Source organism: Bacillus sp. SYZHCR11, from assembly GCF_057196865.1.
In genome coordinates, this window is record NZ_JBXUND010000003.1 from 171460 (window position 1) to 229130 (window position 57671).

The 57671-nt window shown below is 48.4% G+C and carries 54 protein-coding genes, 1 riboswitch and 1 other annotated feature (2 of these 56 only partly in view); of the genes, 44 read left to right on the forward strand and 10 right to left on the reverse strand.

All coding sequences use genetic code 11. From position 1 onward, the window contains the following. From dnaI to thrS, 4 genes are all read left to right on the forward strand, one after another. A protein-coding gene (gene dnaI, locus AC2CGA_RS12665; RefSeq protein WP_069473534.1) for a primosomal protein DnaI crosses the window boundary here: on the forward strand, nucleotides 1-869 show its 3' portion. It extends 67 nt beyond the left edge of the window; 869 of the gene's 936 nt are visible here — the last part of the coding sequence; its start codon lies beyond the left edge, outside the window; its stop codon occupies nucleotides 867-869. A 31-nt stretch (nucleotides 870-900) separates the two neighbouring features. After that, nucleotides 901-1542 carry a TVP38/TMEM64 family protein gene (locus tag AC2CGA_RS12670; RefSeq protein ID WP_003152477.1) on the forward strand — a complete coding sequence of 214 codons (642 nt, stop codon included), beginning with the start codon at nucleotides 901-903 and terminating at the stop codon, nucleotides 1540-1542. 65 nt (nucleotides 1543-1607) lie between these two features. Beyond that, nucleotides 1608-2438: a putative sporulation protein YtxC gene (gene ytxC / locus AC2CGA_RS12675; RefSeq protein WP_484480207.1), complete on the forward strand. Its 831-nt coding sequence runs from the start codon at nucleotides 1608-1610 to the stop codon at nucleotides 2436-2438. A gap of 408 nt (nucleotides 2439-2846) precedes the next feature. Next, on the forward strand, nucleotides 2847-4778 hold the full coding sequence (gene thrS, locus AC2CGA_RS12680; RefSeq protein WP_484480208.1) for a threonine--tRNA ligase: 1932 nt from the start codon (nucleotides 2847-2849) through the stop codon (nucleotides 4776-4778). Nucleotides 4779-4847: 69 nt separating this feature from the next. Here the strand turns inward: thrS and AC2CGA_RS12685 are convergent, their stop codons facing one another. Beyond that, entirely contained in the window at nucleotides 4848-5627 is a 780-nt protein-coding gene (locus AC2CGA_RS12685; protein ID WP_182274772.1) for an HAD family hydrolase, read from the reverse strand. Nucleotides 5628-5813: 186 nt separating this feature from the next. Between AC2CGA_RS12685 and AC2CGA_RS12690 the strand changes: the two genes are divergently transcribed. From AC2CGA_RS12690 to AC2CGA_RS12725, 8 genes are all read left to right on the forward strand, one after another. Beyond that, on the forward strand, nucleotides 5814-7595 hold the full coding sequence (locus AC2CGA_RS12690; protein WP_083058800.1) for a sensor histidine kinase: 1782 nt from the start codon (nucleotides 5814-5816) through the stop codon (nucleotides 7593-7595). Beyond that, a complete protein-coding gene (locus AC2CGA_RS12695) occupies nucleotides 7573-8307 on the forward strand; it encodes a LytR/AlgR family response regulator transcription factor (protein ID WP_014305554.1) in 735 nt (244 codons plus the stop codon). The genes AC2CGA_RS12690 and AC2CGA_RS12695 overlap by 23 nt, the downstream gene beginning before the upstream one ends. Nucleotides 8308-8436: 129 nt before the next feature. Then, a complete protein-coding gene (gene lrgA, locus AC2CGA_RS12700) occupies nucleotides 8437-8877 on the forward strand; it encodes an antiholin-like murein hydrolase modulator LrgA (RefSeq protein WP_239819212.1) in 441 nt (146 codons plus the stop codon). Nucleotides 8878-8889: 12 nt separating this feature from the next. After that, nucleotides 8890-9573, forward strand: coding sequence for an antiholin-like protein LrgB (gene lrgB / locus AC2CGA_RS12705; RefSeq protein WP_003152487.1), 684 nt, complete (start codon nucleotides 8890-8892; stop codon nucleotides 9571-9573). Nucleotides 9574-9754: 181 nt separating this feature from the next. Beyond that, nucleotides 9755-9885: a sequence feature (ribosomal protein L20 leader region), on the forward strand. A 58-nt stretch (nucleotides 9886-9943) separates the two neighbouring features. After that, a complete protein-coding gene (infC, locus tag AC2CGA_RS12710) occupies nucleotides 9944-10465 on the forward strand; it encodes a translation initiation factor IF-3 (RefSeq protein WP_071543361.1) in 522 nt (173 codons plus the stop codon). Between the two features lie 12 nt (nucleotides 10466-10477). After that, the gene (rpmI, locus tag AC2CGA_RS12715; protein ID WP_003152493.1) at nucleotides 10478-10678 is read left to right on the forward strand and encodes a 50S ribosomal protein L35; all 201 of its coding nucleotides are present in this window, start codon (nucleotides 10478-10480) and stop codon (nucleotides 10676-10678) included. Between the two features lie 31 nt (nucleotides 10679-10709). After that, a complete protein-coding gene (gene rplT, locus AC2CGA_RS12720) occupies nucleotides 10710-11069 on the forward strand; it encodes a 50S ribosomal protein L20 (protein WP_003152495.1) in 360 nt (119 codons plus the stop codon). 57 nt (nucleotides 11070-11126) lie between these two features. After that, nucleotides 11127-11393 (forward strand): DUF1294 domain-containing protein, encoded by a 267-nt coding sequence (locus AC2CGA_RS12725; RefSeq protein WP_003152496.1) that lies wholly within the window; start codon nucleotides 11127-11129, stop codon nucleotides 11391-11393. Nucleotides 11394-11406: 13 nt separating this feature from the next. On the opposite strand, the gene AC2CGA_RS12730 is transcribed toward AC2CGA_RS12725, so the two are convergent. Beyond that, nucleotides 11407-11799, reverse strand: coding sequence for a hypothetical protein (locus tag AC2CGA_RS12730; protein WP_014305553.1), 393 nt, complete (start codon nucleotides 11797-11799; stop codon nucleotides 11407-11409). A 183-nt stretch (nucleotides 11800-11982) separates the two neighbouring features. On the opposite strand from AC2CGA_RS12730, the gene AC2CGA_RS12735 reads away from it, so the two are divergent. The 12 genes from AC2CGA_RS12735 (at nucleotide 11983) to cstA (ending at nucleotide 26770) form a co-directional block, all read left to right on the forward strand. Further along, the gene (locus tag AC2CGA_RS12735; RefSeq protein WP_484480209.1) at nucleotides 11983-13068 is read left to right on the forward strand and encodes a M42 family metallopeptidase; all 1086 of its coding nucleotides are present in this window, start codon (nucleotides 11983-11985) and stop codon (nucleotides 13066-13068) included. A gap of 142 nt (nucleotides 13069-13210) precedes the next feature. Further along, the gene (abnA, locus tag AC2CGA_RS12740) at nucleotides 13211-14176 is read left to right on the forward strand and encodes an arabinan endo-1,5-alpha-L-arabinosidase AbnA (RefSeq protein ID WP_003152504.1); all 966 of its coding nucleotides are present in this window, start codon (nucleotides 13211-13213) and stop codon (nucleotides 14174-14176) included. 184 nt (nucleotides 14177-14360) lie between these two features. After that, entirely contained in the window at nucleotides 14361-15854 is a 1494-nt protein-coding gene (gene araA, locus AC2CGA_RS12745; protein ID WP_022552845.1) for an L-arabinose isomerase, read from the forward strand. 1 nt (nucleotide 15855) lies between these two features. Then, nucleotides 15856-17541 carry a ribulokinase gene (gene araB / locus AC2CGA_RS12750; protein WP_044053513.1) on the forward strand — a complete coding sequence of 562 codons (1686 nt, stop codon included), beginning with the start codon at nucleotides 15856-15858 and terminating at the stop codon, nucleotides 17539-17541. Next, nucleotides 17534-18223 (forward strand): L-ribulose-5-phosphate 4-epimerase, encoded by a 690-nt coding sequence (gene araD, locus AC2CGA_RS12755; RefSeq protein WP_003152509.1) that lies wholly within the window; start codon nucleotides 17534-17536, stop codon nucleotides 18221-18223. Before araB ends, araD begins: the two co-directional genes overlap by 8 nt. Then, nucleotides 18201-19007 carry a sugar-phosphatase AraL gene (araL, locus tag AC2CGA_RS12760; protein ID WP_395941149.1) on the forward strand — a complete coding sequence of 269 codons (807 nt, stop codon included), beginning with the start codon at nucleotides 18201-18203 and terminating at the stop codon, nucleotides 19005-19007. The genes araD and araL overlap by 23 nt, the downstream gene beginning before the upstream one ends. Further along, a complete protein-coding gene (locus AC2CGA_RS12765; protein WP_003152511.1) occupies nucleotides 19004-20188 on the forward strand; it encodes a sn-glycerol-1-phosphate dehydrogenase in 1185 nt (394 codons plus the stop codon). The genes araL and AC2CGA_RS12765 overlap by 4 nt, the downstream gene beginning before the upstream one ends. Before the next feature lie 31 nt (nucleotides 20189-20219). Next, the gene (araN, locus tag AC2CGA_RS12770) at nucleotides 20220-21515 is read left to right on the forward strand and encodes an arabinooligosaccharides ABC transporter substrate-binding protein AraN (RefSeq protein WP_003152512.1); all 1296 of its coding nucleotides are present in this window, start codon (nucleotides 20220-20222) and stop codon (nucleotides 21513-21515) included. Nucleotides 21516-21556: 41 nt separating this feature from the next. Then, on the forward strand, nucleotides 21557-22498 hold the full coding sequence (gene araP / locus AC2CGA_RS12775; RefSeq protein ID WP_003152513.1) for an arabinooligosaccharides ABC transporter permease AraP: 942 nt from the start codon (nucleotides 21557-21559) through the stop codon (nucleotides 22496-22498). Nucleotides 22499-22516: 18 nt separating this feature from the next. Further along, on the forward strand, nucleotides 22517-23344 hold the full coding sequence (gene araQ / locus AC2CGA_RS12780; RefSeq protein ID WP_007612991.1) for an arabinooligosaccharides ABC transporter permease AraQ: 828 nt from the start codon (nucleotides 22517-22519) through the stop codon (nucleotides 23342-23344). 18 nt (nucleotides 23345-23362) lie between these two features. Beyond that, on the forward strand, nucleotides 23363-24862 hold the full coding sequence (gene arfA / locus AC2CGA_RS12785) for an arabinosylfuranosidase ArfA (RefSeq protein ID WP_115996592.1): 1500 nt from the start codon (nucleotides 23363-23365) through the stop codon (nucleotides 24860-24862). Between the two features lie 111 nt (nucleotides 24863-24973). Then, the gene (gene cstA, locus AC2CGA_RS12790; protein ID WP_484480210.1) at nucleotides 24974-26770 is read left to right on the forward strand and encodes a carbon starvation protein CstA; all 1797 of its coding nucleotides are present in this window, start codon (nucleotides 24974-24976) and stop codon (nucleotides 26768-26770) included. Nucleotides 26771-26838: 68 nt separating this feature from the next. Here the strand turns inward: cstA and AC2CGA_RS12795 are convergent, their stop codons facing one another. The 4 genes from AC2CGA_RS12795 to sspI all read right to left on the reverse strand — a co-directional run bounded on the left by AC2CGA_RS12795 (nucleotide 26839) and on the right by sspI (nucleotide 31037). Further along, entirely contained in the window at nucleotides 26839-28167 is a 1329-nt protein-coding gene (locus AC2CGA_RS12795; RefSeq protein WP_484480211.1) for a (Fe-S)-binding protein, read from the reverse strand. Then, nucleotides 28164-29576, reverse strand: coding sequence for a glycolate oxidase subunit GlcD (gene glcD, locus AC2CGA_RS12800; RefSeq protein WP_015387877.1), 1413 nt, complete (start codon nucleotides 29574-29576; stop codon nucleotides 28164-28166). Before glcD ends, AC2CGA_RS12795 begins: the two co-directional genes overlap by 4 nt. A gap of 98 nt (nucleotides 29577-29674) precedes the next feature. Continuing rightward, nucleotides 29675-30760: a CdaR family transcriptional regulator gene (locus tag AC2CGA_RS12805; RefSeq protein WP_014305544.1), complete on the reverse strand. Its 1086-nt coding sequence runs from the start codon at nucleotides 30758-30760 to the stop codon at nucleotides 29675-29677. Between the two features lie 61 nt (nucleotides 30761-30821). Beyond that, nucleotides 30822-31037: a small acid-soluble spore protein SspI gene (gene sspI / locus AC2CGA_RS12810; protein ID WP_003152527.1), complete on the reverse strand. Its 216-nt coding sequence runs from the start codon at nucleotides 31035-31037 to the stop codon at nucleotides 30822-30824. A 120-nt stretch (nucleotides 31038-31157) separates the two neighbouring features. Here sspI and AC2CGA_RS12815 point away from each other — a divergent pair, with 120 nt between their 5' ends. The 3 genes from AC2CGA_RS12815 to pheT all read left to right on the forward strand — a co-directional run bounded on the left by AC2CGA_RS12815 (nucleotide 31158) and on the right by pheT (nucleotide 35728). Next, nucleotides 31158-31904: a TrmH family RNA methyltransferase gene (locus tag AC2CGA_RS12815; RefSeq protein WP_029326041.1), complete on the forward strand. Its 747-nt coding sequence runs from the start codon at nucleotides 31158-31160 to the stop codon at nucleotides 31902-31904. Between the two features lie 361 nt (nucleotides 31905-32265). Next, complete coding sequence (pheS, locus tag AC2CGA_RS12820) at nucleotides 32266-33300, forward strand: phenylalanine--tRNA ligase subunit alpha (RefSeq protein ID WP_484480212.1); 1035 nt, start codon at nucleotides 32266-32268, stop codon at nucleotides 33298-33300. A 13-nt stretch (nucleotides 33301-33313) separates the two neighbouring features. Further along, a complete protein-coding gene (pheT, locus tag AC2CGA_RS12825) occupies nucleotides 33314-35728 on the forward strand; it encodes a phenylalanine--tRNA ligase subunit beta (protein WP_014305542.1) in 2415 nt (804 codons plus the stop codon). A gap of 37 nt (nucleotides 35729-35765) precedes the next feature. Here pheT and rnhC read toward each other — a convergent pair whose 3' ends face one another. Beyond that, entirely contained in the window at nucleotides 35766-36707 is a 942-nt protein-coding gene (gene rnhC, locus AC2CGA_RS12830; protein WP_003152532.1) for a ribonuclease HIII, read from the reverse strand. A gap of 133 nt (nucleotides 36708-36840) precedes the next feature. On the opposite strand from rnhC, the gene zapA reads away from it, so the two are divergent. From zapA to AC2CGA_RS12855, 5 genes are all read left to right on the forward strand, one after another. Continuing rightward, nucleotides 36841-37098 carry a cell division protein ZapA gene (gene zapA / locus AC2CGA_RS12835; RefSeq protein WP_003152533.1) on the forward strand — a complete coding sequence of 86 codons (258 nt, stop codon included), beginning with the start codon at nucleotides 36841-36843 and terminating at the stop codon, nucleotides 37096-37098. 7 nt (nucleotides 37099-37105) lie between these two features. Then, nucleotides 37106-37639 carry a CvpA family protein gene (locus AC2CGA_RS12840; RefSeq protein WP_003152534.1) on the forward strand — a complete coding sequence of 178 codons (534 nt, stop codon included), beginning with the start codon at nucleotides 37106-37108 and terminating at the stop codon, nucleotides 37637-37639. Between the two features lie 105 nt (nucleotides 37640-37744). Continuing rightward, the gene (polX, locus tag AC2CGA_RS12845; protein WP_484480213.1) at nucleotides 37745-39457 is read left to right on the forward strand and encodes a DNA polymerase/3'-5' exonuclease PolX; all 1713 of its coding nucleotides are present in this window, start codon (nucleotides 37745-37747) and stop codon (nucleotides 39455-39457) included. 20 nt (nucleotides 39458-39477) lie between these two features. Next, nucleotides 39478-41835, forward strand: a complete 2358-nt coding sequence (locus AC2CGA_RS12850) for an endonuclease MutS2 (RefSeq protein ID WP_015387880.1) — start codon at nucleotides 39478-39480, stop codon at nucleotides 41833-41835. Between the two features lie 16 nt (nucleotides 41836-41851). Continuing rightward, entirely contained in the window at nucleotides 41852-42256 is a 405-nt protein-coding gene (locus AC2CGA_RS12855; RefSeq protein ID WP_003152541.1) for a DUF350 domain-containing protein, read from the forward strand. A gap of 138 nt (nucleotides 42257-42394) precedes the next feature. Here the strand turns inward: AC2CGA_RS12855 and AC2CGA_RS12860 are convergent, their stop codons facing one another. Beyond that, nucleotides 42395-42526 (reverse strand): DUF2711 family protein, encoded by a 132-nt coding sequence (locus AC2CGA_RS12860; RefSeq protein ID WP_231135842.1) that lies wholly within the window; start codon nucleotides 42524-42526, stop codon nucleotides 42395-42397. Beyond that, complete coding sequence (locus AC2CGA_RS12865; protein ID WP_003152543.1) at nucleotides 42513-43073, reverse strand: DUF2711 family protein; 561 nt, start codon at nucleotides 43071-43073, stop codon at nucleotides 42513-42515. The genes AC2CGA_RS12860 and AC2CGA_RS12865 overlap by 14 nt, the downstream gene beginning before the upstream one ends. A 105-nt stretch (nucleotides 43074-43178) precedes the next feature. On the opposite strand from AC2CGA_RS12865, the gene AC2CGA_RS12870 reads away from it, so the two are divergent. From AC2CGA_RS12870 to AC2CGA_RS12910, 9 genes are all read left to right on the forward strand, one after another. Continuing rightward, nucleotides 43179-44867, forward strand: a complete 1689-nt coding sequence (locus tag AC2CGA_RS12870) for an AMP-binding protein (protein ID WP_003152545.1) — start codon at nucleotides 43179-43181, stop codon at nucleotides 44865-44867. A gap of 88 nt (nucleotides 44868-44955) precedes the next feature. After that, complete coding sequence (gene fadR, locus AC2CGA_RS12875) at nucleotides 44956-45540, forward strand: fatty acid metabolism transcriptional regulator FadR (RefSeq protein WP_003152546.1); 585 nt, start codon at nucleotides 44956-44958, stop codon at nucleotides 45538-45540. A 13-nt stretch (nucleotides 45541-45553) separates the two neighbouring features. Then, nucleotides 45554-46333, forward strand: coding sequence for an enoyl-CoA hydratase (locus AC2CGA_RS12880; protein ID WP_024085671.1), 780 nt, complete (start codon nucleotides 45554-45556; stop codon nucleotides 46331-46333). Between the two features lie 13 nt (nucleotides 46334-46346). Beyond that, nucleotides 46347-47120: an electron transfer flavoprotein subunit beta/FixA family protein gene (locus AC2CGA_RS12885; protein WP_003152551.1), complete on the forward strand. Its 774-nt coding sequence runs from the start codon at nucleotides 46347-46349 to the stop codon at nucleotides 47118-47120. A 31-nt stretch (nucleotides 47121-47151) separates the two neighbouring features. Continuing rightward, on the forward strand, nucleotides 47152-48129 hold the full coding sequence (locus tag AC2CGA_RS12890) for an electron transfer flavoprotein subunit alpha/FixB family protein (RefSeq protein ID WP_015387882.1): 978 nt from the start codon (nucleotides 47152-47154) through the stop codon (nucleotides 48127-48129). Nucleotides 48130-48337: 208 nt separating this feature from the next. Then, on the forward strand, nucleotides 48338-49828 hold the full coding sequence (locus AC2CGA_RS12895; protein WP_484480214.1) for an alpha-N-arabinofuranosidase: 1491 nt from the start codon (nucleotides 48338-48340) through the stop codon (nucleotides 49826-49828). Between the two features lie 152 nt (nucleotides 49829-49980). Continuing rightward, the gene (gene trxA, locus AC2CGA_RS12900; protein ID WP_003152560.1) at nucleotides 49981-50295 is read left to right on the forward strand and encodes a thioredoxin; all 315 of its coding nucleotides are present in this window, start codon (nucleotides 49981-49983) and stop codon (nucleotides 50293-50295) included. Between the two features lie 142 nt (nucleotides 50296-50437). Next, entirely contained in the window at nucleotides 50438-52210 is a 1773-nt protein-coding gene (gene uvrC / locus AC2CGA_RS12905) for an excinuclease ABC subunit UvrC (RefSeq protein ID WP_024085669.1), read from the forward strand. 61 nt (nucleotides 52211-52271) lie between these two features. Continuing rightward, nucleotides 52272-52451: riboswitch (Lysine riboswitch) on the forward strand. Between the two features lie 125 nt (nucleotides 52452-52576). Then, nucleotides 52577-53806 (forward strand): aspartate kinase, encoded by a 1230-nt coding sequence (locus AC2CGA_RS12910; protein WP_014305531.1) that lies wholly within the window; start codon nucleotides 52577-52579, stop codon nucleotides 53804-53806. A 46-nt stretch (nucleotides 53807-53852) separates the two neighbouring features. Here AC2CGA_RS12910 and AC2CGA_RS12915 read toward each other — a convergent pair whose 3' ends face one another. Further along, a complete protein-coding gene (locus tag AC2CGA_RS12915; RefSeq protein WP_003152568.1) occupies nucleotides 53853-54299 on the reverse strand; it encodes a YslB family protein in 447 nt (148 codons plus the stop codon). A gap of 296 nt (nucleotides 54300-54595) precedes the next feature. Here AC2CGA_RS12915 and sdhC point away from each other — a divergent pair, with 296 nt between their 5' ends. The 3 genes in view from sdhC to sdhB are tightly spaced (at most 33 nt apart) and all read left to right on the forward strand, a layout consistent with a single transcriptional unit that may run on beyond the window. Then, a complete protein-coding gene (gene sdhC / locus AC2CGA_RS12920; RefSeq protein ID WP_003152571.1) occupies nucleotides 54596-55204 on the forward strand; it encodes a succinate dehydrogenase cytochrome B558 in 609 nt (202 codons plus the stop codon). A 33-nt stretch (nucleotides 55205-55237) separates the two neighbouring features. Continuing rightward, entirely contained in the window at nucleotides 55238-56998 is a 1761-nt protein-coding gene (gene sdhA / locus AC2CGA_RS12925; RefSeq protein WP_003152573.1) for a succinate dehydrogenase flavoprotein subunit, read from the forward strand. 2 nt (nucleotides 56999-57000) lie between these two features. After that, nucleotides 57001-57671: the 5' portion of a succinate dehydrogenase iron-sulfur subunit gene (sdhB, locus tag AC2CGA_RS12930; RefSeq protein WP_003152575.1), read on the forward strand. The gene runs 88 nt beyond the window's last position; the window shows 671 of its 759 coding nt (coding positions 1-671); it begins with the start codon at nucleotides 57001-57003; the stop codon falls past the right edge of the window.

Consider the following 57671-nt stretch of genomic DNA (forward strand, 5'->3'; position numbering starts at 1 on the left):
GAATGCAGCAGCAAGTTATGGCCGACGAAGACGTCCAGGCTTTTTTGAAGGAACAGAAAGATGTTATCAATCAAAGCATGATTGACAGAGGGTTAAATAAACTGTACGAATTCGTTCAGCAAAGCAAACAGTGCGCCTTCTGTTCGAAAGACAGCCGGACGAACAGCCTGCTTGAAGGCTACCATCCGAAGCTTGTGATCAACGGGCGTTCCATTGATATTGAATATTACGAATGTCCGGAAAAGAGAAAGCTCGACCGCCAGAAAAGGCAAAAGTCCCTGATGAAGAGCATGTATATCCAGCAGGAACTTCTCGGCGCGACGTTTCAGCAGATCGACATTACCGATCCGAGCAGACTCGGCATTTTCCAGCATGTGACGGATTTTCTGAAGAGCTATAATGAAACGGGAAAAGGCAAAGGGCTGTATCTGTACGGAAAATTCGGAATCGGAAAGACATTTATTTTAGCCGCCATTGCCAACGAACTGGCGGAAAAAGAGTATTCATCAATGATCGTATATGTTCCCGAATTTGTCAGAGAGCTGAAAAACTCGCTTCAGGATCAGTCGCTGGAGGCGAAACTGAATATGGTGAAAACGACGCCCGTACTGATGCTTGATGACATCGGAGCGGAGTCAATGACAAGCTGGGTCAGGGATGAAGTCATCGGCACCGTGCTTCAGCACAGAATGAGCCAGCAGCTTCCCACTTTCTTCTCGTCTAATTTTTCACCAGACGAGCTGAAGCATCATTTTACGTATTCACAGCGGGGAGAAAAGGAAGAAGTAAAAGCGGCAAGACTGATGGAGCGGATTTTATATTTGGCTTCGCCCGTCCGTCTTGACGGGGAAAACCGCCGCCGTTCATGATGCCGGCGTCCAATGGGAAGGATTTGAGGGAATGAGGAATAAGAAGGCTGTCACTTGGGCTGCGGCTGCGGCGGGAGCGGGTCTTTTGCTGTGGGCAAACCGCAAATATCTGAATCTGTCGCCTAAGGAGATCCGGCTGTGGGTGTTATCGTTCGGTGTTTTTGCGCCGCTTGTGTTTATCGGAATTTCCATCGTCAGGCCTTTTGTGCTGTTTCCCGTATCAATCGTTTCCGTCGCCGGAGGATTGGCGTTCGGCCCGTTTTTCGGCACCATGTATACGCTGGCGGGCTCAATGGGCGCTGCCGCCGCGTCTTTTTTTGCGGCGGGGCTGTTTGCCTTTAATGAGAAAAGCCGTCATGGAAAAATGGAAGCCATTCAAAAGCAGATGAAAACCAATGGCTTCTTTTATATTTTTATCCTGCGCATTCTGCCTGTTAACTTTGATGTGATCAGCTATGCCGCGGGCCTATCGAAAGTCAGGCCGGTAACGTATTTTTTGGCGACCGCAGCGGGCATCATTCCGGGGACGATCGTCCTGAATGTGCTCGGCGCGAGCTTTATGTCCGGCAATGTGCTGACCGTACTCTGTGTGATCTGTCTTTACATCGTATTTTTATCGCTTCCCGTTATATTTAAAAAGAAGGTGCGTCATTTGTTCGGCGGTGAAAGCTAACCTTTACGTCTATTTTAAAAACATCCCCCATATACTTGTAACAGATGCCGTAAGGGGGGACAAATATGCTTGAAGTGATCTTTGAAGATGACCACGATACCGCCGCTTTTTTACATCTCATTCAGCAATCGGACGACCGGAGACATTTTATTGTCCGTGAAGGCATAAAAAAAGTCGGAATCGCAAGGTCTGAAACGGCTTTTTGCGTTCAGCGCTTTATTGAGCCGATACTTGTCAGGTTTTTTTTGGAATGCAAAGAAGACGAGCATATGCTTTCGCTTATTGAGGACGCATACTGCTTCACCGATCAGGATGAACAGCAGCAAATCCTTCAGCTTGCACACAGCATTATGGAAGGAGAGCTTGAGGATCATCCGTTTGAGCCGAAGAAAGAGCCGCGCACACAGTTTATTTCAGATGCGCTCCGGACGATTTCACTTGATGCGGGTGTTTTTTCCGTGCGTTCGTTTCAGACGTTCCGGCTCGGCAGGTATTATGAGAGGCTCAGAGAATATGCGGAGGCCGCGATAGATGAATACCAGATGGAACAGGAATATCAAAACTTTATCCAGTCTCTGAGAGATTATGTGACATCCAATCCGCCGCGGATGAAGAAAGTCCGCATCGTACATGACCGGGCTTTTACGCTGTGGGAGCTGCGCTATGTGTCAGAACGGGAACAGAAAAAATACATAGACAGACGGTTTGTGCGGGAGCACCCGATGTATATAGATTCCCATCTCCTTGCGCCGCTGATCTCCATTGCGCCTGAGACGGTCGAACTGTATACGGACAAACCGGAACATATGATGTCAAGAACCATTCAAAACGTGTTTCAGGAGAGGGTGCGCCTTTTTCCGCTGGGCGCGTTTGCAGCCGAGAAGACGGAAGGATAGCCGCACGGACGGCCTTGTGTAAGCGGCAGGGCTGTCTGTGCGAAATCAGACGGAAAACCGAGTTGCATTTTTCTCACAGACATTTTATAATACATAAAAGATTAATGATTGCTACACGTATTGATAAGGACATGAAGCATTGATACCGGCTTTATAAGAGAGGAGAGCCCAGGCTGAAAGCTTTCCAGCTATGGATCATTGTCTTTACCGCCTTTGAACTTCAGCTGTGAACGCCGGAATAAGCGCCAGTAATAGCTGACGGGAACTCCCGTTACAGAGCTTAGAGCCGCAGTGCCGAAGCAATCGGCCGCGCGGAAAAAAGGGTGGAACCACGATTCCGTTTATTTAACCTCGTCCCTTTCATAGGGGGCGGGGTTTTTGATTTGCATAAAAAAAGGAGTGACGAAGATGTCAGATATGATCAACATCACATTTCCGGACGGAGCGGTAAAGGAATTTCCGAAAGGAACTACAACAGAAGATATCGCGGCATCCATCAGTCCGGGATTAAAGAAAAAGTCTTTAGCCGGAAAACTGAACGGACAGGAAATTGATTTAAGAACGCCGATTCAAGAGGACGGTGCCGTAGAAATCATTACAGAAGGCACAGAAGAAGGTTTGAACATCATGCGGCACAGCACGGCGCATTTATTGGCCCAGGCGATTAAACGCATTTATAAAGATGTGAAATTCGGAGTCGGCCCCGTCATTGAAAACGGGTTCTATTATGACGTTGAAATGGAGCAGGCGCTGACGCCGGATGACCTTCCGAAGATTGAAAAAGAAATGAAACGCATCATCGGTGAAAATCTGCCGATCATCCGAAAAGAAGTGAGCCGTGATGAAGCAAAAGCCATGTTTGCGGAAATCGGCGATAATCTGAAGCTTGAACTGCTGGATGCGATTCCAGAAGACGAAACGGTCTCTATTTATGAGCAGGGCGAATTTTTTGACCTGTGCCGCGGCGTGCACGTGCCGTCTACAGGCAAAATTAAAGAATTTAAGCTGCTGAGCCTTGCGGGCGCATACTGGCGCGGCGACAGCAAAAACCAAATGCTTCAGCGGATTTACGGCACGGCTTTCTTTAAAAAGGATGACTTGAAAGAGCATTTGCGCATGCTTGAAGAAGCGAAAGAGCGTGACCACCGAAAACTGGGCAAAGAATTAAAATTGTTTGCCAACTCTCAAAAAGTCGGACAAGGTCTGCCGCTCTGGCTGCCGAAAGGCGCGACCATCCGCCGCGTGATCGAGCGCTACATTGTGGATAAAGAGCTGAGCCTCGGTTATGAGCATGTGTATACGCCTGTCCTCGGAAGCAAAGACCTGTACGAAACATCAGGGCACTGGGATCATTATCAGGATACAATGTTCCCGCCGATGGAAATGGACAATGAAACACTTGTGCTCCGTCCGATGAACTGTCCTCATCATATGATGATTTACAAACAGGACATTCACAGCTACCGCGAGCTTCCGATCCGCATCGCCGAGCTCGGAACGATGCATCGTTATGAAATGTCCGGGGCGCTTTCAGGTCTTCAGCGCGTACGCGGCATGACATTAAATGACGCGCACATTTTCGTCCGCCCTGATCAGATTAAAGAAGAATTCATCCGCACCGTCCGTTTGATTCAAGACGTATACAAAGACTTCGGCCTGAGTGATTACACATTCCGCCTGTCTTACCGCGATCCTGAAGATACGGAAAAATATTTTGATGATGATGAGATGTGGAACAAAGCGCAATCCATGCTGAAGGCGGCAATGGATGAGATGGGGCACGACTATTATGAAGCGGAAGGCGAAGCGGCATTTTACGGCCCTAAACTTGACGTGCAGGTGAAAACGGCGATCGGCAAAGAAGAGACATTGTCAACTGTACAGCTTGACTTCCTTCTTCCGGAACGCTTTGATCTCACTTACGTCGGAGAAGACGGCAAACAGCACCGCCCTGTCGTTATTCACCGCGGCGTCGTATCAACGATGGAACGTTTCGTTGCTTTCTTAATCGAAGAGCACAAAGGCGCCCTTCCGACATGGCTTGCGCCGGTGCAATTCCAAGTCATTCCTGTATCACCGTCCGTGCATCTTGACTACGCGAAAAAAGTGCAGGAACGCCTGCAGCGCGAAGGCCTGCGTGTCGAGCTTGACAGCCGGGACGAAAAAATCGGCTATAAAATCCGTGAAGCGCAAATGCAAAAAATCCCGTACATGCTTGTGGTCGGTGACCAAGAAGCGGAAAACGGCGCGGTAAACGTCCGGAAATACGGCGAGCAGAAATCAGAAACCGTCTCATTGGACGATTTTGTGAAAAAGGCTGTAGCCGAAGCGAAAAAATAACCGGAAATACAAAAAACCCCGTTCATTCAGAATGGGGTTTTTTAGCGTATAAAATTATCTTTCTTTTTGTTAATCTATAATCGCAAACAGCTCGTGAAGATCGCTGATCACGTAATCAGGCGCAATGTCCGTATCATTTTTCTTTTGTGTCCGGTTTATCCAGACTGTCGTAATGCCTGCCCGTTTCGCTCCCAATATATCAGTATTGAGGTTATCTCCGACCATAATGGCGTCTTCTTTTTTCAGGTTCAGGAGGCCGAGGCAATGTTCGAATATGGAGGCATCGGGTTTCCCTTTTCCGAAAGCGCCTGAGATGACGATTTCATTAAAATAAGGCGCGAGCTCAGGAACGCCGGCTAGTTTTTCTTTCTGCAGGCTGGGATCGCCGTTTGTCAGCAGAAGCAATTCATAAACACCTTTCAGCTTATCAAGCACCGCAAACGTTTCATCATACACATACGGGCGCTGTCTGCGTTCCGCCGCGAAAAACTCCGCCAAATATTCGCCGTAAGCCGCATCGTCTATACCGACGCTTTTTAAGCCGTTCGTCCAGGCGTTTCGTCTGTATTCCGGCGCAATCCGATTCAGCTGTTTAAATCCTTCGCTGACCGGCTCGGAAAAATTCGCCCATAATCCTTCAAACGGATTAATGCCGATCATGACCGTATAAGGATAGGTTTCGTATGACATATACAATTCCCGTGCCGCTTTCCGTACCGCCTCTTCAAATGTTTGCGGGTCAAGGCCATATTTTTTTTCCGCTTGTAAACATGTTTCCCTGAATGTTGTTCTGACGCTTTTTTCATCCCATAACAGTGTATCGTCCAAATCAAAAAATACGGCTTTCATGATCTTCTCCTCTTTGTTATATTCTGAAACTCTCTGCCGCAAGGCTCCCGTTTATTCTACAATAGATACATAGACTGTGAAAGATTTGTTTTCAGATGATTTGAAAAAAACAGGCAGGTTTGTGTCAGATTCTGTCTCAGGCTCTAAAACGTGATAAAATAAAATTTGAAAGAACAGGTGAAAAGTATGCTGCATTTGATCATCATGATGCTGGAAAGAGTCGGAATTATCGTCATATTGGGATTTGTTCTGGCTCATACCAGATTGTTCAGACAGGCGCTCCAGCAGCCTGAGAGCTATAAAGGCAAAGCGGTGCTGATTTCAATTTTCTCGCTGTTCAGTATCATCAGCAACTATACGGGAATAGAAATTCAGCGGAATACAATCATGAATAATGACTGGGTGTTTCAAATTAATCCGTCCGGTTCAATTGCCAATACAAGAATTATGGGCGTTGAAATCGGCGGACTCTTAGGCGGTCCGTATGTGGGGATCGGCGTCGGCATACTGGCCGGCCTGCATCGTTTATCACTCGGCGGCGCGACCGCAGTCAGCTGTGCCGTCTCATCCGTTTTAGCGGGCATTTTGTCCGGCTGGATCGGACGGTATTTCAGAAAACGCTACAGGATGCCGACACCGCGGGTGGCCGCGCTTGTCGGACTCGGAATGGAATCGCTGCAAATGCTGCTCATCCTCTTGATGGCCAAGCCGTTTTCTGATGCTTGGACGCTTGTGAGCATCATCGGCATCCCGATGATATTGGTAAACGGGTCAGGGACTTTTATTTTTCTTTCGATCATTCAGTCGATTATCCGGAAGGAAGAACGGGCGAGAGCCCTTGAAACCCACAGGGTGCTGATGATTGCCGATCAGACGCTTCCGTATTTCCGCCAGGGGCTGAATGAAAGCTCATGCAAAAGCGTCGCCGCCATCATTCACAGGCAAACAGGAACGGACGCGGTATCGCTTACGGATAACGAAAAGATTTTGGCGCACGTCGGCGCGGGTGCCGACCATCATATTCCGTCTGAAAGCCTGATTACCGGATTGTCAAAGCGCGTTATTAAAACGGGTCATATTATGAAAGCGACATCAAAGGAAGAAATTGAATGCACGCACGATCCCTGTCCGCTGCATGCGGCGATTGTATTGCCGCTGACGTCAAACGGCAAAACGATCGGGACGCTGAAAATGTACTTTAAAAGCCCGTCAGGTTTAAGCCGGGTTGAAGAAGAGCTTGCAGAAGGACTCGCCATGCTGTTTTCCACACAGCTTGAACTCGGCGAGGCGGAACTGCAGAGCAAATTGCTGAAAGACGCAGAAATAAAAGCGCTTCAAGCACAGGTCAATCCGCATTTTCTGTTTAATGCGATCAATACGATTTCTGCTCTTTGCCGTACGGATGTGGAAAAAACCCGAAAGCTTCTGCTGCAGCTCAGCGTCTATTTCCGTTCCAATCTCCAGGGGGCAAGGCAGCTGCTCATCCCGCTTTCTAAAGAACTGAACCATCTGCAGGCGTATTTATCATTGGAGCAGGCCCGTTTTCCCGGGAAATATAAAATCAGTCTTGAAATCGAACGCGGTTTGGAGGACATCGAAATTCCACCTTTTGTGCTGCAGATTCTCGTCGAAAATGCGCTTCGCCATGCATTTTCAAGAAAGCAGGACAGCTGTGCCGTCAATGTGAGCGTGGTATCCGCCGGTCAGTCGGTTTTAATGCGGGTTGGAGATAACGGGCGGGGAATTGATCCGGAATTGCTGTCCGTGCTCGGAAACCGTCCGCTCCCGTCTAAAGAAGGGACGGGAACCGCGCTTTACAATTTAAATCAGCGGCTGATCGGGCTGTTCGGCCCCAAGGCAGCCCTGCGATTGGAAAGTGAGACCGGCAAAGGTACGGACGTATCATTTGAACTGCCTTTGAAACTGATGACTAAAGGAGAAGAACATGCTGAAGGTGTTAATCGTTGATGATGAAATGCTGGCAAGAGATGAATTAGCTTATTTGCTGAAACGGACGAATGAAGTAAGTGACATAAACGAAGCTGAAAATATTGAATCCGCTTTTGACAGTATGATGGATCAAAAACCGGATCTGCTGTTTTTGGACGTTGATTTGTCAGGAGAAAACGGATTTGATATTGCCAAACGGCTGAAAAACATGAAAAATCCGCCGGCCGTCGTTTTTGCGACGGCGTATGACCAATTTGCTTTAAAAGCTTTTGAAGTCGACGCACTCGATTATTTAACGAAGCCTTTTGATGAAGAAAGAGTGCGCCAGACGATCAGAAAGTTTAAAAGAGTGAAGCAGGACAGGGCAGGAGCCGTCTCGGAGCAGCCGTCCGCAGCCGGAGCGCATAAACTGGCTGTATCAGCCGGTGAATCTATAGTCATTTTAGATACGAAGGACATTATTTACGCCGGCATGGAGGACGGACACGTTTCCGTCAAAACGTTTGCCGCGTCTTATTCCGTTCATGAAACTTTGGCGGTCATTGAGAAAAAACTGCCTGATACGGGTTTCTTGAGAGTGCACCGCGCGTTCATTGTGAATACGGAGCATATTACGGAAATTCATCCGTGGTTTAATTCGACTTACAATCTGATCTTAAAAGACGGCTCTAAAATTCCCGTCAGCCGTACATACGCAAAGGACTTAAAAAAGCTGCTTCATATTATATGAGGCGGCTTTTGCATTTCAGCAGCCGTTTTTTGCATTTCAGAATGAATATTCAGCCGTTTGTTATGAAAGCGCTTTAAAAATCGATTTCTCTTTTATAATGGACCTAACAAAGAGAAAGAGGTGAAGAAAATGAGTGCGAAAAAAGTGTACGGATTTCTGACACAAGCATTTATTTTTGCCGTAATTATGCTCATATCTAATGGGATTGCAGCGATTGTCCCCATTCCTATACCCGCTTCCGTAGTAGGTTTGGTGTTATTATTTGTCCTCTTATGCCTGAAAGTGATTAAGCTTGAACAAGTAGAAACGCTGGGAACATCATTAACGTCACTGATCGGATTTTTATTTGTCCCGTCGGGCATCTCCGTGATGAATTCACTTGGCGTCATGCAGCAGTACGGCGTGCAGATCGCAATCGTCATCTTACTCGCCACCATCATTCTGTTAGGGGCGACGGGCCTTTTTTCTCAGCTGATCTTGTCTGTCAGCCAAAAACGTCAGAAGGCTGCTCCGGCTGATAAACAAACGGTGCGCCGTTCCAATCAGGAAAACGAACTTGTGCAGCATTAGGAGGGAAAACGGATGAGTCCATATTTCGGTATTGTTGTTTCGCTTGCGGCCTTTGGCATCGGCACGTATTTATTTAAAAAAACGAGAGGCTTTTTCCTCTTCACCCCGCTGTTTGTCGCGATGGTGCTTGGAATTCTTTTTCTGAAGCTCGGCGGTTTTTCATATGAAGATTATAAAAGCGGAGGAGACATTATTAAATTCTTCCTGGAGCCCGCGACGATCGCTTTTGCCATCCCTTTATACAAACAGCGTGCCAAGCTGAAAAAATACTGGTGGCAGATCATGTCTTCCATCATTGTCGGCTCTATCTGCTCAGTCACGATTGTCTATTTGATCGCAAAAGGCATTCATCTTGACGCGGCCGTTATGAAAAGCATGCTTCCGCAGGCGGCGACAACGGCAATTGCCCTTCCGCTGTCAAAAGGGATCGGCGGCATCACCGACATCACCGCTTTCGCCGTTATTTTCAACGCCGTTATCGTCTATGCTCTTGGCGCTTTATTCTTAAAACTGTTTAAAGTAAAGCACCCAATCTCTAAGGGACTGGCTCTCGGCACATCCGGACACGCACTCGGTGTTGCGGTCGGCATTGAGATGGGGGAAGTAGAAGCGGCAATGGCAAGTATCGCGGTTGTCGTTGTAGGAGTGGTGACGGTGCTGGTCATTCCGGTATTCGTTCAGCTCATCGGAGGATAAACCCGGGTCATAGACCCGGGTTTTTTATTGTGTTGGCACGTCCGCGGGCGGCAAAGAACGAAATTTCACATTTTTCCTTGCGCTCACCCCGGCATCGTGTTAAAATGAAAAAGTTGATCCGGAGAAGTCATTCTTGACTAATGATCCGGTATTGTGTAGAATAGTTATTGAATTGAATATAAATCACAAGCAGAGGCACCCGCTTCTCACCTGATTGACACATTCATGTAGTTGGCAGGTTGACCGTACATTTTTATTTATGCAGATGTTCGTAGTGTGGGTGTGTTATCATGCCCGCACTTTTTGTTTGCCTGCAGAATGCAGTCAAAAAGCGTTGTGAATCAATTCGAAGAAACTATGGAGGTGGCTCATTATTAGCAAAGATCAATTGGTTAATGAGGGTATCCGTGCACGTGAAGTTCGTCTGATCGGACAAAATGGCGATCAGCTCGGCATCAAGTCCCGTCAGGAAGCACTTGAAATCGCCGGCCGCGCAAATCTTGACCTTGTGTTAGTTGCAGCAAATGCAAAACCGCCTGTCTGCCGCATCATGGACTACGGTAAGTTCCGATTCGAGCAGCAGAAAAAGGACAAAGAAGCACGCAAAAATCAAAAAATCATTAACTTAAAAGAAGTTAGATTAAGTCCGACGATCGATGAGCATGACTTTAACACGAAATTGCGCAATGCGATTAAATTCCTTGAAAAAGGCGATAAAGTGAAAGCTTCTATCCGCTTTAAAGGGCGCGCAATCACTCATAAAGAAATCGGCCAGCGCGTATTGGACCGTTTCTCTGAAGCATGTGCGGAAGTTGCGACAGTCGAAACAAAACCAAAAATGGACGGCCGCAGCATGTTCTTAATGCTCGCGCCGAAAAACGAAAAGCAATAAGGAGGAAATCCCATGCCAAAAATGAAAACTCACCGCGGATCTGCTAAACGTTTTAAAAAGACAGGTTCTGGGAAGTTAAAACGTTCTCATGCATACACAAGTCACTTATTCGCCAACAAATCCCAAAAGCAAAAGCGTAAGCTTCGCAAGGGTGCTATTGTGAGCGCAGGAGACTTCAAACGCATCAAACAACAGCTTGCCAACATCAAGTAATCGGACAAGGAACAATTAGGAGGGAAATCTAATGCCAAGAGTAAAAGGCGGAACTGTTACACGTAAGCGTCGTAAAAAGGTTCTTAAATTAGCAAAAGGTTATTTCGGTTCAAAACATACATTATACAAAGTAGCAAACCAGCAGGTCATGAAATCAGGAAACTATGCATTCCGTGACCGCCGTCAGAAAAAACGTGATTTCCGTAAGCTTTGGATTACTCGTATCAACGCTGCTGCACGTATGAACGGTCTTTCTTACAGCCGTTTAATGCACGGTCTTAAGCTTTCAGGCATCGAAGTAAACCGCAAAATGCTTGCTGATCTTGCTGTAAACGATCTTACTGCTTTCAATCAGCTTGCTGATGCTGCTAAAGCTCAGTTAGACAAGTAAGTTGAAAAAGCCGCTCTCTTTCCGGGAGCGGTTTTTTTACGTAAAGGGTGACAATCAATGGCTCTCTTCATTTACGCCGTATTGATAAACGGATACGGCTTTTGGATCATGGGCGCTGATAAAAGAAGAGCAAAGGCGCACAGGTGGAGAATATCAGAGAAACGAATATGGCTCACAGCCGCCATGTTCGGCTCACTCGGCGTATGGATCGGCATGCGCACCTTCAGGCATAAGACGAAGCACAAATCCTTTTTATACGGGGTGCCGCTGCTTTTTCTCACTGAAGCCGCCCTTGTGCTCATGTATTTGATGTATAAAAAATAAAAAGCAGGAGAGCTTATCGCTCGCCTGCTTTTTTCGCTTTTTTGATGGGCTGGTCCCAATCAATCTTGCAATTCGGATACCGCTCCAATACCTTTTTTTCGACTTCTTCAAAATCATCTGCAGAAAAGCGGTTCAGCTTTTCCGGATTTTCGGTCCATACAAATATTGTATGGATAAACAGCGGATGATCTTTGGAAGGGATATGCTTTTCTCCTTCAAAGAGCACTCCTTTATAAGTAAGCTGGAGATTTTTTCGCGTGTTTTTCTGTTCGTCAATAAAATAAAAATTCTCTTTTGATTGCGCCAGTCTGAGCCTTCTTTTCGGGTTTGCGTAAAATTTGACGCACATGTAAATAAAATAAATAAGAAGTGCAAGCAAGACAATCCTCAATACTGTAATGGCCATATGTGTGAAGGCACCTCCTCACCTTTGTCATGATCTGATGTAATACGAAAAACAAAACAAAAAGTTTCATTTTTTTAAAAGAAATAGATAAAAACATTTACCCGTTTTTCAGGCGAATTAATCGTATGCTTCAGCATTGGTTTTGTATAATAAGAAGGGTAGTGAAAAAAAGGAGGTTTATTGATGACAAAATTAGATGAAACGCTCACCATGCTGAAAGCGTTAACGGATGCAAAAGGGATACCGGGAAATGAGAGAGAAGTAAGACAAGTGATGAAATCATACATAGAACCATTTACCGATGATGTCACAACAGACCGGCTGGGAAGTTTAATCGCCAAAAAAACCGGCAAAGAAAACGGTCCGAAAATCATGATCTCAGGGCATTTAGACGAAGTCGGTTTTATGGTGACGCAAATCACTGATAAAGGCTTTCTCCGCTTTCAAACCGTCGGCGGCTGGTGGTCTCAGGTCATGCTGGCCCAGCGCGTCACCGTCGTGACAAAAAAAGGGGACATCACGGGGATCATCGGTTCGAAACCGCCTCACATTCTGCCTCCTGACGCCAGAAAAAAAGCCGCTGATATTAAAGAGATGTTCATCGATATCGGGGCGTCCAGCCGTGAAGAAGCAATGGAATGGGGCGTTCTTCCGGGTGATCAGATTGTGCCGTATTTTGAATTTACAGTGATGAACAATGAAAAGCATTTATTGGCGAAAGCGTGGGACAACCGTATCGGCTGTGCGATTGCCATCGATGTATTAAAAAATCTGAAAAACAGTGATCACCCGAATGAAGTATACGGGGTCGGAACGGTTCAAGAAGAAGTCGGGCTGCGCGGGGCGAAAACAGCGGCACATACGATCCAGCCTGATATCGCGTTCGGCGTGGATGTCGGAATTGCCGGAGATACACCGGGAATTTCTGAAAAAGAGGCGCAAAGCAAAATCGGCGAAGGGCCGCAAATTATTCTGTATGACGCGTCAATGGTATCTCACAAAGGGCTGCGCGACCTTGTCGTGAACACGGCGGAAGAAGCGGGAATTCCGTATCAATTCGATTCCATTGCCGGAGGGGGCACGGATTCAGGTTCCATTCATTTAACCGCAAACGGAGTGCCGGCGCTGTCCATTACGATCGCGACGCGCTACATTCACACTCATGCCGCTATTTTGCATCGGGATGATTATGAGAATACGGTAAAATTGATCACAGAAGTGATTAAAAAATTAGACCGGGAAACGGTTGACCGTATTACTTATCAATAAAGATACGGAAGAATCTGCTTTTTTAAGCAGATTCTTTTTTTTGTCTGTACAAATATGAGCCTTGCGTCTACAATAAGAAAAGACATAGAAAAATCTGACAACATGTTTTTGAAAGCGCTTTAAAAAAGGGGAGGATTTACAAATGAAAAACAGATTCAGACGCATGATCCGCTTTTCGTGCGCAGCCGTTACAGCCGGGCTGCTCATGATGTCTTCATCTCCGGCATCTGCCGCGTTTTGGGGGGCATCAAATGAATTGCTTCACGATCCGACAATGGCGAAGGAAGGAAACACGTGGTACGCTTTCGGAACCGGTTTGGAAGGGGAGAGGGGGCTTCGCGTCTTAAAGGCGGGCAGCGGCGGCGTATGGACCGTTCAGAAATCAATCTTTACTTCCCCGCTGTCATGGTGGGGCAATTATGTGCCGAATTACGGGCTGAATCAATGGGCCCCCGATGTTCAATATTTTAACGGAAAGTATTGGCTGTATTATGCCGTTTCTTCATTCGGCAAAAATACCTCCGCGATCGGTCTTGCATCATCTACAAGCCTCAGTTCGGGAAACTGGAAGGACGAAGGGCTTGTCATCCGTTCGACAAGCGCCAATAACTACAATGCAATTGATCCGGAGCTGACAATTGATAAAGACGGAAACCCTTGGCTTGCCTTCGGTTCTTTTTGGAGCGGCATTAAGCTGACAAAGCTTGATAAAAATACAATGAAACCGACGGGGTCACTTTATTCCATCGCTGCCAGACCGAATAACGGCGGAGCTTTGGAAGCGCCGGCCATCACCTACCAGAACGGCTACTATTACTTAATGGTGTCGTTTGATAAATGCTGTTCAGGCGTGAATAGTACGTACAAAATCGCTTATGGAAGATCCAAAAGCATCACCGGCCCATATCTCGATAAAAGCGGGAAAAGCATGTCTGAAGGCGGAGGGACGATTCTTGATTCCGGCAATGACCGCTGGAAAGGCCCGGGCGGTCAAGACATTGTGAACGGGAATATTTTAGTGCGTCATGCGTATGATGCCGAAAACAGCGGAATTCCGAAGATGCTCATCAATGATATCGATTGGAGTTCAGGCTGGCCTTCCTATTAATTGATCAGCCGGGCATGTGTGTCCGGCTTTTTTACTTGCAATAAAAGATTGACAGTTTGATTCCTCCTTAACTATAATAAAGTTGTTCGTACAAATAAAAGAATAAAAGTTTTATTATTTATATTCGTACGTATATTTATTTAAAAATGCAAGCGCTTTATTTTGATGGGAAGGGGAAATGAATGTGCTTCAGAACAAAGAATATGAATTTTGGTTTGTAACGGGAAGCCAGCACTTATACGGAGAGGAAACGCTGCAGCTTGTCGATAAACACGCAAAGGGAATATGTGACGGTCTCAGCGGGGTGTCATCAAGATACAAGATCAGGCATAAACCGGTTGTCACGTCATCTGAAACGATCAGAGAGGTTTTGCGGGAAGCGCAGTATCAAGAAAACTGTGCCGGGGTCGTGACGTGGATGCATACATTTTCCCCTGCGAAAATGTGGATTGAAGGTCTTTCCGCTTTTCAAAAGCCGATGCTTCATCTGCATACCCAGTATCATCGCGACATCCCGTGGGAAACGATTGATATGGACTTTATGAACAGCAACCAATCCGCTCACGGAGACCGGGAGTACGGATATATCCAGTCAAGAATGGGGCAGACGAGAAAAGTCATCGCAGGCTATTGGGATGATGAGGAAGTCAAACATGACATTTCGCAATGGATGAACACGGCTGCCGCTTGGAATGAAAGCAGGAATATTAAAGTAGCCCGGTTCGGCGACAATATGCGGAATGTGGCGGTTACTGACGGAGACAAAGTCGGCGCCCACATTCAATTCGGCTGGCAGGTTGACGGGTACGGAATCGGAGATCTTACCGAGGTGATGAACAATGTCACCGACGCAGAAATTGAGGCGCTTTATGAGGAATACGACAAATTGTATGTCATCAGCGACGAAACGAAGCGGGATGAAGCAAAAGTTGCTTCCATTAAAGAACAGGCGAAAATTGAACTCGGATTAACGGCCTTTCTCGAACGGGGCGGATATACAGCGTTTTCGACCTCCTTTGAAGTTTTGCACGGAATGAAGCAGCTTCCGGGTCTTGCCGTTCAGCGTCTCATGGAAAAAGGGTACGGATTTGCCGGCGAAGGCGATTGGAAAACGGCTGCCCTTGTGCGAATGATGAAAATAATGGCGGACGGAGAACAAACCTCCTTCATGGAAGATTATACGTACCATTTTGAACCGGGTCGTGCGATGATTCTCGGATCACATATGCTTGAAGTATGTCCGACGATCGCCCTTGATCAGCCGAAAATCGAAGTCCACCCTCTCTCAATCGGAGGGAAGGAAGATCCGGCCCGGCTGGTTTTTAACGGAATCGGCGGTTCAGCCATCATCGCCAGCATCATTGATATCGGCGGGCGGTTCCGTCTCATTCTGAATGAAGCGGAAGGCAGGGAAATTGATCATGATATGCCGAATCTCCCTGTGGCGCGGGTGCTGTGGAAGCCGGAGCCATCGCTGAAAACAGCTGCGGAAGCGTGGATTTTGGCGGGAGGCGCCCACCATACCTGTATGTCCTTCCGGCTTACGGCTGAACAGATGCTTGACTGGGCTGAGATGGCAGGCATTGAAAGCATCTTTATTTCCCGCAATACTGAAATACATGAGCTGAAAAAAGAGCTGAAATGGAATGACGTATTATACCGGCTGGGAGGGAATTGATATGGCGTATACGATTGGTGTTGATTTCGGCACATTGTCCGGCCGGGCGGTGCTTGTCAATGTCCGCACGGGTGAAGAAATCGCGTCTGCGGTAAAAGAATACACTCATGCCGTCATCGACCGCACGCTGCCGAAGACGGGTGAAAAACTCCCTCGGGACTGGGCGCTTCAGCATCCTGCCGATTATATCGAAGTTCTGGAAACGGCGATTCCGAACCTGCTTGAGCAGGCGGGCGCTGATCCAAAAGACGTGATCGGCATAGGAATTGATTTTACCGCCTGCACGATTTTACCGATAGACGGCGCGGGGCAGCCGCTTTGTATGCTGCCGGAATTTGAACGGGAGCCCCACAGTTATGTGAAGCTGTGGAAGCATCATGCGGCTCAAAAACATGCAGACCGTTTGAACACGATTGCTGAAGACACAAAAGAAACATTCCTTAAAAGATACGGCGGTAAAATTTCTTCTGAATGGATGATCCCGAAAATCATGCAAATCGCGGAAGAAGCGCCGCATATATACAAGGCGGCAGATCGGATTGTGGAAGCGGCAGACTGGATCGTCTATCAATTGTGCGGTTCATTGAAGCGAAGCAACTGCACGGCCGGCTACAAAGCAATCTGGAATGAGGAGACGGGGTATCCGCCGGATCATTTTTTCGAAAAGCTCAACCCGTTAATGAAAACGATTACACAGGATAAATTAAGCGGCGCGATTTATTCAGTCGGGGAAAAAGCAGGAGGTTTGACCGAAAAAATGGCGGAGCTGACCGGGCTTCTGCCGGGGACGGCCGTTGCCGTCGCCAATGTCGACGCTCATGTGTCAGTGCCCGCGGTCGGTATTACAGAGCCGGGGAAAATGCTGATGATCATGGGAACGTCTACCTGCCATGTGCTGCTCGGCGAGGAAGAACATATCGTCCCCGGTATGTGCGGGGTCGTCAATAACGGCATTTTGCCCGGATATGCGGGATATGAAGCGGGGCAGTCCTGTGTCGGCGACCACTTTGAATGGTTCGTCAAAACGTGCGTTCCGAGAGACTATGAGAAGGAAGCTGAGGATAAACACATAGACATTCACGAGCTGCTCAGCAAAAAAGCAGCAGAACTTGTTCCCGGGGAAAGCGGCCTTCTCGCGCTTGACTGGTGGAACGGAAACCGGTCAACCTTGGTGGACGCCGATTTGACGGGCATGATGCTCGGCATGACGCTGCACACGAAGCCCGAAGAAATCTACAGGGCATTGATTGAAGCGACGGCGTTCGGAACAAGGATGATTATCGAAACGTTCCGGGAAAACGGCGTTCCGGTCGAAGAGCTTTACGCAGCCGGAGGAATCGCCGAAAAAAATCCGTTTGTCATGCAGATTTACGCAGACGTCACAAATATGGACATTCAATTATCCGGATCTCCGCAGGCACCTGCACTGGGCTCCGCGATTTTCGGAGCGCTCGCCGCGGGACGGGAAAACGGAGGATTCTCCAATATTGCTGAAGCATGCGCGCATATGGGGAAATTAAAAGACGGCTTTTATGCCCCGAACCGGGAAAGAGCTGAGATTTATGACAGCTTATATGCGGAATATAAAGAGCTCGTACACTACTTCGGTAAAGAAAACAATGTCATGAAACGCCTGAAAGCCATTAAAAACCGTGATTTTGCGAAAGGGGGGAGCCGCCATGCTTGAAGCGTTAAAAGAAGAAGTGCTCGCCGCCAATCTGAAGCTTGAGGAACATAACCTTGTCACGTTTACATGGGGGAATGTCAGCGGCATTGACAGAGAGAGCGGGAGAATCGTCATTAAACCGAGCGGTGTCGATTACAGTGAGCTGACCGCTGACAAACTGGTCGTCCTGAATGAGGACGGAGACATTTTGGAAGGCTCGCTGAAACCGTCTTCTGACACGCCGACCCATCTTTATCTGTATAAAGCGTTTCCGGCTATCGGCGGAATCGTTCATACTCACTCCCGCTGGGCGACGAGCTGGGCGCAGTCCGGAAGAGACATACCCGCTCTCGGAACGACTCACGCGGATTACTTTGAAAGCGCTATACCCTGCACGAGGGAAATGTATGAAGAAGAAATTGTGAAAGATTACGAGTATCATACAGGCAAAGTTATAGCCGAAACCTTTCAAAACGAACCGTATGAACAAAATCCGGGTGTCCTCGTCCACAGCCACGGCCCGTTCTGCTGGGGAACGGACGCGCTGAATGCCCTGCATAACGCCGTTGTGCTCGAAACGGTAGCGGAAATGGCCTACCATTCGCTTATGCTGAACAAACAGCTCAGTCCGATCGACAGAGTGCTGCATGATAAGCATTTTTACAGAAAACACGGGGCGAATGCTTATTATGGCCAAACTTGACGCAGCCGGATTTCTGATTGATTTAGACGGAACCGTATTCAGGGGGCGGGAGCTGATTGACGGCGCAAAAGAAGCCGTTCATACCCTTCAGTCACTGGGCAAAGCCGTTGTCTTTTTAAGCAACCGCGGCAATCTATCAAGAGCAATGTGCCGAAAGAAACTGCTGGGTGCCGGTATCCGCACGGATGAACGGAGCATCGTGCTGTCCTCCAGTGTGACGGCATCATTTTTAAAGAAGCATTATCCTTTGTCAAAGGTCTGGGTGTTAGGAGAGAAAGGGCTGACTGATGAACTCGTTTTAGCGGGTGTCGTCCTGGCGCAAAACCCGCAGGCGGCAGACTGGCTTGTCATCTCCCTGCATGAAACCGTCACCTATAAGGATCTGAATCTCGCTTTTAAGGCGGCTTCCTCCGGCGCGCGCATCATCGCCACGAACAAAGACCGCTCCTTTCCGAATGAAGGCGGTCATGCCATGGATGTCGCGGGAATGATCGGGGCCATTGAAGCATCCGCCGGAGCAAAAACGGAGCTTGTCATCGGCAAACCGTCTTGGCTGATGGCTGAGGCTGCATGTGAAGCGCTCGGACTTCCCCCTGAGGAATGCGCCATAATCGGAGACAGCCTCGAATCTGATATCGCAATGGGCAGGCTGTACGGAATGAAAAGCATATTGGTTCTGACGGGGTCGGCCAGACTTGGGGAGCCCCGTCTATATGAACCTGACATCGTCCTTGATTCTATTAAAGACCTGACAGAATTAGCGAAGGAGGGAATCCTTTTATGAAACGTTCTCCTGAGGACATTCAATCCGAGTTTGACAAGGAAGGGGCCAGCCGCTCACCGATTCAAATAGAAGATATCGTGATCGGGGCGAATGCAAAAGAAGAGCTTCTCAGATTTCTGCAAAAAAAATGCTGGAATCATCCGGTCATCGTCTGTGACCGGAACACGTACGAGGCGGCGGGACGTCTGCTTGCGGACGAATTAAGGGCAGGCGGAATCAAAGCGTCAAAAGTCATCATTCCGGAGCATGAAGCCGGGGCCGCCGCGGCTGATGAGAGGACACTGGTCTATACGCTGATCAATCTCGCGGAAGAGACGGATGTTATCATAGCGGCCGGTTCAGGAACGATTCACGATATTACGCGGTTTGCCGCTTATCAGCGCGGATTGCCGTTTATCTCATTCCCCACCGCTCCGTCAGTCGATGGTTTTACATCGGCGGGAGCGCCGCTCATATTAAACGGAATCAAAACGACGATTCAAACGAAAGCGCCCATCGCCTTATTTGCCGATACGAATGTATTAAAAGAAGCGCCCCGTTCAATGACAGCCGCGGGCTTCGGAGACATGCTCGGGAAAATAACATCGCTGGCTGATTGGGAGATTTCCCGCAGGCTTGCGGGTGAGCCGTACTCAGAAGCCGGGGCGAAGCTTGTGAAAGACGCGCTTTGGCAGTGCATTGATCACCGCGCTGACATTGCCATGGGAACGGAGGCCGGCATTCAGATACTGATGGAAGCGCTGATCGTTTCGGGTCTTGTCATGCTTGCTCTTGACCACTCCCGCCCCGCCTCAGGAGGAGAGCATCACATCTCGCATTGGATTGAGATGGAAATGCTGAAGGCAAAACAGCCTCCGATTCTCCACGGTGCGAAGGTCGGCTGTGCGTGCGCGGTGCTGAGTGATATTTACAAAGAACTGGCTTGTCACGAAAAGCTTGCTGAACTGCCGCCGCACTTTCGCGAGGCGATTCAGTCCGCATATGAAGGGCTTCCCGACGGCAAAACAATTGCCGGGTGGCTCTCATCTGCGGGAGGTCCCGCCTGTTTCGATGAGATCGGTGTAAAAAAGGACCTTGTCAGCGATGCGCTTAAGCATGCGCACACACTGCGAGACCGTTATACCGGTTTAACCATCATAAATGAAAATGCAGCGCTCTTTGCACATCATTTGCATCAATAGCCGCACGGCCTAAAGTGGAAGGGGTAATGACATGAAAAAAACGACCGCTGTATGTTTGGTGCTGATGATGCTCTTCTTGTTTACCGCCGGCTGTTCACAAGAACGGACTGCCGGCCGGCCGGGAGAAACGGAGCTGACGTTTTGGACGTTTAACGGTCTGCACGAACAGTTTTATCAGGAAATGGTCAAAGAATGGAATCAGAAGTATCCGGATCGCAAAATCAAGCTGAATACCGTTGTTTATCCTTATGGACAAATGCATGATAATTTATCGGTTTCGCTGATCGCGGGTGAGGGGCTTCCCGATATAGCCGACGTGGAATTAAGCCGGTTCTCGAACTTTCTGAAGGGGAAGGATATCCCGCTTGCCGATCTGACGCCGCTGATTGAAAAAGACCGCGATAAGTTTGTGGAAGCGCGTCTGGCCTTATACAGCAAAAACGGAAAATTGTACGGCCTTGATACACATGTGGGGACGACCGTCATGTTTTACAACATGGATATCATGAAAAAAGCGGGCGTTGATCCCGCCTCCATTAAGACATGGGAAGATTACCGGCGGGCAGGAAAAAAAGTGCGTGAAGCCGCTGGGAAACCGATGGGAACGGTTGAAACAAACGACTCCGCTACATTCCTATCCATGATTTCGCAGCAAGGGTCAGGCTACTACAGCAAAAACGGAAAATTGATTCTGAACAGCAAGACGAATACAGATACACTGAATGATGTAAAGGACATGGTAAATGATAAAACCCTTCTGCCGGCTCCCGGCGGCGGCCATCACAGCGAAGAATACTACGGTTTTATGAATCAGGGCGGGGCAGCCTCAGTGCTGATGCCCATTTGGTACATGGGACGGTTTATCGATTATATGCCTGATTTAAAAGGAAAAATGGCGATTTACCCTATGCCGGCCTGGAAAGAAGGCGGTGACAGATCAGCGGGTTTAGGCGGAACAGCCACCGTCGTGCCGAAGCAGGCTGAACATCTGGAGCTCGCGAAAGAATTTCTCGGATTTGCGAAAGGTTCAAAGGAAGGGAACATAAAGCTGTGGACGGTGCTCGGCTTTGACCCGCTCCGCTGGGACGTGTGGGATTCAAAAGAATTGAAGGAGAAAAACAAGTACACGGATTTCTTCCGGAACGGTACGTCAATTTTTTCCTCGCTCCTTGAAATAAAAGATGAGATCAATCCGATTTATCTGCACGAAGACTTCTCTAAAGCGGCTGATCTCGTTGTCAGACAGGTGCTGTTCGATGCGCTGAAGACGCAGGAAAAAACACCTGAGGAAGCCTTGGACGAGGCGGCAGAGCAATTAGAAAAATAGGAGAAGCCGCCCTATTTAACAGTGAAAGCGGGGGAGCTTTTATGAGACCTGTAAAGACAGAGACAGCGCAAACCGTTTCTGCAGTCCGGAAGAAGCCGCGCCGGCGCAATGTGCTGTATTCAAAAAAAGCGGCGCCTTATCTTTTTACGGCGCCATTTATCATTTCGTTTCTCGTTTTCTTTTTGTATCCGATCATCAGCGTGTTTATCATGAGCTTTCAGCGGATACTGCCGGGAGAAATTACATTTGTCGGGTTTTCCAATTATACCGCTCTTCTTAATCCAACCTTTTATACGGCATTATTTAACACATTGGAATATACCTTCTGGACGCTGATCGTGCTGATTCCGGTGCCGCTTCTTTTAGCGGTGATTCTGAATTCAAAGCTCGTCAGGTTCAGAAATGTGTTTAAATCGGCTCTGTTTGTACCGGCTTTAACATCGACGATCGTAGCGGGGATTATTTTCCGGCTGATGTTCGGAGAAATGAATACGTCGCTTGCAAACGAGCTGATGATGAAGCTTGGCGCATCACCCCAAAACTGGCTCAACAACAAAGGTACCGGCATGTTTTTAATGGTGCTGCTTGCGTCATGGAGGTGGATGGGGATTAACATTCTTTACTTTCTGGCGGGTTTGCAAAATGTGCCGAAAGAATTGTATGAGGCGGCTGAAATTGACGGGGCGAGTACGTGGAAAAAGTTCCGGCATATCACCCTTCCATTTTTAAAGCCGGTGTCCGTTTATGTGTTAACGATCAGTATGATCGGCGGTTTCAGAATGTTTGAGGAAAGCTATGTGCTTTGGCAGAATAATTCCCCGGGCAATATCGGCCTCACGCTTGTCGGTTATTTATATCAGCAGGGGCTTGCATACAACGAAATGGGGTACGGGGCAGCAATCGGAATTGTCCTTTTGCTTGTCATCTTACTAGTCAGCCTTGTTTCACTGAAACTGTCCGGTTCGTTTAAAGGGGAGGGATAAGCGTTGCGTAACAATCACATGTTTTCCGTGTACAGAGTCGCGTTTACCTTGTTTTTTATCATGCTGAGCCTGTTGTATATCTTTCCGATGATCTGTCTATTGCTCGGTTCATTAAAGCCGTCATCTGAGCTGATGCGCATCGGGCTGAATCTGCGTCTTGATCCGGATGTGATGAGCCTTGATAACTACACCTATTTGTTCAACGGTGGGAGCATTTATTTTAAATGGTTTTTTAACAGCCTGCTGCTCGGCGTCCTCACCACGGTTCTCACGCTGTTTTTTTCCTCTTTGATCGGCTACGGACTCGGTGTCTACGAGTTTAAAGGCAGAAATATTATTTTCGTTCTTGTGCTGATCATTATGATGGTGCCTCTTGAAGTGATGATGCTCCCGTTGTTCAAATTGACGGTGGGTCTTCATTTAATCGATTCTTATACGGGGGTGATTCTGCCGTTTATTGTGTCGCCTGTCGCCGTGTTCTTTTTCCGGCAATATGCGCTCGGACTTCCGAAAGATCTGCTTGATTCAGCGAGAATGGACGGCTGCACCGAATTCGGCATTTTCTTCAGAATTATGGCGCCGCTCATGAAACCGGCATTCGGAGCAATGATCATTCTTCAATCTTTAAACAGCTGGAATAACTTTTTATGGCCGTTGATCGTGCTTCGGTCGAAAGAAATGTTTACGCTTCCAATCGGACTTTCAGGGCTGCTGAGTCCGTACGGCAACAACTATGACATGCTGATTTCCGGGTCCGTTTTTGCGATACTGCCGGTGATCATCATATTCTTGTTTTTCCAAAAATACTTCATTTCCGGCCTCACAGTAGGCGGAGTGAAGGGATAGAGAGAGGGAGGAAATGTAATGAAAAAAGCGGGGATTACAGCAGATAAAGAATATATCATCGGTGAAGTGGACAAACGGATGTACGGATCTTTTATAGAACATATGGGCCGGGCGGTGTATGAAGGCATTTATGAGCCCGGACACCCGAAAGCCGACAAGGACGGTTTCAGAACAGACGTGCAGGAGTTAATCAAGGAATTGCAAGTGCCGTTCATCCGCTATCCGGGAGGGAATTTTCTCTCAGGCTACAATTGGGAGGACGGCGTCGGGCCGGTGAAGAACCGCCCGCGGAGGCTTGATTTGGCATGGCAGACGACAGAAACGAACGAAGTGGGGACGAATGAATTTTTAACGTGGGCGAAAAAAGTGAACGCCGAAGTGAATATGGCGGTCAATCTCGGGACGAGAGGGATCGATGCCGCCCGGAACCTCGTCGAATACTGCAACCATCCTGAAGGATCATACTGGAGCGACTTACGAAAATCGCACGGATATGAAAAACCTTACGGCATCAAAACATGGTGCTTAGGAAATGAGATGGACGGCCCTTGGCAGATCGGTCATAAAACGGCGCATGAATACGGACGGCTCGCCGCTGAAACAGCAAAGGTGATGAAATGGACGGACCCGACGATCGAATTGGTGGCTTGCGGAAGCTCAAACAGCGGCATGCCGTCCTTCATCGAGTGGGAGGCCGAGGTGCTTGAGCATACGTACGAGCATGTGGATTACATTTCACTGCATACGTATTACGGCAACCATGAAAATGATCTTGAGAACTATTTGGCGAAGTCTATGGATTTAGACCATTTTATTAAATCCGTCAAAGCCGTATGTGATTATATGAAAGCGAAAAAACGCAGCAAAAAAACGATTCACCTTTCTTTAGATGAATGGAATGTGTGGTATCACTCAAATGAAGCGGATAAAAAAGTGGAGCCATGGATTACGGCCCGGCCGATTCTCGAAGACATCTACAATTTTGAAGATGCGCTGTTGATCGGTTCACTGCTGATTACGATGCTGCAGCATGCGGACAGACTGAAGATCGCCTGTCTCGCCCAGCTTGTCAACGTGATTGCGCCTATCATGACTGAAAAGGGCGGAGAAGCATGGAGGCAGCCGATCTTTTACCCTTACATGCACGCCTCAGTCTACGGGAGAGGGACTTCGATGAAGCTGCTGATCACCTCCCCGAAATACGACTCGGCGGACTTTACGGATGTGCCGTATGTTGATGCCGCGGCCGTTTACCATGAAGAGGATGAAGCACTGACCATTTTTGCCGTCAACAAAAGCAAGGAACCGATGGAAACGGAGATCAAACTGAGGGGGTTTGAAGATTACCGCATCATTGAGCATATCGTGCTGGAGCATCAGGATATGAAAGCAACCAATCAAAAAAACAGAAAAGAAGTCATTCCTCACTCCAACGGAACGTCTTCGGCAAACGCTGAAGGGATAACGGCACATTTTACTCCGCTGTCCTGGAATGTCATCCGTTTATCAGGAAAATAATGTTCCGAAAAGCCGGGCTGCCGCTGCCGGCTTTTTTTTACGCAAAAATCATCTCCTGTTATCTGATAATTATGATAATATTTAGAAAAAGAGAAAAGGGGCTGGGATTAAATGAATGCGATTACAATCGTCATAGCGTCTATATGTATTTTGGCGATCGCCTATCGGCTTTACGGTACCTTTATGATGGTCAAAGTATTAAAAATCAATGATCAGACACCGACTCCGGCCCATGTGCTTGAGGATGGGAAAGATTATGTGCCCACGAATAAGTGGGTGTCATTCGGCCACCACTTCGCGGCAATCGCCGCTGCCGGCCCGCTTGTCGGACCGATTCTGGCAGCTCAGTTCGGCTATCTGCCCGGGCTTTTATGGCTGTTAATCGGAGCGGTGATCGGGGGAGCCGTGCACGATATTGTCGTATTGTTTGCATCAATGCGGAAAAACGGGAAAACGCTTTCTGAAGTCGCCAAAGAAGAGCTCGGCCCGGTGGCGGGCTTTTGCACCGGTCTTTCCATGCTGTTTATCATTACGATCACGATGGCGGGTCTGTCCATGGTTGTGCTGCACGCGCTTGAGAAAAACCCGTGGGGAACGTTTGCGGTGGGGATTACGATTCCGATCGCGATGGGGGTCGGCCTCTACTATAAAAAAACGGGCAATCTCAAACTGGCATCAACTGTCGGGTTTCTTTTGTTAATGGCCGGTGTTGTAATCGGGCCGCGGCTGCAGACAACGGCTCTCGGGGACATGCTGACACTGGATGCGAAAACGCTTGCAGTGGCGCTTCCCGTCTATGCGTTTTTCGCCGCGGCGCTTCCGGTTTGGCTTTTGCTGGCTCCGCGTGACTATTTAAGCAGTTTTATGAAAATCGGGGTTTTTGCCGCTTTGATCGCAGGCGTCTTTTTCGTCAATCCCGCCATTAAATTCCCGGCCGTAACGGAGTTTATTCACGGCGGAGGGCCGGTGATCGCGGGTCCTGTCTGGCCGTTTATTTCAATAACGATTGCCTGCGGCGCCATTTCGGGCTTTCATGCATTTGTCGGTTCCGGCACAACGCCGAAAATGCTGGATAAATGGAGTGATATAAAACCGGTTGCTTTCGGAGCGATGCTTGTGGAATGTCTCGTCGGAATTATGGCGCTCATTGCAGCTGCCGCTCTTGAGCCCGCCGACTATTTTGCCATTAACAGCACGCCTGAAATATTCCGCGCCCTCGGGATGAATGTCGTCCATCTGCCTGAATTGAGTAAAGAAATCGGGCTCAGTCTGGAAGGAAGAACGGGCGGAGCCGTTACGCTTGCCGTCGGAATGACGTATATCTTTACGGAGATTCCGTTTTTCAGTCATTTGGCTTCGTACTTTTTTCAATTCGTCATTATGTTTGAAGCGGTGTTTATTTTAACGGCGATTGATGCGGGAACCCGTGTCGCCCGGTACTTGATTCAAGAGTTTTTCGGAGAAGTCTATAAGCCGCTGAAAAAAACAGACTGGCTGCCGGGCTCGATTTTCTCAAGCGCGCTCGCCTGCCTGCTGTGGGGCTATCTTCTGTATTCGGGCGACATCAGTTCCATTTGGGCGCTGTTCGGCGTATCCAATCAGCTTATGGCATCTGTCGGCTTAATCATCGGTGCGACCGTCGTATTAAAAATAGCGGATAAGCGGCGCTATATACTGACATGTCTGATTCCTCTCGCTTATTTGTACGTGACCGTCAACTATGCGGGTTATTGGATGGTGCGGTATGTGTATTTGAACCCCGAAGCGGCGGGATACAGCGTGCTGAATGGCGTTTTATCCATTATCATGCTGATTCTCGGGCTTGTGATTATCATTGCGGCTGTGAAAAAATGGGCGAATGTATGGCGTGATCCGAGTGCCAGACTGGAAGCTTCAATACCCGGATAAATCCGCGGCCGATCCGAACATTGCAGCATCATAAAAGCAGAGAGCCGATCGGTCTCTCTGCTTTCGGCTTATGACAAATCCGCCGCTTCCAAAAGGTAATCCGCCAAATGAACCGCGCGGACACGGCCTGTTAATCCTTCGCGTAAAATGCCGAGCTGCATTTGCAGAAGGCATCCGGGATTGGCTGTCACGATGACGGCCGCCTCCGTTTTTCCGGCGGCTTTCATCTTGCTGTCTAATATTTTCATAGACATTTCTGACTCTGTTATATTATAAATTCCCGCCGACCCGCAGCAGCTGTCGGCCTTTTCCATTTCTCTGTACTCAGCCCCTTTAATGCTTTTCAAAAGCGTGCGCGGTTCCTCTGACGTATGCATCACATTGCGGAGATGGCAGGAGTCCTGATATGTGACGATATGAGGAGACTGCGCCCGCAGGTTTTTTTGATGGAACTTCAGATCAACCAGTACGGATGAAAAGTCTTTGAGCTTCCGGACGAATTGTTCGGCACGTTCCGCCCATCCAGGTTCATCTTTCAGTAAATGCGGATATTCCTGAAGAAAGGCGCCGCATCCGCCGGCGTTTGTAATGATATAATCAGCGTCAAGCGCCTCAAAAGCGGCGATATTCCGCTTGGCCAGTTCTTTTCCCATCTCTTTTTCTCCGCTGTGCCCGTGAAGCGCGCCGCAGCACGCCTGGCCGTCCGGAACCGCGATTTCACACCCGGCCGCCTGTAAAAGCGCCGTTGTCGCATGATTTGTTGCTAAAAACATCGTATCCATTAAGCAGCCCGAGAAAAAAGCGGCCCGTTTTTGGACGGGACCCGCGGCAGGAAGAAAACGCGGCCTTTCCTTCATGTCTTTCCGTTTCGGGGCGGGCGGGAGCACTTGTTCCATTGTGCGCAGATGTTCAGGCAAAACGCGCAGCATACCGGTTTTTCTGATGGCGATCTGCAGTCCCGATCTTTGGTATATTCCGAGAAGATTCACGGCTGCCTGCATGCGGTTTTGATGAGGGAAAAGCCCGGTGAAGGCGGCTTTCCGCAAGAGGCGCACGCCCGGCTTATGTTTTTTATTTTGATGAATGATATCCCTCGCTTCTTCAAGCAGCTGTCCGTAATTGACCCCTGCCGGACAAACGGGCTCGCATGCCCGGCATCCGAGACACAGCGAAAGTGAGCGCTCGACATCTTCATCCGGTTCGATCAGTCCGTCTGTGACGGCTTTCATCAGGGCGATCCGGCCGCGCGGCGAATGGGATTCTTGAAATCCTGATTCGATATAGGTCGGACAGGAAGGAAGGCAGAAGCCGCAGCGCATACAGTTCAGCAATTCACCTTCATCCATGCGGTTTTTGAATTCTGTTTGAATGTGTTGCTTCTCTTTAGCCGTTGTCATTTCATCATCACCACGCGTTTCCTTGATGAATTGGCGAATATTTTTCCCGGATTCAGCAGATTTTGGGGATCAAGCGCTTGTTTGATCGCTTTCATGGCGGTAATGCCTTCTGTTTTCAGCTTCATTTCTAAATACGGCGCTTTTACGATGCCGACCCCGTGTTCACCCGTTATCGTCCCGCCCAGCTCAATCGCTTTTTCAAAAATGGCGGCAAAAGCTTTTTCGACACGCTCCATCTCCTCTGTATTTCGGATATCGGTGGTGCACGTCGGATGGAGGTTGCCGTCTCCGGCATGGCCGAATGTGCAGATGGACAGGCCGTATGTTTCTGCAATCTCGTTAATGGCTTTGACCATGCCGGCAATTTGTGATCTCGGCACGGTCGCGTCTTCCAGAATCGTCGTCGGTTTCAGCCGGGCAAGGGCTGATAATGCGGACCGTCTGGCCTCTGTAAGCGCGAATGCCTCTTCCTCGGTTTCGGCCGTTTGGACGGATACGGCTGCTCCGTTTTTACAGATGGCTTCGATTTTTTCCATATCTCGTCTGACCGTTTCGATGTCACCGTCCTGTTCGATCAGCAGCACCGCTTTTGCATCGGTCGGAAGCCCGATCTTGGCGTAATCTTCAATGACCTGCAGTGTCGGCTGATCCAGAAATTCGAGTGTCGCCGGAATGATTTTTTCAGCGATGATGGCAGAAACAGATTCCGCAGCCGCTTCAATATGTTCATAGAGTGCAAGCAGCGTTTTTTTCGTTTCCGGCTTCGGAACCAGCTTTAAAGTCGCTTCCGTCACAACGCCGAGCGTACCTTCTGATCCGACGAAAAGCCGGGTCAGATCATAACCGGCGACATCCTTTGTCAGCTTTCCTCCTGTGCGGATGATATCGCCTGAAGCCAGCACCGCTTCAAGACCGAGGACATAATCCCGGGTGACGCCGTACTTCAAACCGCGCAGCCCGCCGGAATTTTCATTAATATTCCCGCCGATCGTCGATATTTTCATGCTGCTCGGATCAGGCGGATAAAATAACCCTTTCCTTTCAACCGCATGAATCATATCTTGCGTGATCACGCCCGGCTGGACGGTTGCCGTCAAATTTTCTTCATCGATTTCAAGAATGCGGTTCATATGTTTGAATAAAAGCACAAGCCCGCCTTCAGACGGACATGTGCCGCCGCATAAGTTTGTGCCTGAACCCCTCGGCACGATCGGAATGTCATGCCTGCTGCAAATCGTTAATATACGGGACACGTCATCCGCGCTGCGGGGAGCGATTACCGCATCCGGCATGGCTTGCAGCTGAGGAGCCGCATCGTAAGAATACACAAGACGGCCCGCCGCCGAATCATCATAATTCTCCTTCCCGACCGTCCGGATGAACGCTTCTTTTGCCTCTCGTGAAATCATGTTCTCCAACCTCCCTGATAAGAAAAGCGTTTTCATTTAATTGTAAAGAAAAACGATTCCGCACACTATGGAGAAAAATATGAAAAATGATGATATGATTACGTACTTTTTGTATGTTGATCTAAAAAGCGGAGCGCCAAATAAAAAGCCGTTATGTCTTCGGGGCGGTCAAGCTTCATATTTGTCAGTGATTCCAGTTTGGAAAGACGGTAGCGCAATGTATTGATATGAATATGCATGTCGTCGGCGGTGCGCTTTAACGATAATTGCCGGTCGAAAAAGGCGCGCAGCGTATCCAGAAGTTCTTCCCGGCCGAGTACATGCTCGAGAACCCGCCGTGAAAATTCCGACCGCGTGCCGGGTGCGATATCGGCAATACACATATCCAGTTTTAAATCTTCTTCAAAGACGGCCTGCTTGTCACCGATTCCGGCTGAAAGTGCTTTATCCGCCTGTTCGTATGATTCCGCGAGGCGCTCTCCCGGAACGATCCGTCCGATGCCGGCGGTGACAGGCTGCCCAAAAACGGCGCCGATCTTTTTGATGAGCTGTGTTTTGGAAGCCGAATTTGCTTCATGATTAATGAGAATGCGTTCATTTCCCCAGCGGACAAACAGGTCTTCAGGGCATTCGTTCTGCCAGAGCCGCCCGAGCTCCTCCGCTTTATATTGCTCATAACGTCCTTGAATGAGTATGATCCGGCGGTATGCGTGAAGGTCTGCGCCGATGAGCTTTGCTTTTTCTAAAAAGCCCGGAGACCATTCTTTCAGCTGCAGCCAATCAACCATAAAGGATTCAAGCATTCTCGCACGCCACTGCGCTTCTTCCATATGGCGCGTTTCTTTAATAAACAGCTCCGTCATTTTCCTGAGCAATTCTCCGAAAGGCAGGATATCGTCAGGGTCTCCTGTCAGACCGAACACTCCGATCACCTCATGGCCTGAAAAAACGGGGAGGTTCAGTCCTGCTTTTACGCCCTGGAGGCGTTTTTCATCTTCTTTCGTAATGATGACATTCCGTTTTTCGCGGGCGCAGATCAGTGCGCCTTCATGAAACCATCCGGCGCGCGCCTCGTTGGTGCCTGCGATGATCATCCCTTTTGTATCGGCAATAATCACTTCGCGGCTGTACATATGTTTGACTTCGGCAATCAATTTCTTTGCCAGTTCCGGCTGTAACTGCATGGCGATCCCCCTCGCCATTATTATACAAAAAAAACCGGGTGTGCCATCACCCGGTTCATGCTTATTGCGCAGGTTTTAATCCGCCTTCAAGTGTTTTGAGCATTTCATTTTTTTCTGAGTCTGACGCATGCTGCCAAAGAACTTCGAATAAGACGCCGAGGCCCGGAAGCATTTTTTCTTCACCGCTTTGGATGGCGTCAACGATAGTATGCTCCAGCTGATCCTGGTTATTGCCGGTTACATTGGCAATAACGGCGTTGCGTAAATTAAGATCCATTACAACCGCTCCTTTTTCCTGAATGTGATACGCATATTCTTACCGCGCACGCGGTTTATTATGTGCTGTTCTTGAGATATAATAACAACATGCATGAAAAAAGGAGAGCACAGACATAAAGTGAAACGAATCGACTCTGCAAAAAACCAAAAAGTGAAGGGCTGGAAAAAACTTCACACAAAAAAAGAGAGACTTAAAACGAATACATTTCTGATAGAAGGAGAGCATCTGGCAGAAGAAGCGCTCAAATCAAAGGGAACGGTAAAAGAAATTCTCGTAAACGATGAGAGCGCCATTCCGGCCGATCTGGATATGAGCATTCCGTGCTACGTGCTGAGCGAAGACGCGTTTTCAGCCGTGACGGAAACGGAAACGCCGCAGCGGATCGCCGCGGTCTGCCATATGCCGGATAAGCGGCCTGATCAGCTGAAGCGGCTGCTTCTGATTGATGCCGTACAGGACCCGGGGAATTTAGGAACAATGATCAGAACGGCAGATGCGGCGGGAATCGACGCCGTTGTCCTTGGTGAGGGAACGGCAGACCCGTACAACGGAAAAACGCTGCGTTCAGCGCAAGGATCTCATTTTCATATTCCCATTTTAAAACGTCCGCTTGATGAGTTTACCGCCGAGCTGAAATCACAAGGCGTCGCGATCTACGGCACGGCGCTTGAAAACGGTGCGGCTTATCAAAGCGTGAAGCCTGAAGAATCGTTCGCGTTAATCGTCGGGAACGAGGGGGCGGGAGTGGACGCCGGCCTTCTGCAAAAAACCGATCTCAATCTGTACGTTCCGCTGTACGGACAGGCGGAATCGCTGAATGTGGCGGTAGCGGCCGCCATCCTCGTTTATCATCTCAGAGGATAGGTTGCGAAAAATCTTGGATTTCACTATAATAGATAGCAATAATGTAAAAACCGTGACAGAGGACGTCAATTTTTGCACACGCTGCCTTCCAGGGAGAAAATGCCGCTGACTGAGAGCATTTTTATCGCAGCACAGAAATTGATTTTCACCTCTCGAGTTGTCACCGGGACCGTGCCAAACGCGCGTAAAGGTGAACCGGAACGATCGTTTCCGTTATGTCAATGAAGCTGTCGGCAGATGAAGTCTGCCTTAAAAAGGGTGGTACCGCGGCCACAACTCGTCCCTTCTCTCAAGGGGCGGGTTTTTTTGTTTTCTGAAAAAGGCATAGAACGGTTTGGTTTACATAAAAGGAGGATGCATGATGGAAGAGAAGCTTAAACAGCTCGAACTGGAAGCTGCAGAAAAAGTAGAAGCGGCGGGTTCATTAAAAGAAGTTAACGACATTCGGGTGCAATATCTCGGAAAAAAAGGGCCGATTACAGAAGTTCTCCGCGGCATGGGCAAACTGTCCGCCGAAGAGCGTCCGAAAATGGGAGCGCTCGCCAATGAAGTGAGAGAGCGCATTGCAGCAGCCATTACGGCGAAAAATGAACAGCTTGAACAAGAAGAGATGAATAAAAAACTCAGCAGCCAGACGATTGACGTCACGTTGCTGGGCAGTCAGGTAAACATCGGCGGACGCCATCCGCTGACGGTCGTTATTGAAGAAATTGAAGATTTATTTATCGGCATGGGATATACCGTCGAAGAAGGCCCTGAAGTGGAAACGGATTATTACAACTTTGAGGCGCTGAACCTGCCGAAGGAACATCCGGCCCGCGACATGCAGGACAGCTTTTACATTACAGAAGAAATGCTGATGAGAACGCAGACGTCACCGGTGCAGACGCGAACGATGGAAAAGCATAAAGGAAAAGGCCCCGTCAAAATCATTTGTCCCGGTAAAGTGTATCGCCGCGACAACGATGACGCGACACATTCCCATCAGTTCATGCAGATCGAGGGTCTCGTCGTGGACCGCAAAATCAGCATGAGCGACCTGAAAGGCACGCTTGAATTGGTTGCCAAAAAAATGTTCGGCCAAGACCGTGAAATCAGGCTCCGTCCGAGCTTTTTCCCATTCACAGAGCCTTCTGTCGAGGTGGATGTAACCTGCTTTAAGTGCGGCGGACAAGGCTGCTCCGTCTGCAAAAAAACAGGCTGGATCGAAATTCTCGGCGCCGGTATGGTTCACCCGAACGTGCTGAAGATGGCCGGATTCAATCCTGAGGAATACCAGGGTTTCGCTTTCGGAATGGGTGTTGAACGTATCGCGATGCTGAAATACGGCATTGAAGATATCCGCCATTTCTATACCAATGATGTCAGATTCATTTCGCAGTTTAAACAGGCGTAAGAGGAGGATACACATGTTTGTTTCATATAAATGGTTAGAAGATTACGTTGACTTGCAGGGAATCGATCCGGCCGTGCTTGCAGAAAAAATTACGAGAGCCGGTATTGAAGTTGAGGGTATCGAGTATAAAGGGGAAGGCGTAAAAGGCGTTGTCATCGGACACGTGCTTGAGCGTGAACAGCACCCGAATGCCGACAAACTCAACAAATGCCTTGTTGATATCGGTGCGGAGGAACCCGTGCAGATTATCTGCGGCGCCCCGAATGTTGATAAAGGACAGAAGGTTGCCGTTGCAACGGTCGGAGCCGTGCTTCCCGGCAATTTCAAAATTAAAAAAGCCAAGCTGCGCGGCGAAGCGTCTCACGGCATGATCTGTTCCCTTCAGGAGCTCGGTATTGAAAGCAAGCTCGTGGCGAAAGAATATGCGGAAGGCATTTTCGTTTTTCCGAATGATGCTGAAACGGGAGCTGACGCAATGGCGGCCCTTCAGCTTGATGATGCGATTTTAGAATTGGGCTTAACGCCGAACCGCGCCGACGCGATGAACATGCTTGGGGTGGCTTATGAAGTGGCGGCTATCCTCGGCGCAGAGGTAAAGCTTCCGGAGGCTTCATATGAAAAAGCGGCAGAAAAAGCGGCGGATGCTGTTTCCGTCAAGATTGAAGATACGCAGGCCAATCCGCATTATGCCGCAAAAATCATTAAAAACGTCAAAATCGGCCCGTCACCGCTTTGGATGCAGACGAAGCTGATGAATGCAGGCATCCGCCCGCATAATAACGTCGTGGACATTACAAACTTCGTCCTCCTTGAGTACGGACAGCCGCTTCACGCTTTCGATTACGACCGGTTCGGTTCAAAAGAGGTCGTCGTCAGAAAAGCGGCGGAAAACGAAACCATCGTGACGCTGGATGAACAAGAGCGCAAGCTGTCAAGCAGCCATTTGGTCATCACAAACGGAAAAAAAGCGCAAGCCGTTGCGGGAGTCATGGGCGGAGCCGAGTCTGAAGTCCGTGAAGACACCACTGCGATTTTACTGGAAGCCGCTTATTTCGACGGACAGACCGTCCGCAAAGCGTCGAGAGACCTCGGACTGAGAAGCGAAGCGAGCGCCAGATATGAAAAAGGCATTGATCCGGCCCGCGTTTTGCTGGCGGCTGAACGGGCCTGCAGTCTCATTCAGGCATATGCCGGCGGAGAAGTGCTCTCAGGCACGGTTGAAGAAAACCATCTGAAAATCGAAGCAAACAACATTCACGTGTCTGTTGAAAAAGTGAACGCCGTGCTTGGCATGGCAATCGCTAAAGAAGAAATCATCAGCATTTACAAGCGCCTCGGGTTTGCAGTCGGTGAAGCTGAAGACGTTCTCGTCGTAACAGTGCCGTCCCGCCGCGGAGATATTAGAATAGAAGAAGACCTGATTGAAGAAGCGGCGAGATTGTACGGGTATGACAATATTCCGTCCACGCTTCCGGAAACGGCCGGCACGACAGGCGGCTTGACACCGTATCAGGCAAAACGCCGGAAAGTGAGACGTTTCCTTGAAGGAGCAGGTCTTTCACAAGCGACCACTTATTCATTAACGAATGATAAAAAAGCGGCCGCTTTTGCGATCGAAAAATCATTCAACACGATGCTTGCTCTGCCGATGAGCGAAGAAAGAAGCATTCTCAGACACAGTCTCGTGCCGAATCTTCTTGAAGCCGTTTCATACAATCTGGCCAGACAGACTGATTCCGTTGCTTTATATGAAACGGGTTCTGTATTTCTGACGAAAGAAGAAAACACAAAACCGGTTGAAAAAGAACGGGTTGCCGGAGCTGTAACCGGATTGTGGCGCAAAAATTTATGGCAGGGTGAGAAAAAGCCGGTTGATTTCTTCGTCGCCAAAGGAATCGTTGAAGGCCTGCTGCATCAATTGAATGTGTCAGATCGGGTTGAATTTGTCCAGTCTGAACGCAAAAACATGCATCCCGGCCGGACGGCAAACATTCTATTGAACGGTTCGCTTGCCGGATTTATCGGCCAGGTGCATCCGGCAATGGAAAAAGAGCTGGATATCAAAGAAACGTATGTGTTCGAGCTTGATCTGCACGCGCTTCTGACCGAGGAAACAGAACCTGTCGTGTATACGCCGATTCCGAAGTACCCGTCCGTCACGCGCGACATTGCGCTTGTGGCAGATAAAACCGTTACAAGCGGACAGCTCGAAGCCGTGATCAAAGAAGCCGGCGGCGCGCTGCTGAAAGAAGTCACCGTATTTGATGTGTACGAAGGTGAGCATATGGAAGAGGGCAAAAAATCCGTCGCCTTCTCGCTCCAATATGTTAACCCTGAACAAACATTGACAGAAGAAGAAGTGACAAAAGTACATGAAAACGTGCTGAAAGCGCTGGAAGAAACGTATCAGGCGGTATTAAGAGGATAAAGAAAAAGCTTGCAGATCATTCTGCAAGCTTTTTTTATTATGACCGTTTCCGTTCTACAAGGCGTTTCGCTTTTTGCGTATTGGCAAAATGAAGTTTGGTGAACGTTCTGAGCGCACCTTCTCCCTTATTGATGATCAGCTTGGCGGCAGCTTCATCGACGTGCGGCCCCGCGCCTTTTGGAATCGTCATCCCAGCCTCACGGGAAAGCTTATCCATTTCAATTAAGAAAGAATATCGCGCAATGATAGAGGCTGCGGCGACGGAAAGATGTATGCTTTCCGCTTTCGTGCTGAAAAACGTTTTTTCTTTTACGATATCCCGTCCGGAAAGATGCTTAAAATAAATGCCGGGCTCTGCAAATTGGTCAATCAGAATCGCTTCCGGTTTAACGCCGTTCATTTTTCTCAGCAGATTGGAAATCGCCTGATTATGAAGGAGCGCCTTCATTTTTCCTTGGCTCATGCCTTTTTCCTGCATCTGATTGTATTTTTCGTTTTTCAACACAAGCAGGCTGTAAGGAATGGTTTTAATTAACAGTTTGGCGATTTCAATAATCTGCGGATCTTTTAAATCCTTCGAATCCTTCACACCGAGTTCTTTCATTAAAGAAAGCTTTGTTTTGTCGGCGTAAGCGCAGGCAACCGTTATCGGCCCGAAGTAATCGCCTGTTCCGACTTCATCAGAGCCGATCACTGACATGGAGGCAATGCCCGCCGGGGGAGCGTAAACCGGGTCGGCCGCTTTTTTGACGGTTTTCTTTGCCTTCGGCGCCTCAGCCGTTCCCCAGCGGGCCGCTTCTGTGCCGGCGTTTTTTCCTTGAAAGAGAACCTTGCCCGAGCGGTAGGCTGTAATGGTACAGCCCGGGGGCTTGGCCTGGAAGACGGCGCCCTGCGGAACGGCGGGAGTAAGGGAGCCGGCATAGGATTGTTTCATTTGTTCCATAGCGGAAGCGGATACTTTTATAACAGAATGGGACACGATATAATCTCCTTTTTTGGCACTTTTCACTGTATATACCAGTGTATCATAACAGCCCGAGGCTCGTCTTTCCATTCAAACGATAATCGTGGTATGATAGGAACTAGGATTCTCGCGGAATGGAGGAGAAACGTTGTCTGACGGCAAAAAAACCAAAACGACAGTAAACATTTACGGCCAGCACTTCACCATTATCGGGGAAGAAAGCAAAGCGCACATGCGCCATGTGGCCGGAATGGTTGATGATAAAATGAGAGAAATCAACGAGAAAAATCCATATCTTGATATAAATAAGCTCGCTGTATTGACTGCGGTCAATGTCGTGCATGATTATATGAAACTGCAAGAAAAATATGAAATACTGGAGCGGCAGCTTAAAGAAAAGGAATGAACACCATATGATAGATATCATCATCTTAGTTCTGCTCTTAATGGGCACATTGCTTGGATTAAAAAGAGGATTTATCCTCCAATTTATATACTTGACGAGTTTCATCCTCTCGATTGCGTTTGCGGCGCTTTTTTACAAAAACCTGGCCCCGCATCTGAGCTTTATACCCGCCCCTGATTTTTCCGGCGGGCAGGCGGCTCTGTCTTTTATTAAAGGAAACGTGGAGACGGCTTATTACAACGCGATCGCGTTTGTCATTTTGTTTATCATCGCAAAGATCCTGCTCCGGATTATCGGAGCGGCGCTTAATATCATCGCCGGCATTCCGGTCATTAAACAGATCAACAAACTGCTGGGCGGGGTGCTTGGATTTCTGGAAGTCTATTTATTTGCGTTTATCCTGTTATACGTCGCATCCGTACTGCCGGTAAGCGCGCTTCAGGATATGCTCGCACAATCGACGCTTGCAAATATCATCACACATCATACGCCGTATCTGTCGGGGCTCCTGCAAGAACTGTGGGCCCAGTACGGGGCATAAAAAACTTCTCTTGACCGGAGAAGTTTTTTTCAAGCTCTGCGTCAGTTGTGCCGGAGGAGAAAAATTTGTATGATGAAAAGCAGGAAACGACTGGGGGTTAACAGTATGCATAAAAAAGATATCATCAGGCTGCTTGAAACGATTGCGGTCTATATGGAACTGAAAGGGGACAACCCGTTTAAAATATCAGCCTTCCGAAAAGCGGCGGCGGCGCTTGAGCAGGATGACCGCAGCCTGTCGGAAATCGACGACATGATGTCTTTATCCGGAATCGGAAAAGGCACCTACGGCGTCATTCGTGAATATATGCAGGAAGGTGTGTCCGGCACGCTTCTCCAATTGCAGAAAGAAGTCCCGGAAGGCTTGGTTCCTCTTTTGAAGCTTCCGGGCCTCGGCGGCAAAAAAATCGCCAAGCTGTACCAGGAGCTTGGCGTTCATGACGCGGAATCGCTGAAAGAAGCATGCGAGCAGCAAAAAGTACAGGGGCTCGCCGGTTTCGGCAAAAAAACGGAGGAGAAAATCCTCCAGGCTCTCGGAGAAGCCGGAAAACAGCCGGAACGGTTTCCGATCGGCTATGCGCTCAGCATTGCCTCAGTCATTGAAGAACATTTGGCCCGGCTGACGGATATTCAGAAATATTCCCGGGCCGGCAGTCTCAGAAGAGCGCGGGAAACCGTAAAAGATCTGGATTACATTATCGCTACAGATCATCCGGAGGCTGTCAAAGAACAGCTTCTTTCCCTCCCGAACGTAAAAGACGTGATAGCGGGCGGGGATACAAAAGTATCCGTTATCCTCACTTTTGAATATGAGACGAGTGTGGATTTCCGGCTTGTGACAGAGGAACAGTTTGCCACCACACTGCATCATTTTACCGGTTCTAAAGACCACAACATTAAAATGCGTCAGCTGGCGAAAGAGCGCGGTGAACGGATCAGTGAATACGGAGTAGAAACCATAGAAACGGGAGACGTCAAAACATTCCCGAGCGAAGAAGCGTTTTACGCCCACTTCGGTCTGCCGTTTATTCCTCCTGAGCTCAGAGAAAGCGGGCAGGAGGTCGACACGTACCGGGAAGAAACGGACCTTGTGGAGCATAAAGCGATAAAAGGCGATCTCCACATGCACTCAGCCTGGAGTGACGGCGCTTTTTCCATCAGAGAAATGGCAGAAGCGTGTATGGCAAAAGGCTATCAGTACATGGCGATCACCGACCATTCCCAATATTTAAAGGTAGCCAACGGGTTAACGGCCGAACGGCTCAGAAAACAGGCGGAAGAAATTGACGCGTTAAACGCTGAATTTGAAAATTTTCATATTTTTAAAGGCGTAGAAATGGACATTCTCCCCGACGGTTCGCTTGATTATGATGACAGCGTTCTGTCTGAAATGGATCTTGTCATCGCATCTATTCATTCAAGCTTCAGCCAGCCGGAGCATGTCATTATGAAACGGCTTGAACAGGCGCTGACGAATAAGCACGTGGACATTATCGCCCACCCGACGGGACGCCTGATCGGCAGACGGGCCGGCTATGAAGTCGACATCGACATGCTGATTGAGCTCGCAGCCAAAACAAATACGGCGCTTGAACTGAATGCAAACCCCGCGCGCCTCGATTTACGGACTGAGCATCTGATCAAAGCAAATGAAAAAGGTGTGACTTTGGTCATTAATACCGATGCCCATAATATCGAGATGCTCGATGATATGAAAACGGGCGTGACCGCTGCGCGCAAAGGCTGGACAGAGACAAAACATGTGTTAAACGCCCGGCCGTTACATGAGGTCAAAGCATTTCTGACGCGCAATGATTAAGTAAGGAGGACCATAAAACCGTGCAGCAAAAAGTGTTATCATCACTTGAATTTCATAAAGTAAAAGAACAGATTACCGCACATGCCGCCTCATCGCTCGGCAGGGAGAAGCTTCTGCAGCTGAAACCTTTGACGGATCTCGCCGACATCCAAAAACAGCTGGATGAAGTCGAAGAAGCATCCGCGGTCATGCGCTTGAGAGGCCATGCTCCGTTCGGCGGCCTGACCGACATAAGATCCGCTTTACGGCGGGCGGAAATCGGCAGTGTGCTGACGCCGGCGGAATTTACCGAATTGTCCGGGCTGCTGTATGCCGTTAAACAAATGAAGCATTTTATCAGCCAGATGACAGAAGACGGCGTCGGCATTCCGCTGATACAGGCCCATGCAGAAGAGCTGATTACATTAGGTGATTTGGAAAGGGAGATTAACTCCTGCATTGATGACCATGGTGAAGTGCTTGATCATGCGTCTCCCGCTTTAAGGGGAATCCGCACGCAGCTCAGGACGCTTGAATCAAGAGTCAGAGACCGGCTTGAATCGATGCTGCGTTCATCTTCCGCTTCTAAAATGCTGTCTGACACCATCGTTACGATTCGGAATGACCGCTTTGTCATCCCGGTCAAACAGGAATACAGATCAAGCTACGGCGGAATTGTCCACGATACATCTTCATCCGGTGCGACACTGTTTATTGAACCGCAGGCGATCGTAGATATGAACAACTCGCTTCAGCAGGCGAAAGTAAAAGAAAAACAGGAAATCGAACGGATTCTCCGGATGCTGACGGAGCATACGGCTGAACACACACAAGAAATCGCTCAAAATGTGGAAGTGCTGCAGACACTGGATTTCATTTTCGCCAAGGCGAGATACGCAAAAGCAATGAAGGCGACAAAACCATTCATGAACGGAGACGGCTTTATCCGTCTGAAAAAAGCGCGCCATCCGCTGCTGCCCCAAGATCAAGTCGTGGCCAACGATATTGAACTGGGCGGAGATTATTCAACGATCGTCATCACGGGACCGAATACGGGCGGTAAAACCGTTACGTTAAAAACACTCGGGCTGCTGACGATAATGGCGCAGGCAGGATTGCACATACCGGCTGACGAGGGCTCGGAAGCAGCCGTATTTGACAATGTGTTTGCCGATATCGGCGATGAACAGTCGATCGAACAAAGTCTGAGTACGTTCTCATCTCACATGGTCAATATCGTCAATATTTTAAAAGACGTGTCTGAAAACAGTCTTGTGCTGTTTGACGAACTCGGTGCCGGAACAGATCCGCAGGAAGGGGCGGCGCTTGCCATGAGCATCCTTGACGAAGTTCACCGGACAAACGCCAGAGTGCTTGCGACAACCCATTATCCGGAACTGAAAGCATACGGATATAACAGACAAGGCGTCATGAATGCCAGCGTTGAATTTGACATTGAAACGCTTTCGCCTACCTACAAGCTTCTGATCGGAGTGCCGGGCCGAAGCAACGCATTTGAAATCTCAAGACGCCTTGGGCTTCCGGAGCATATCATCGGCCAGGCGAAGTCAGAAATGACCGCCGAACATAACGAAGTCGATCTGATGATCGCATCGCTTGAAAAAAGCAAAAAAAGAGCGGATGAAGAGCTTTCTGAAACCGAATCACTCAGAAAAGAAGCAGAAAAACTGCACAAAGAGCTTCAGCAGCAAATCATTGAGCTGAACGCCCAAAAAGATAAAATGATGGAAGAAGCCGAGCGGAAAGCTGCGGAAAAACTGGAAGCCGCCGCAAATGAAGCCGAACAGATTATCCGCGAGCTCAGGTCCATCAAGCAAGAACACAGATCCTTTAAGGAACACGAGCTGATTGACGCCAAAAAACGTCTCGGAGACGCAATGCCGGCTTTTGAAAAATCAAAGCAGCCGGAAAGAAAAACAGAGAAAAAACGCGAGCTGAAGCCGGGCGACGAAGTAAAGGTGCTCACATTCGGACAAAAAGGGGCGCTGCTTGAAAAAACCGGCGAGAAAGAATGGAACGTCCAAATCGGCATCCTTAAAATGAAGGTGAAGGAAAAAGATCTTGAGTTTCTCAAATCGGCTCCTGAACCGAAAAAAGAAAAAGCAATCACCGCCGTAAAAGGGAAGGATTATCACGTATCCCTTGAACTTGACCTCAGGGGAGAGCGTTACGAAAACGCCCTCAGCCGCGTCGAAAAATATTTAGATGACGCGGTGCTCGCCGGCTATCCGAGAGTGTCCATCATTCACGGAAAAGGCACGGGCGCCCTCCGAAAAGGGGTGCAGGATCTTCTGAAAAACCACCGCAGCGTGAAAAGCTCGCGGTTCGGGGAAGCGGGAGAAGGAGGATCAGGCGTAACGATTGTCGAACTAAAATAAAAAGGGAGAAAACGTCATGAATGCTTTTTGGGAAAATGAGCTTGTTGAAATCGCGGCTTATTACAGTGTTGCCGTCTTGTGTCTCGTCATTTTTCTGACCGTGTTTGAATTGGTGACATCCTATAAAAACTGGGTGGAAATCCAAAAAGGCAATCTTGCGGTGGCAATGGCGACCGGAGGGAAAATTCTCGGTATCGCAAATGTCTTTCAGCACAGCATCGCCCAGCATAATTCGCTTTTGCAAATGATCGGCTGGGGCGTATACGGATTTATTATGCTTTTAATCAGCTATTTTATCTTTGAATTTCTGACGCCCCGGTTTAAAATTGATAAAGAAATTGAAAAAGATAACAGAGCTGTCGGCTTTATTTCATTTGTCATCTCAGTCGGCCTGTCATTTGTGGTGGCCGCCGGGATTTAAGGGGACGGGGAAAAATGGAGAAGCTTGCGAAAGTGCTGCTGTCGGCAGCGGGGATTTTTCTGTTCATCGGACTTATTTATCTGGTCATGACATCTTAATACTGAAAAAAGGCTGCCGAACTCAAATCGGCGGCCTTTTTTATTGAGAATACCAGTTTATGCAGGCCGTATCAGAGCAAATGACGGACTCCCAATTCATGGCGCGGACGACAGACTGAATGTCTTGTTCTTCCATGAGAAAGAGTGTCGTAAAAGAATCATATATGCTCATAAAAGCGGCGCGCCGTTTTTTCATCGGCAATGATCATGTCAGCCCGCAGCAGTCCGCATACATCCGAAGCCGCCGTTTGATTGAGTGAAAATAGGCCTTTCTCTTCGACAGGCTCATAATAAGTGCAGCGCTTTATGCCTTTTGAACGGAACACATCCAAAAGTCCCGGAATCAAAAATGGCGAAGTGACATCATCGCTCGGCAAGTACAGATCGGGATGATGGAGCCGATTTAACCGCTCGGCGGATTCAGGATGTGCATATTCCTCCCGCAATGCCGTGACAGCAGTCATAAGCGCAAGCGCCGTTTCTTTTTCAGAACGCAGGCCGCAAATGCTCATGACGGTTTGCCAGGAAACGGGTCTGCCCATCGCGATGATCTCCTCATCACTCGGATACATATGTTCATAAGGCCGTTTGCGCTTTTGCTCTTCCCGACCATCCGGCATCCGGACAAAGGGATGGAGCAAAAAGGCGGCCGACGTAATCGGCTTCGGCAGCTGGCGCAGGATAGGAACTCCCTCTTCAAAATGCAGCGTTTCCAGCAAACTCAACACCTCATGAAACTCGAAATTTCACATGAAACGCTTTCCCATTCCAATCACCCTTCTGCTATAATAATAGCGTATAGGAAAACAGAAGGGAGAGGTATTATGCAGTCTGAAAAGCCATGGCTTTCTCAATATCCCGAAGAGATTCCGCATGAGCTTGAATTTACCGATCAAACCCTGCCATCCAATCTGACAAACTCCGCAGCTCAATTCCCGAACCATACCGCCATTTATTTTCTAGGAAAAAAACTCACATTCCAAGACGTTCTCACAGATTCATTAAAGCTTGCCGCTTTTTTACGCAAAACAGGCCTGAAAAAAGGTGACAGAGCCGCCATTATGCTGCCCAATTGTCCGCAGTCGGTCATCGCTTTTTACGGCGTATTGTTTGCCGGCGGCATTGTCGTTCAGACCAATCCTCTCTACACGGAACACGAGCTTGAGTATCAGCTGAAAGACAGTGCGCCGCGCGTGATCATCACCCTCGATATGCTGTTTCCGAAAGTGATAAAAATGAAAACGTTATCACTCGTCGAACGCATTATTACAACAAGTATAAAAGACTTTTTGCCGTTTCCGAAAAATATGCTTTATACGCTCACGCAAAAACAACAGGTGCATATTGATTATGACGGCTGCGAACAAATTCACAAATTAGCGGATATTTTAAAAAACGAAAAAGCGGAGGAAGCAGAGCCATTTGATATTGACCCTGCGCATGACATCGCCGTGCTTCAATACACGGGCGGAACAACCGGCTATCCGAAAGGCGTCATGCTCACACACCGAAACATTCAGGCCAATACAGAAATGTGCGCCGCCTGGATGTACAAAATGAAAAAGGGAGCCGAAAAGGTGCTCGGCATCGTGCCTTTTTTTCATGTGTACGGATTGACCGCCGTGCTCAATTTTTCCATTATGCAGGGATGTGAAATGATCCTTCTTCCTAAATTCAATCCTTTGGATACACTGAAAACAATCGACAGGCTGAAGCCGACGGTTTTCCCCGGGGCGCCGACGATTTACATCGGGCTGCTGCATCACCCGGAGCTGAATAAGTATGATCTGTCCTCCATTGAAAGCTGTCCGAGCGGTTCAGCGGCACTGCCGGTTGAGGTCAAACAGAAATTTGAAAAAGTGACCGGAGGAAAGCTTGTGGAAGGCTACGGATTATCCGAAGCATCACCGGTTACCCATTCAAACTTCATCTGGGGAAAAAATAAACCCGGCAGCATCGGCTGTCCCTGGCCCAATACCGATGCGGGAATCTATTCAGAAGAAAAAGGCGGGCTTGCGGAGCCGTATGAACACGGCGAGCTGATCGTAAAAGGCCCTCAGGTCATGAAAGGCTATTGGAATAAGCAGGAGGAGACGGCGCGTGTCATCAGAGACGGCTGGCTGTTTACCGGAGATATGGGATATATGGATGAGGAAGGATTTTTCTACATCGCCGACAGGAAAAAAGACATCATCATTGCCGGCGGATACAACATTTACCCCCGGGAGGTGGAGGAGGCGCTTTATGAGCATGAAGCCGTTCAGGAAATCGTGGTAGCGGGCGTCCCTGATTCCTACAGAGGGGAAACGGTGAAAGCATTTATCGTTTTGAAAAAAGGCGCCGAGGCAGATGCCGATGAGCTTGATGCGTTTGCAAGAGAGCGGCTTGCGCCGTACAAAGTCCCGAAGCTGTACGAATTCAGAAAAGAGCTTCCGAAAACGGCCGTTGGAAAAATATTAAGAAGGCGTTTAGTCGAAGAGGAAGATGCTTCCCATGAAAACAAGGTGCCTTAAAAGAAAAACTTGACAAAATCCGGATTCCTTTTTATCATGAAGTTATGAATGAATAGTCATTCATTTATCGAAGGAAGGAACGATGACATTGAACCAAAAACGGCCAAAGTATATGCAGATTATTGATGCAGCAGTAGAAGTCATAGCGGAAAACGGCTATCACCAATCACAGGTGTCCAAAATCGCCAAGCAGGCCGGCGTTGCGGACGGCACCATCTATTTATATTTCAAAAACAAAGAGGATATACTCATTTCTCTTTTTAAAGAAAAGATGGGCCAGTTCATTGAACGCATGGAAGAAGAAGTGAAAGAAAAAACGACGGCAAAAGAAAAACTCGCTCTCGTTATTAAGCAGCATTTCACACTGCTCGGCAATGACCGCCACCTCGCGATTGTGACCCAGCTTGAGCTCAGACAGTCGAATATCAAGCTGCGCCTGAAAATCAATGATATTTTAAAAGGTTATTTAAACATGCTGGACACCATTTTGACCGAAGGAATCGAGTCGGGCGAATGGAAAGATAATCTCGACGTCCGCCTCGCCCGGCAGATGATATTCGGGACGATAGATGAAACAGTGACAACATGGGTGATGAACGATCAGAAATATGATCTTCCGGATTTGTCAGGCAAGGTATTGGAGCTGTTGGTGTCAGGGATTCATCAAAACTAAAGGGGGTTGACGGATGAACAGCCTTTCGATGGCGGTAGAACAATCTGTTGCGGTGATCACCATTAATCATCAGCCGGCCAACGCGCTGTCCGGCGCGGTTTTAGATGAGTTGTCCGGTCTGTTCGACCGCTGTGAAACAGATGACAGTGTCAGAAGCATCATCATTCGCGGAGAGGGGAAATTTTTCTCGGCGGGCGCTGATATAAAGGAATTTACGTCGCTTGAAAATCTTGAGCAATCTTCTGCCATGGCAGATAAAGGCCAGCAGCTGATGGAAAGAATTGAAGGGTTTCCGAAGCCCGTTATCGCGGCGATTCACGGCGCTGCGCTCGGCGGCGGCCTTGAGCTTGCCATGGCCTGCCATATCAGAATCGCTACATTAGATGCAAAGCTCGGCCTGCCCGAGCTGAATCTCGGCATTATTCCGGGCTTTGCCGGGACGCAGCGGCTTCCCCGGTACGTCGGTACGGCGAAAGCGCTTGAAATGATCGGCACTTCAGAACCTGTAACCGGAGAAGAAGCGCTCAGCCTCGGTCTTGTCACGATAGGCGCCGAACATGAGGAAGAGCTGCTGCAAAAAGCGAAAACGCTCGCGGGCAAGTTTGCGGAAAAAAGCCCGCAGTCGATGGCTTTTCTGCTTGAGCTCCTTTATTCAAACAAGGTCTATTCTTATGACGGCGGCTTAAAGCTTGAAGCAAAGCGCTTTGGGGAAGCATTTGCATCAGATGACGCAAAAGAAGGCATTCAGGCATTTCTCGAAAAAAGAAAGCCTCAATTCGGTGGGCGAAGATAAAGGGGATAAGAATATGAATCTATTTGTACTGATGAAACGGACGTTTGACACAGAAGAGAAAATCGTCATTGAAGCAGGAAAGATTCAGGAGGACGGGGCCGAATTTATCATTAATCCGTATGATGAATACGCCATTGAAGAAGCCATTCAGCTGAAGGAAGAGCACGGCGGAACCGTGACCGCCGTAACCGTCGGCGGAGAAGATGCGGAGAAAGAACTGAGAACCGCCCTTGCGATGGGCTGTGACCAGGCGGTGTTAATCAATATTGAAGATGATCTGAGCGATCCTGACCAATACTCCGTTTCAACTATCTTATATCATTATTTCAAGGACCGGGAATATGATCTGATTCTCGGCGGAAATGTCGCGATTGACGGCGGTTCCGGCCAAGTGGCTCCAAGGCTTGCCGAACTGCTGAACATTCCTTGCGTCACAACGATTACAAAACTGACAATCAGCGGCGATGAAGCTGCGGCAGAGAAAGACAACGAAGGGGATACCGAAATCATTAAAACCTCACTTCCTTTAGTCATCACGGCACAGCAAGGCTTAAACGAGCCGCGCTATCCGTCGCTTCCGGGCATTATGAAGGCGAAGAAAAAACCGCTGGAAGAACTTGAGCTCGATGACCTCGGCATTGATGAAGATGATGCCGCACCGAAGCTCAAAACGATCGAACGTTTTCTGCCGCCGCAAAAAGAAGCGGGCAGACTGATCGAAGGAGAAGCCGCTGAGCAGGCGAAGGAGCTTGTATCACTGCTGAGAAAAGAAGCCAAAGTCGTATAAACTGATATTAAAGAAACTGGGGGATGTCAGAATGGGAAAAAAAGTGATCGTACTCGGAGAAATTCGTGACGGCGCCTTACGGAACGTCACCTTTGAAGCCATAGCCGCAGGCAAAACCATTTCCGGCGGAGGAGATGTCATCGGCGTGCTGATGGGAAAGGGAGCGGCTGATGCAGCATCAGAACTCATTCAGTACGGCGCCGACAAAGTATTTACGGCCGATTCGCCGGGGCTTTCTCAGTATACGGCGGACGGATATGCCGCAATTCTCGGGGATTTGATCGAAAATGAAAAGCCTGATGCGGTCATTTTCGGCCACACTTCTATGGGAAAAGATTTGTCACCTAAGCTTGCGGCCCGGTTTGAAACGGGGCTGATTTCAGACAGCACAGATGTAAGCGTTACCGGAGATAACATCGTTTTTACAAGACCGATCTATTCCGGCAAAGCCTTTGAACAGGTGATTTCAACCGATCCTTTCATTCTGGCGACAATTCGTCCGAATAATATTCAGGCATTAGAAAAAGACGCGAACCGGACGGGTGATATTGAAGAGCTTGCGGCGCCTCCGGCAGATTTGCGGACGGTCATTGAAGAAGTAGTCAAAAAAACGGCGGACGGCGTGGATTTATCAGAAGCGAAAATTATCGTAGCAGGCGGCCGCGGTGTAAAAAGCAAAGATGGATTTGAACCGTTAAAAGAACTTGCCGAGGTGCTCGGAGCAGCGGTGGGCGCTTCGCGCGGCGCATGTGACGCGGACTACTGCGACTATTCTCTTCAAATCGGCCAGACGGGAAAAGTCGTCACGCCGGATTTGTATATAGCCTGCGGAATTTCCGGAGCGATTCAGCATTTGGCGGGCATGTCAAACAGTAAGGTCATCGTTGCCATTAACAAAGACCCGGAAGCGGAAATATTTAAAATAGCGGACTACGGAATTGTCGGCGATTTGTTCGAAGTGGTTCCGCTTCTGACTCAGGAATTTAAAAATGCCAATATTCATTCATAATCAAAACCCTCTGGCTTATTTGTCAGAGGGTTTTGGTTTGTGTTAATTAGTTCGTACAAATTATAGATTAATAAAACAACAGATTGACATGTACGAACCAATGTAATAAGCTTTTGTAAAGCGCTTACAAACTTATCCATACAGCATACATCCCAGATAGATCGGCTGTAGTGCTTTCATTCTTATTAAGGGGAAGGAATGATCAAGTTTGTCTCACAATACGGCAGTCATTCAAACTGATATCACACGGGGAACCATTAATAAAAACATATACGGACATTTCGCGGAACACCTGGGAAGAGGCATATATGAGGGCATCTGGGTCGGAAAAGATTCCGATATTCCGAATACCGGAGGGGTCAGGACGGATGTCGCCGCCGCCCTCAAGCAGCTTCAGATTCCCGTCCTCAGATGGCCGGGCGGCTGTTTTGCTGATGAATACCATTGGGCAAACGGCGTAGGGAAACGCAAAACAATGCTGAATACCCATTGGGGCGGGACGATTGATTCTAATGAATTCGGCACGCACGAGTTTATGATGCTTTGTGAACTGCTCGGATGCGAACCGTACATCGCCGGTAACGTCGGCAGCGGAACGGTTAAAGAAATGGCTGATTGGATTGAATACATGACGTTTGAAGCGGGCACGCCGATGTCCGACTGGAGAAAAGAAAACGGGCGGGAAAAACCGTGGAAGCTGAAATATTTCGGAATAGGAAATGAGAACTGGGGCTGCGGCGGAAACATGCATCCTGAGTATTATGCTGACCTTTACAGAAACTTCCAAACCTATGTCCGTAATTACAGCGGTAATGAAATCTATAAAATTGCCGGCGGCGCGAATGTCGACGATTACCGCTGGACTGAAACTTTAATGAAAAAAGTCGCGGATCTCATAGACGGACTGAGCCTGCATTATTACACAATACCGGGCGACTTCTGGAAGGGGAAAGGATCAGCGACGGAGTTTACGGAAGATGAATGGTTCATCACGATGAAAAAAGCGGCGCATATGGATGAATTGATCACAAGGCACAGCGCCATCATGGATCAGTACGATCCCGAAAAAAGAGTCGGGCTGATCATTGATGAATGGGGCACGTGGCTTGATCCTGAGCCGGGCACAAATCCGGGCTTTCTGTATCAGCAGAATACGATCCGCGACGCCCTTGTCGCCGCCGCGCATTTTCACATTTTTCACCAGCACGCAGACCGCGTACAGATGGCCAATATCGCGCAAACCGTCAACGTGCTTCAGGCAATGGTCCTGACAGAAGGGAAAGAAATGCTGTTGACGCCGACGTATCATGTGTTCGATATGTTTAAGGTGCACCAGGACGCATCTCTTTTGGCGGCAGAAACAAATGCAGCCGGGTACGAATGGAATGACGGCCGGCTCCCGCAAGTCAGCATTTCAGCGTCCAAACAGCAGAACGGAGACATACATATCAGCATTTGCAATATCGATCATCTGCACAAAGCTGACGTGAAGATTGAACTGCGGGGCATGAAAAAGACAGGGACGCCTTCGGGAACGATTCTGCACGCGGAAAAAATGAATGCCCACAATACATTCAGCAGTCCGGAAAACGTCAAACCGAAGCCGTTTTCCGGGTTTGCTCAAAAGGGAGGAAAACTTGAGGCGGAGCTTCCTCCGATGGCGATTGTATTAATCACGCTGCCTGCAGGTCCATCTTAAGTTTTGAACGCCCGCCGCCCGGTTATAATACACTGTATAAATAAGATTATTTCCGGCGGGTTCGGGAGAAAATAATATAAGCATTAAATTAGCATGAACGAATGGGAGATGCTATACTAAAAATCATCATTTGACAATTGGAGGAATAACAAATGGCTATCGTAAAAGCAACTGATCAATCGTTCTCAGCTGAAACAAGTGAAGGTGTCGTATTGGCTGATTTCTGGGCTCCTTGGTGCGGACCTTGTAAAATGATCGCGCCCGTTCTTGAAGAGCTTGATCAAGAAATGGGAGACAAACTGAAAATCGTCAAAATCGACGTGGATGAAAACCAAGAAACTGCCGGTAAATACGGCGTCATGAGCATCCCGACACTTCTCGTGCTAAAAGACGGAGAAGTCGTTGAAACATCTGTCGGCTTCAAACCGAAAGAAGCTCTTGAAGAGCTTGTAAACAAACATCTGTAAGCCGAAAGCTTCCGTTACGGCAGGGCGATTCCTTTGAAAGGGAATCGCCTTTTTTGATCTTCCAAAAGCTGAGAATGGAGAAAAACAAATGTTCGTGATACACTGAATGGACACGAGAAATGAATGTAAGGAAGGGTAACGTATGAATAAACAACTGAAAGAAAAGCTGGCCCTCCTTCCCGATCAGCCGGGCTGTTATTTAATGAAAGACCGTCAAAAAACAGTCATCTACGTGGGGAAAGCGAAAGTCTTGAAAAACAGGGTGCGGTCTTATTTCACCGGTTCTCACGACGCGAAAACCCAACGGCTTGTGACGGAGATTGAGGACTTTGAATATATCGTGACTTCCTCCAATCTTGAAGCGCTTATTTTGGAAATGAATCTGATTAAAAAATACGATCCGAAATACAATGTCATGCTGAAAGATGATAAAACCTATCCCTTTATTAAAATCACCCATGAACGTCATCCTCGGCTGATTGTCACCCGGAATGTCAAAAAAGACAAGGGACGCTATTTCGGCCCGTATCCGAATGTGCAGGCGGCGCGGGAAACGAAAAAACTGCTGGACCGCCTTTACCCGCTCAGGAAATGCTCAAAGCTTCCGGACCGCGTCTGTCTTTATTATCATCTCGGCCAATGCCTCGCCCCATGTGTAAAGGATATATCTGAGGAGACAAACCGCGAGATTGTTGAAGACATCACCCGTTTTTTAAAGGGAGGGCATAACGAAATCAAAAAAGAGCTTGAAGCGAAAATGGCAGAAGCGGCCGAAAAGCTTGAATTTGAACGGGCTAAAGAATTCCGCGACCAGCTTGCTCACATCGAATCGACGATGGAGAAGCAGAAAATGACCATGAATGACCTTCTGGACCGCGATGTGTTTGCATATGCCTACGATAAAGGCTGGATGTGCGTCCAAGTCTTTTTTATACGCCAAGGAAAACTGATCGAACGCGATGTCAGCATGTTTCCGATGTATCAGGAAGCGGATGAAGAGTTTCTGACCTTCATCGGCCAGTTCTATTCCAAAAACAATCACTTTCTGCCTAAGGAAATTCTGGTGCCTGACAGCGTTGACAGGGACATGATCGGCGAGCTGTTGGAAACCGCCGTGCATCAGCCGAAAAAAGGTCCGAAAAAAGAGCTGCTTTTGCTTGCGCACAAAAATGCGAAAATCGCCCTGCGGGAAAAATTCTCGTTAATCGAGCGGGATGAGGAACGGTCAATCGGTGCAGCCGAACGGCTCGGCGACGCACTGAATATTTACACCCCGCATCGGATTGAAGCGTTTGACAACTCCAATATTCAAGGCACAAACCCCGTATCGGCCATGATTGTCTTTATAGACGGAAAACCGAATAAAAAGGAATATCGCAAATATAAAATTAAAACCGTAACAGGGCCGGACGATTACGGCTCAATGAGGGAAGTCGTCAGAAGAAGATACACGAGGGTGCTCCGCGAAAATCTTCCGCTGCCGGATTTAATCATCATTGACGGCGGAAAAGGGCAGATTAACGCGGCGCGCGACGTGCTCGAGAATGAGCTCGGCCTTGATGTCCCGGTAGCGGGATTGGCGAAAGATGATAAACACCGGACATCGAACCTTTTGATCGGCGACCCGCTTGAACCGGTGTTTCTGGAGCGGAACAGCCAAGAGTTTTACCTGCTTCAGCGCATTCAGGACGAAGTTCACCGTTTTGCGATCAGCTTTCACAGACAGATCCGGGGAAAAAGCGTCTTTCAATCCGTTCTGGATGATATCCCCGGAATCGGCGAAAAACGCAAAAAAATGCTCTTAAAACATTTCGGATCTGTCAAAAAGATGAAGGAAGCAAGCCTTGACGATATCAAAAAAGCCGGTGTGCCGGCCGCGGCGGCCCAGCTGCTGTTTGAAAAATTAAAAAAATAGTATTGTGCTTTTCTGAAAAATCTGCTAGAATGTGAACTAATTTCATAAGATCGTGTTATATGGTGAAGATAGAGGTGCGAACTTCAATAGTAAGCCTTTGGAGAATGATGGATTCTGCGAAAAAGGCTGAAAGGGGAGCGTCGCCGAAGTGTATCACATCCCATCGGTGTGATTTGCTGGCCTTGCATTAAATAAATGTAAGGCTGTCAAGAATTCATTTTCTTGGAGGGCTATCTCGTTGTTCATAATCAATCGTACTGATATGAAAAAGCAATGAGAGCTATTCCTCTCATTGCTTTTTTTATTGTGGACAAAACGCTCTTTTCTCCTCACCCGCACGAACCAAAATGTAAAGGGTGGTCTAGTATGGGTCTTATCGTACAAAAATTCGGAGGCACTTCCGTCGGCTCTGCCGAAAAAATTCAAAATGCCGCAAATCGCGCCATTGCTGAAAAGCAAAAAGGCCATGATGTCGTAGTCGTCGTTTCGGCAATGGGAAAATCAACCGACGCGCTCGTTAACCTCGCGGCTGAAATCACATCTGAACCAAGCAGACGCGAGATGGATATGCTTTTGTCTACGGGGGAGCAGGTCACGATTTCGCTTTTGGCCATGGCGCTTCAGGAAAAAGGATATGACGCCGTCTCTTATACGGGCTGGCAGGCGGGTGTCCGCACGGAAGCCGTTCACGGCAATGCGAGAATTACGGATATTGATATCACGGCGATTCGTTCGCAGCTTGCAGAAGGCAAAATTACAGTCGTTGCCGGTTTTCAGGGCGTAACGGAAGACGGCGGCATCACGACGCTCGGACGGGGCGGTTCCGATACGACGGCGGTCGCTCTTGCAGCAGCGCTGGAAGCGGATAAATGCGACATTTATACAGATGTTCCGGGCGTATTTACGACAGATCCGCGGTATGTCCGGTCAGCGAGAAAACTGGCGGGGATTTCTTATGATGAAATGCTGGAACTTGCAAATCTCGGAGCGGGTGTTCTTCACCCGCGGGCGGTTGAGTTCGCGAAAAACTACCAAGTGCCTTTAGAAGTGCGGTCAAGCACGGAACATGAAGCCGGAACATTAATTGAGGAGGAATCATCAATGGAGCAGAATTTAATCGTCAGAGGAATTGCATTTGAAGACCAGATCACAAGGGTGTCCGTCACGGGCCTTGCAAGCGGACTGACAACACTTTCAACAATCTTCACCGCGCTGGCAAAACGAAACATCAACGTTGACATCATTATTCAGACACAGTCGGATGATGGGGAAGCGGATATTTCTTTCTCAGTGAAAACGGAAGATGCCGCCCAAACGGTCGCCGTGCTTGAAGAATATAAAAACGCGCTTAACTATGAAAAAATTGAAACCGAAAGAAAACTGGCGAAAGTCTCCATTGTCGGGTCGGGCATGGTTTCAAATCCCGGCGTCGCCGCGGACATGTTTGCCGTACTGGCGGAAAAAAATGTACAAGTCAAAATGGTAAGCACATCCGAAATAAAAGTATCAGCGGTTGTCAGCGAAAATGATATGGTGAAAGCGGTCGAAGCGCTTCATGATGCGTTTGAGCTGTCTAAACAGCCGTCTGCCGTATAAACGGGCAGGCAAAAAGGCGGGACTTTTGAGTCACCGCCTTTTTCAATTATACAGGGTCCTTCATATCCCATTTTACAGTCAGGACGACTTTATCCGCTCTCTTTTTTACCTGTTCATAAGATTCTGCAATCTGATCGTTCATCAATTGAATCTGTTCGGCTATAAAACCGGCTTCAAGCTGGAAACAAGGCTCTTTCTGATGTTTGAGCCTGCTGGATACGAGCGGTCCTTCCAGTTCAAATTCCAGTTCTTGTTTTTTCGATCCTGCGTTTGTCAAAGTTCCCCAGCCGGCTTTTTCAAAAAAGGCGGGGATTTCTTCCCACGATTGAAGAGGAAATTTGCGGGCGAGGCGTTTTCCCGCCCAATACATCATCGATGAATGATCCGGACCGAGGATATCCGGAAGCACGATTTCCCGGATTAATTCGTAGCCGTATGCGCTGACGTCGAGTTCAGTTAAAGGTTCTAAAGCTGCTTCATAATTATTCTTCATATTATGTATTCCCCTCTCTCCTTCGTTTATTATAGCTTAAACAGGGGGGAGGATTACAGGATGATCCTATAAAACACGCGAAAAAATGTGAGAAAGATATCGCAGGAAAATAAAATTTTCCCTCCAGATAATCAATTCCGAAAATTATAATTTATGTACACGTTTTCTTGACGCCCTTTTGAGGGAGGAGTAAAATGAAATTGTCAATAAATTTTAATAAAGTGCTTACAATTGAAACGAAGTGGGGGCAGAGATTTTAGTACATTTCGCACTTAAATCAAACAGGGGGTAAAGTAATGTCTGGGAACAGAGAGTTTTATTTTCGAAGATTGCATTCCTTGCTCGGTGTTATTCCGGTCGGCATCTTTTTGATCCAGCATTTAGTCGTCAACCAATTTGCCGCAAGGGGAGCGGATGCGTTTAACAAGGCGGCCGGCTTTATGGACAGTCTGCCGTTCAGGTATGCGTTAGAAATTTTTATTATTTTCTTACCTTTAATTTATCATGCGGTTTACGGTGTGTACATAGCATTTACTGCGAAAAACAACGCTGGCCACTACAGTTATTTCAGAAACTGGATGTTTGTGCTTCAGCGTGTCACTGGTATTCTCACCCTTATTTTCGTCAGCTGGCATGTGTGGCAGACGCGGATTGCCGCGCAGATGGGCGCTGAAGTCAACTTCGATATGATGGCGAATATTCTGAGCTCGCCGTTTATGCTCGGTTTTTACATTGTAGGCGTTTTATCGGTCATTTTCCACTTTTCAAACGGCTTATGGTCTTTTGCGGTCACATGGGGGATCACGGTTACGCCGCGTTCTCAAAGAATTTCGACTTACGTGACGCTGATTATATTTTTAGCGCTTTCATACGTAGGTTTAAAAGCGATTTTTGCGTTTGTGTAAGAGAACTAGATTACTAGAGGGAGAGGGGCTATCATGAGTCAATCAAGCATTATCGTAGTCGGCGGGGGTCTAGCCGGCCTCATGGCGACAATTAAAGCAGCGGAATCAGGCACGGCCGTTAAATTGTTTTCCATCGTTCCGGTCAAACGCTCTCACTCGGTCTGCGCGCAGGGCGGGATAAACGGAGCTGTCAACACAAAAGGGGAAGGAGACTCTCCGTTTGAGCATTTTGATGACACGGTATACGGAGGCGACTTTTTGGCAAACCAGCCTCCTGTAAAAGCGATGTGTGAAGCGGCGCCGTCCATTATCCACTTATTGGACCGCATGGGGGTTATGTTTAACAGAACGCCGGAAGGGCTCTTGGACTTCCGCCGTTTCGGGGGTACACAGCATCACAGAACCGCTTACGCGGGAGCGACGACGGGTCAGCAGCTTCTTTACGCACTGGACGAGCAGGTGCGCAGATATGAAGTGGCGGGTCTCGTCACAAAATACGAAGGCTGGGAATTCCTCGGCGCCGTTCTTGACGATGAGCGCACGTGCCGCGGTATCGTAGCCCAAAATCTGACCAATATGCAAATCGAGTCATTCCGTTCTGACGCCGTTATTATGGCGACGGGAGGACCCGGAATCGTATTCGGAAAATCAACAAACAGCATGATCAATACGGGATCTGCCGCATCAATCGTCTATCAGCAGGGCGCTTATTATGCAAACGGCGAATTTATCCAAATTCACCCGACAGCAATCCCGGGGGACGATAAACTGCGTCTGATGAGTGAATCGGCGCGCGGCGAGGGCGGTAGAGTCTGGACGTACAAAGACGGAAAACCTTGGTACTTCCTCGAGGAAAAATATCCGGCTTACGGAAACCTCGTGCCGCGGGATATTGCGACACGTGAAATCTTTGACGTGTGCGTGAATCAGAAACTCGGCATCAACGGAGAAAACATGGTGTATCTCGATCTGTCGCACAAAGATCCGAAAGAGCTTGACGTTAAGCTTGGCGGCATTATCGAAATCTATGAAAAATTCATGGGTGATGACCCGCGCAAGCTTCCGATGAAAATTTTCCCTGCCGTTCACTATTCGATGGGCGGACTGTGGGTTGATTATGATCAGATGACAAGCATCCGCGGACTGTTCGCAGCGGGTGAATGTGATTATTCAATGCACGGAGGAAACCGTTTGGGGGCGAACTCTCTGCTTTCCGCCATCTACGGAGGAATGGTGGCCGGACCGAATGCGGTGAAATATGTTTCCGGACTTGAAACATCAGCGGAAGACCTGTCTTCTTCATTATTTGATTCCTATGTGAAAAAAGAAGAAGAAAAATGGGCCGATATCATGAAGATGGACGGCGATGAAAATGCCTACGTGCTTCACCGTGAGCTCGGAGAATGGATGACGGCCAACGTCACGGTGGTCCGCCACAACGACAAGCTTTTGAAAACAGATGACAAAATCCAAGAGCTGATGGAACGCTTTAAGAAAATCAATATCAACGATACGACAAAATGGAGCAACCAAGGGGCGATGTTCACCCGCCAGTTCTCCAATATGCTTCAGCTTGCCAGAGTCATCACGCTCGGCGCATATAACCGAAATGAAAGCCGGGGAGCGCACTATAAACCGGATTTCCCTGAAAGAAATGACGATGAGTGGCTCAAAACGACGATGGCTAAACATGCCGGTCCGTTTGAAGCTCCGGAATTTGAATATCAGGATGTCGATGTATCACTGATTGCGCCCCGTAAACGCGACTACTCGAAGAAGAAGGTGGCGAAATAATCATGAGTGAGAAAAAGATACGGTTTATCATTACACGCCAGGATACGCCCGAAAGCGCGCCATACGATGAAGAATTCGAAATCAATTACCGCCCGAATCTGAACGTGATTTCCGCCCTGATGGAAATCCGCAGAAATCCCGTGAATGCAAAAGGAGAGAAAACCACTCCGGTCGCATGGGACATGAACTGTCTTGAAGAAGTATGCGGCGCCTGCTCCATGGTCATCAACGGAAGACCGCGCCAGTCGTGTACGGCGCTGATTGATAAGCTGGAACAGCCGATCCGTCTGAAGCCGATGAAAACATTCCCGGTTGTCCGTGACCTTCAGGTTGACCGCAGCAGAATGTTTGATTCACTGAAAAAAGTGAAAGCATGGGTGCCGATTGACGGAACTTACGATTTGGGGCCGGGGCCGAGAATGCCGGAAAAACGCCGCCAGTGGGCATATGAATTGTCTAAATGCATGACATGCGGCGTCTGCCTTGAAGCCTGCCCGAACGTCAACAGCAAGTCGAAATTCATGGGGCCTGCCCCGATGTCACAAGTGCGTCTGTTTAATGCCCATCCGACGGGCGCGATGAACAAAGCAGAACGTTTAGAAGCTTTAATGACAGACGGCGGCCTCGGAGATTGCGGGAATTCACAAAACTGTGTTCAATCCTGCCCGAAAGG

Coding starts and splice junctions, on each gene's coding strand:
- sdhC (WP_003152571.1), top strand. CDS start 54,596: ATGTCTGGGAACAGAGAGTTTTATTTTCGAAGATTGCATTCCTTGCTC.
- abnA (WP_003152504.1), top strand. CDS start 13,211: ATGAAAAACAGATTCAGACGCATGATCCGCTTTTCGTGCGCAGCCGTT.
- cstA (WP_484480210.1), top strand. CDS start 24,974: ATGAATGCGATTACAATCGTCATAGCGTCTATATGTATTTTGGCGATC.
- sdhA (WP_003152573.1), top strand. CDS start 55,238: ATGAGTCAATCAAGCATTATCGTAGTCGGCGGGGGTCTAGCCGGCCTC.
- AC2CGA_RS12910 (WP_014305531.1), top strand. CDS start 52,577: ATGGGTCTTATCGTACAAAAATTCGGAGGCACTTCCGTCGGCTCTGCC.
- sspI (WP_003152527.1), bottom strand. CDS start 31,037: ATGGATCTTAATTTACGCAACGCCGTTATTGCCAATGTAACCGGCAAT.
- AC2CGA_RS12695 (WP_014305554.1), top strand. CDS start 7,573: ATGCTGAAGGTGTTAATCGTTGATGATGAAATGCTGGCAAGAGATGAA.
- AC2CGA_RS12860 (WP_231135842.1), bottom strand. CDS start 42,526: ATGAGCATATATGATTCTTTTACGACACTCTTTCTCATGGAAGAACAA.
- AC2CGA_RS12735 (WP_484480209.1), top strand. CDS start 11,983: ATGACAAAATTAGATGAAACGCTCACCATGCTGAAAGCGTTAACGGAT.
- rplT (WP_003152495.1), top strand. CDS start 10,710: ATGCCAAGAGTAAAAGGCGGAACTGTTACACGTAAGCGTCGTAAAAAG.
- araP (WP_003152513.1), top strand. CDS start 21,557: ATGAGACCTGTAAAGACAGAGACAGCGCAAACCGTTTCTGCAGTCCGG.
- araB (WP_044053513.1), top strand. CDS start 15,856: ATGGCGTATACGATTGGTGTTGATTTCGGCACATTGTCCGGCCGGGCG.
- uvrC (WP_024085669.1), top strand. CDS start 50,438: ATGAATAAACAACTGAAAGAAAAGCTGGCCCTCCTTCCCGATCAGCCG.
- araL (WP_395941149.1), top strand. CDS start 18,201: ATGCTTATTATGGCCAAACTTGACGCAGCCGGATTTCTGATTGATTTA.
- polX (WP_484480213.1), top strand. CDS start 37,745: ATGCATAAAAAAGATATCATCAGGCTGCTTGAAACGATTGCGGTCTAT.
- AC2CGA_RS12670 (WP_003152477.1), top strand. CDS start 901: ATGAGGAATAAGAAGGCTGTCACTTGGGCTGCGGCTGCGGCGGGAGCG.
- AC2CGA_RS12765 (WP_003152511.1), top strand. CDS start 19,004: ATGAAACGTTCTCCTGAGGACATTCAATCCGAGTTTGACAAGGAAGGG.
- pheS (WP_484480212.1), top strand. CDS start 32,266: ATGGAAGAGAAGCTTAAACAGCTCGAACTGGAAGCTGCAGAAAAAGTA.
- lrgB (WP_003152487.1), top strand. CDS start 8,890: ATGAGTCCATATTTCGGTATTGTTGTTTCGCTTGCGGCCTTTGGCATC.
- AC2CGA_RS12870 (WP_003152545.1), top strand. CDS start 43,179: ATGCAGTCTGAAAAGCCATGGCTTTCTCAATATCCCGAAGAGATTCCG.
- AC2CGA_RS12685 (WP_182274772.1), bottom strand. CDS start 5,627: ATGAAAGCCGTATTTTTTGATTTGGACGATACACTGTTATGGGATGAA.
- AC2CGA_RS12690 (WP_083058800.1), top strand. CDS start 5,814: ATGCTGCATTTGATCATCATGATGCTGGAAAGAGTCGGAATTATCGTC.
- rpmI (WP_003152493.1), top strand. CDS start 10,478: ATGCCAAAAATGAAAACTCACCGCGGATCTGCTAAACGTTTTAAAAAG.
- AC2CGA_RS12840 (WP_003152534.1), top strand. CDS start 37,106: ATGATAGATATCATCATCTTAGTTCTGCTCTTAATGGGCACATTGCTT.
- AC2CGA_RS12890 (WP_015387882.1), top strand. CDS start 47,152: ATGGGAAAAAAAGTGATCGTACTCGGAGAAATTCGTGACGGCGCCTTA.
- AC2CGA_RS12915 (WP_003152568.1), bottom strand. CDS start 54,299: ATGAAGAATAATTATGAAGCAGCTTTAGAACCTTTAACTGAACTCGAC.
- thrS (WP_484480208.1), top strand. CDS start 2,847: ATGTCAGATATGATCAACATCACATTTCCGGACGGAGCGGTAAAGGAA.
- arfA (WP_115996592.1), top strand. CDS start 23,363: ATGAAAAAAGCGGGGATTACAGCAGATAAAGAATATATCATCGGTGAA.
- AC2CGA_RS12795 (WP_484480211.1), bottom strand. CDS start 28,167: ATGACAACGGCTAAAGAGAAGCAACACATTCAAACAGAATTCAAAAAC.
- AC2CGA_RS12725 (WP_003152496.1), top strand. CDS start 11,127: ATGGCTCTCTTCATTTACGCCGTATTGATAAACGGATACGGCTTTTGG.
- araD (WP_003152509.1), top strand. CDS start 17,534: ATGCTTGAAGCGTTAAAAGAAGAAGTGCTCGCCGCCAATCTGAAGCTT.
- lrgA (WP_239819212.1), top strand. CDS start 8,437: ATGAGTGCGAAAAAAGTGTACGGATTTCTGACACAAGCATTTATTTTT.
- AC2CGA_RS12805 (WP_014305544.1), bottom strand. CDS start 30,760: ATGCAGTTACAGCCGGAACTGGCAAAGAAATTGATTGCCGAAGTCAAA.
- AC2CGA_RS12730 (WP_014305553.1), bottom strand. CDS start 11,799: ATGGCCATTACAGTATTGAGGATTGTCTTGCTTGCACTTCTTATTTAT.
- pheT (WP_014305542.1), top strand. CDS start 33,314: ATGTTTGTTTCATATAAATGGTTAGAAGATTACGTTGACTTGCAGGGA.
- AC2CGA_RS12855 (WP_003152541.1), top strand. CDS start 41,852: ATGAATGCTTTTTGGGAAAATGAGCTTGTTGAAATCGCGGCTTATTAC.
- ytxC (WP_484480207.1), top strand. CDS start 1,608: ATGCTTGAAGTGATCTTTGAAGATGACCACGATACCGCCGCTTTTTTA.
- AC2CGA_RS12880 (WP_024085671.1), top strand. CDS start 45,554: ATGAACAGCCTTTCGATGGCGGTAGAACAATCTGTTGCGGTGATCACC.
- trxA (WP_003152560.1), top strand. CDS start 49,981: ATGGCTATCGTAAAAGCAACTGATCAATCGTTCTCAGCTGAAACAAGT.
- glcD (WP_015387877.1), bottom strand. CDS start 29,576: ATGATTTCACGAGAGGCAAAAGAAGCGTTCATCCGGACGGTCGGGAAG.
- araN (WP_003152512.1), top strand. CDS start 20,220: ATGAAAAAAACGACCGCTGTATGTTTGGTGCTGATGATGCTCTTCTTG.
- AC2CGA_RS12885 (WP_003152551.1), top strand. CDS start 46,347: ATGAATCTATTTGTACTGATGAAACGGACGTTTGACACAGAAGAGAAA.
- araQ (WP_007612991.1), top strand. CDS start 22,517: ATGTTTTCCGTGTACAGAGTCGCGTTTACCTTGTTTTTTATCATGCTG.